The sequence below is a fragment of the Pseudomonas sp. LBUM1640 genome (genome assembly GCF_059716225.1).
This window is the reverse complement of record NZ_CP166816.1, coordinates 343518-401188: the sequence shown is the minus strand read 5'-3', so window position 1 is coordinate 401188 and position 57671 is coordinate 343518. Positions and strand designations below refer to the sequence as shown.

Here is a 57671-nt window from a genome sequence, read left to right as displayed (position 1 = left end):
GCCGTGGAGATCTGCTCCGACAAGTCCGCCGCCGGAATGATGCTTTCCGCCAGGCTGACGTTGTAGTTGGGCAGGAACACCACCTTGAGCAAACCGCGCACGGTCGGGTCGTTGTTGACGGTGCGGGCGATGTCGTTGGTCAACTTGATGATCAACTTGGCCTGGTGATAACTGGCGGCAGCCTTGCCCGCGAAGATCTTCACCCGTGGCACCCAGTCGGTGCCCGGCTCGGCACGGATGGCCTGGTAGAGCGCCACCGTGTGCAGCAGGTTAAGCAACTGGCGTTTGTATTCATGGATGCGCTTGACCTGCACATCGAACATCGCCGCCGGGTTGATCGAAATGCCCAGGCGCTCGTGGATGATCTCAGCCAGTGCACGCTTGCTGTGCAAGCGCTGATCGGCGAAGGCTTTGCGGAAAGCCTGCTTCTCGGCGAAGGTTTCCAGCTCCGTGAGGCGGGTTTCCATGGTGTCGAGAATGTCCGGGCCCAGCGCTTCCACCAGCATGTCGGTGAGCTTGGGGTTGGCCTGGTACAGCCAGCGGCGGAAGGTGATGCCGTTGGTTTTGTTGTTGATGCGTTCCGGGTACAGCTTGTGCAGTTCGGAGAACACCGTGCTGCGCATCAGTTGAGTGTGCAAACCCGACACACCGTTGACGCTATGCGAGCCGAGGAACGCCAGGTTGCCCATGCGCACGCGGCGGCCGTTGTCTTCTTCGATCAGCGACACGGCGCGCAGTACGTCAAAATCGTGGATGCCCTTGGCCCGCAGCGAGTCAATGTGCTGGGCGTTGATCAGGTAGATGATCTGCATGTGCCGCGGCAGCATGCGTTCCATCAGGCCGACCGGCCAGGTTTCCAACGCCTCGGGCAACAAGGTGTGGTTGGTGTATGAAAGGGTTTCAACGGTGACATCCCACGCGGCTTCCCACGGAATGTCGTGCAAGTCGACCAGTTGGCGCATCAACTCGGCCACGGCAATCGAGGGGTGAGTGTCGTTGAGCTGGATGGCGGCGTGTTCGCCAAGGCTTAATACCGAACCGTGCATGTTCTTGTGGCGGCGCAGCAAATCCTGCAGCGAGGCGGAGACGAAGAAGTATTCCTGGCGCAGGCGCAGTTCCTGCCCTGCTTCGGTGCTGTCAGCCGGGTAAAGCACGCGGGAGATGCTTTCGGCGCGGGCCACTTCAGCAACGGCGCCCAAGTGGTCACCGGCGTTGAAACGCTCCAGGTGCAGGTCTTCGACGGCGCGTGCACGCCACAGGCGCAGGGTGTTGACGCTGGCGCCACGCCAGCCGACCACCGGCGTGTCATAAGCAACGGCGCGAACGGTTTCGTTGGGCGACCACACTTGGATTAGCTTGCCGGAGGCGTCCGGCAGGGTTTCGACGCTGCCGCCAAAGCCGATCGGGTAAATCACTTCGGCCCGCTCGAATTCCCACGGGTTGCCGAAATCCAGCCAGCGTTCGGTCTGCTCCTGCTGCCAGCCATCGACAATCGCCTGGCGGAACAAGCCGTGCTCATAACGAATGCCATAACCGTGGCCGGCAATGCCCAGGGTCGACATGCTTTCCATAAAGCACGCCGCCAAGCGGCCCAGGCCACCGTTGCCGAGCGCCGCGTCGGGCTCCAGCAGGCGAATGCGTTCCAGGTCGACGCCCAGTTCGGACAGCGCTTCGCGAGCGATCTCCAACACGCCGAGGTTGCTCAGGCTGTCGTAGAGCAAACGACCGATCAGGAATTCGAGGGAGAGGTAATAAACCCGCTTCTGGCCTTTACGGTAGATACGCCGCGTGTGGTCCATCCAGTGATCGACCATCTGGTCGCGCGCGGCCAGGGCAATGGCTTCAAACCAGTCGTGGTCGAAGGCGTGGTCGGGGTCTTTGCCCACCGCGTAGGTAAGTTTGGTCAAGACAGCATCGCGGAATGCGGCTACCTCTGCTTCTCGTGCAAGCGGTTCCTGAGACATCGGTGCGACCTCGGGCGAGATTGAAGGAGTTGCTAGAGCCTAGTCGGTCTGACAGACGGTAGACGGTCTGGTTCGGCAGTTTTTTAACTCATTCACCTTTGCCGAAAATTAATGCAGGGGTCGTGCCCGATCGGCGTTTGAGCCGCCTTCGGGCTGAAAACCGCAAAATATTGTTCAAAAAATCATCAATCCCGGTATTATCGCGCGCCCGGATACCGCCCCACCTTGGAACCCTGATGAAGCCTCAACTGATCGCCGCCGCAGAACTCGACCGTCTCGAGACTTGGCAGAAATATTCCGCCCACATGTGCGGTGGCTGCGTGTCCAGCTGCTGCACGCTGCCGGTTGAGGTGAAGATCAAGGACCTGATCCGCATTGGCATCGTCGATGAGTTCGAGCGCGGCGACCCGCCGAAGAACATCGCCAAGCGTTTGCAGAAAGAAGGCATCGTCGAGCGCTACAACTCCAAATCCGAGATTTTTACCCTGCAGCGCATGAGCAACAACGATTGCCTGTACCTGGATCGTAAGACGCGCTTCTGCACTATTTATGACAAGCGCCCGGATACCTGCCGCAACCACCCGAAAATCGGGCCGCGGCCGGGGTATTGCGCGTACAAGCCGAAGGAAGTGGTGCGCGAGACCAAGTTCAAGACCCTCGACAAGTTCTGATGATCGTTCCCACGCTCTGCGTGGGAACGCCTCTTGGGACGCTCCGCGTCCCGCCTGCAAGTGCGGACGCGGAGCGTCCTGGGCTGCATTCCCACGCGGAGCGTGGGAATAATCAGACATAAAAAAACGCCCCCGGCCTTTCGACCGGGGGCGTTTTTCATTCAGCCTGAGTTAACTCAGTTCTTGGCTTTCTTGGCAGCGCGGGTGCGCTCGCCTTCGTCCAGGATCTTCTTACGCAGGCGGATCGACTTAGGCGTAACTTCGCACAGCTCGTCGTCCTGGATGAATTCCAGAGCCTGTTCCAGGGTGAAGCGAACAGGTGGAACCAGAGCGATGGTTTCGTCTTTACCCGAAGCACGCATGTTGTCGAGCTTCTTGCCTTTGGTTGGGTTGACGCCCATGTCGTTGTCACGGCTGTTCAGACCAACGATCTGACCGTTGTAGATCTCTTGACCGTGTTCAACGAACAGCTTGCCACGCGCCTGCAGAGTTTCCAGGGAGTAGGTCAGCGCCTTACCGGTTTCTACCGATACCAGAACACCGTTCTGACGGCCGGACATGTCGCCGGACTTCATGGTGTCGTAGCGATCGAAGATCGAGGTCAGGATGCCAGCACCGTTGGTCAGGGTCAGGAACTGGTTACGGAAACCGATCAGACCACGAGCAGGGATGTTGTATTCCAGACGCACACGGCCTTTGCCATCCGGCACCATGTTGGTCAGGTCGCCCTTACGCAGGCCCATCTCTTCCATGACCTTGCCCTGGGATTCTTCAGGGGTGTCGATGGTGACGTTTTCGAACGGTTCCTGCTTCACGCCGTCAACAGTACGGATGATCACTTCTGGACGACCAACGCCCATTTCGAAGCCTTCGCGACGCATGGTTTCGATCAGTACCGAGAGGTGCAGCTCACCACGGCCGGAAACCTTGAACTTGTCAGCCGAGTCGCCTTCTTCAACGCGCAGTGCAACGTTGTACAGCAGCTCTTTGTCCAGACGTTCCTTGATGTTACGGGAAGTCACGAACTTGCCTTCTTTACCGCAGAAAGGCGAGTCGTTTACCTGGAAGGTCATGGAAACGGTTGGCTCGTCAACGGTCAGAGGCTTCATCGCCTCGACAGTGTCCGGCTGGCACAGGGTGTCGGAGATGAACAGCGAGTCCATACCGCTTACGCAAACGATGTCGCCTGCGAAAGCTTCTTCAACGTCGATACGGTGCAGACCGTGGTGACCCATCAGCTTCAGGATACGGCCGTTACGCTTCTTGCCGTCGGCGCCGATAGCAACAACCGGGGTGTTCGGCTTGACGCTACCACGAGCGATACGGCCAACGCCGATAACACCCAGGAAGCTGTTGTAGTCCAGTGCCGAGATTTGCATCTGGAACGGGCCTTCACGGTCAACCTTCGGAGGTGGAACGTGGTCAACGATCGCCTGGTACAGCGGGGTCATGTCTTCCGCCATGGCGGTGTGTTCCAGACCGGCAATACCGTTCAGTGCAGAGGCGTAGATCACTTGGAAATCAAGTTGCTCTTCGGTAGCACCCAGGTTGTCGAACAGGTCGAAGATCTGGTCCAGAACCCAGTCCGGACGCGCGCCTGGACGGTCAACCTTGTTGATGCACACGATCGGACGCAGGCCGGCTTCGAACGCCTTCTTGGTCACGAAACGGGTTTGCGGCATTGGGCCGTCTTGGGCATCAACCAGCAGCAGAACGGAGTCAACCATCGACATTACACGTTCAACTTCGCCGCCGAAGTCGGCGTGGCCCGGGGTGTCCACGATGTTGATGTGGTAGCCGTTCCAGTTGATAGCGGTGTTTTTAGCCAGGATGGTAATACCGCGCTCTTTTTCCTGGTCGTTGGAGTCCATCACGCGCTCGTCGTTGAGCTCGTTGCGCTCCAGGGTGCCGGATTGACGCAAGAGTTTGTCTACCAGGGTGGTTTTACCATGGTCAACGTGAGCAATGATGGCGATGTTACGTAGATTTTCGATCACTTGTGTATCTCGATCAGAGGATTCGGTGTGCTGACAGGTCGTGGCAGCGATTAACAGTAGAGTCAGGCCTTGCCGTTACAGCTTGACGGCAGAGTCGGGGGGCCGGTGACGCAGGCCACAGGCAAACAGCCCCGGGCTCTTAGCTCGGTCGATAAACGCGCACATTGGCATGCCCCTCACTGAGCAAATGGTGGGCATGCAGGCGACTCATCACGCCTTTGTCGCAATACAGCAGGTACTGACGGCTGTTATCCAGTTCCTTGAAACGCGCGTTCAATGCATAGAACGGCAGCGTTTGCACGTCGATGCCAGTGATTTCCAGCGGCTCATCTTCAGCGGCATCCGGGTGACGGATGTCGACGACGATCTGGCCGGCCAGGGCTTCGCTGACTTCTTCGATTTTCACGTCCTGGCCCAATTCGTCGATTACGCGATCGATCGGGACCATTTTGGCGTTCTCGAGCGCACGCTCCAGAATCGCCATGTCGAACTGTTGTTCTTCGTACTCCACGCGGTTGCGCTTGGCGTGGGTCTTGGGGTTCACCGAAATGACCCCACAGTATTCAGGCATGTGCTTGGCGAAGTCCGCCGTGCCGATTTCTTCGGCCAGGTCGATGATGTCCTGCTTGTGACTGGCGATCAGCGGGCGCAGCACCAGCTTCTCGGTCACGCAGTCGATCAACGACAGGTTCGGCAGCGTCTGGCTGGATACCTGGGAAATCGCTTCACCGGTCACCAGCGCGTCGATCTGTAACTGATCGGCGATTCTGGACGCAGCGCGCAACATCATACGCTTCAATACTACGCCCATATGACTGTTATCGACTTTGCCGAGAATTTCGCCGAGCACTTCCTCAAACGGCACGCTTACGAATAGCACGCGTTGGGAGCTGCCGTACTTCTTCCAGATAAAGTGCGCGACTTCCATCACGCCCAATTCATGTGCACGCCCGCCCAGATTAAAGAAGCAGAAGTGGCTCATCAGGCCGCGGCGCATGATCTGGTAGGCGGCCACCGTGGAATCGAAACCGCCGGACATCAGTACCAGGGTCTGTTCCAGGGCGCCCAGCGGGTAGCCGCCGATGCTGTTGTGCTGGCTGTGAATCACAAACAACCGTTGGTCGCGAATTTCCATGCGCACTTCAATTTGCGGTGCTTTCAGGGAGATTCCGGCTGCGCCGCACTCGCGACGCAGCTTGCTGCCGACGTATTTCTCGACGTCCATGGAGCTGAAAGTGTGCTTGCCGGCACGCTTGCAGCGCACCGAAAAGATCTTGCCTTCAAGCTCATTGCCGTAGTGCTGTTTGCACTTTTCGGTGATGTCATCGAAGTCGCCCAGCGGGTACTCATCCACCTGCAGGAAATGCGCGATGCCCGGCATGCAGCTCAGGCGCTCGGTCATGTCCTTCAAGGCTTTGGCGTCGGTAATACGGGTTTCCAGCTCGAGATTGTCCCACACGCCGTTCACCACCACAGCCGGGTCCAAGTCACGGAGCACGGCACGGATGTTCTTGGCCAACTGACGGATGAAACGCGTCCGTACCGGTCGGCTCTTGATGGTGATCTCGGGGAAGACTTTAACGATTAATTTCATGGAAACAGCGCGCGCCGGGCCTGCTGAAAAAGGGGGGCGCGGATTATAGCGGAAATCGCTCAAGGTTTAACCAGTTAATATGCATTGCCCATAACGTGCACCAAAACGGGTCATTTACACAAATTAACGCTACATTGCAGTGCGTTATTTATTCCGCTTCAGCGGATTGCACCGTTATAGGGGCCATTTTGAGGCAAAAAGGCCATGTTGGCGCACTGGCATGCAATTTGCTCTCTTGTGAGGCAGGTTGCCTTGGTCGAGTATTCGCGCCGGCATCACCCACATTCTAAGGGCTAACTCCACTACCCCAGCCCGAAGCCACCCGGAGGACACCATGTCGAAGTCGGTTCAACTCATCAAAGATCATGACGTTAAATGGATTGATCTGCGCTTCACGGACACTAAAGGTACTCAGCACCACGTGACCATGCCGGCTCGCGACGCGCTGGATGATGCTTTCTTCGAAGAAGGCAAAATGTTCGACGGTTCCTCCATTGCTGGCTGGAAAGGCATCGAAGCTTCCGACATGATCCTGATGCCGGACGACAGCACTGCCGTTCTCGACCCGTTCACCGAAGACCCAACCCTGATCATCGTCTGCGACGTGATCGAGCCTTCGACCATGCAAGGCTACGACCGCGACCCACGTGCGATCGCCAAGCGTGCCGAGGAATACCTGAAGTCGACCGGTATCGGCGACACCGTATTCGTAGGCCCGGAGCCAGAATTCTTCATCTTTGATTCGGTCAAGTTCAAGTCCGACATCTCCGGCTCCATGTTCAAGATCTTCTCCGAACAAGGTTCGTGGATGTCCGACCAGGACATCGAAGGCGGCAACAAAGGCCACCGTCCAGGCGTCAAAGGTGGCTACTTCCCAGTTCCGCCGTTCGACCACGACCACGAAATCCGTACCTCCATGTGCAACGCCATGGAAGAAATGGGCCTGGTCATCGAAGTTCACCACCACGAAGTGGCGACTGCCGGCCAGAACGAAATCGGTGTGAAGTTCAACACCCTGGTGGCCAAGGCTGACGAAGTTCAGACCCTGAAGTACTGCGTACACAACGTGGCTGATGCCTACGGCCGTACCGCTACCTTCATGCCTAAGCCGCTGTATGGCGATAACGGTTCGGGTATGCACGTTCACCTGTCCATCGCCAAAGATGGCAAGAACACCTTCGCTGGCGAAGGTTATGCCGGCCTGTCCGACACTGCCCTGTACTTCATCGGCGGTATCATCAAGCACGGTAAGGCCCTGAACGGCTTCACCAACCCGTCGACCAACTCCTACAAGCGTCTGGTCCCAGGTTTCGAAGCACCGGTAATGCTGGCTTACTCGGCCCGTAACCGTTCCGCTTCGATCCGTATTCCTTACGTGTCCAGCCCTCGCGCTCGCCGTATCGAAGCGCGCTTCCCGGACCCGGCTGCCAACCCATACCTGGCCTTCGCTGCCCTGGTAATGGCTGGCCTGGACGGCATCCAGAACAAGATCCACCCTGGCGACGCCGCCGACAAAAACTTGTACGACCTGCCGCCTGAAGAGGCCAAAGAGATCCCACAAGTGTGCGGCAGCCTGAAAGAAGCCCTGGAAGAGCTGGACAAGGGCCGTGCGTTCCTGACCAAGGGCGGCGTATTCAGCGACGACTTCATCGATGCCTACATCGAGCTGAAAAGCGAAGAAGAAATCAAAGTGCGCACCTTCGTACACCCACTGGAATACGAGCTGTACTACAGCTGCTGATCCGGTAGCGCCGCGTCTTAAGAGCGGCGTGACGAAAAAGACCTCCCTCGGGAGGTCTTTTTTTTGCCTGGGTTTTCGCGCGTAACGGGGAGGTTAAAGTAGCCTTGGACTGATGCAGCTTCAGTTCTGTAAACCCAATCAAACATGTGGGAGCGGGCTTGCTCGCGAATGCGGTGGATCAGGCACCAGATGCATCGACTGAACAACCGTATTCGCGAGCAAGCCCGCTCCCACAAGGAGATCACCGTTGAAACATAGACTTGTATTCGCTCTGCTATTCGTCAGCGCCAGTGCCTGCGCCGCACCGCCTACTCTCGCGCCGCTGCTCGACAGCATCGCCGAGCGCCTGGCCATCGCCGACCAGGTGGCGCTGAGCAAATGGGACAGCCACAAGGCCGTGGAAGATCGCCCCAGGGAACAGGCTGTGATCGCCAGCGTGAGGGCCCAGGCCTCCAGCTACAACCTGGCACCTGAAGCCGCAGAGCAGTTCTTCAGCGCCCAGATTGAAGCGAACAAATTGGTGCAATACACCCGGCTGTCCGACTGGCAGCTTAAAGGCAAGGCACCCGACACCCCGCGCCCCGATCTGGTCGGCAAGATTCGCCCCCAACTGGACCAACTGCAAAAACGCCTGCTGCAACAATTGGCGGATTTCAGCCCCGAACGCAGCAACCCACAGTGCCCGCAATGGCTGGCCCAAGCCGTGCACGAACCGCTTCACGACCCGCTGGCCCAAATCGCAATGACCCGCGCCACGGCCGAGCTGTGCATCTATACGCCGTGACAGGCACGGGCCTACTTCATTGAAGGCCCTTTCCCACATTCTTTTTACACCGCAGAAATGTCTGATACATCCCGTGGAATCAAGCCTCTACGATGCAGCGTCCAGCCGCCACCCGCCGACGTACTTCGCGATGAATCTCTCCTGCCAGTTCCTGTGCTCACTGACGCTAGCACTCAGCCAACCGTCCGAAGCACAACCGACCAGCGACCCCGAACACCCGACCTGGACGGTGGAGGCGCCTTATCCGGAAAGTACGATCATCAACGCCAGAATCAATGGCAAAGCCACTCACGCAGAAAAAACCAGCATTGCGATCCTGCAAGTCGCCTGCTACAGCGGCCCCTCACGCCCCATGATCTCGCTGCTCACCCACACGGACGAACTGCACTTCAACCCCAACATTTATGAAGGCCCGGACGCCCGGTCCTCCGGGCCGCTCAGCCTCACAACCGGCGCCCTCCCAGCGCGAACCTACCGCGTGAACGGCTACTACAGCGCAGAGCCAACTCAGCAGCACGGCGTGCTGTTCAAATTCATCATGCCAGCCAATCGCCAAGAGCTGCGCGAGTGGATCGCCAATAAAAGGCACGATCAACTCATCACGATGACATTACCTTCAGCCATCCCAGGTGATTCGCCGCTGACCGCTGAATTTGTCCTCCCTCAAAACAGTGGCGGTCTGCAAGAAATCGTCAAATCCTGCCTCAACAACCGAAAAAACACGCCTAAAAAACCTTCCTGAACACACTGCGCAAATCTGCACTATATTGGTGCGATACGCCGCACCCTTCCCACTCGAACAGCCCATTTTGGTTCGAATCTTCCCGAGCAAGCTGGCAGAACGCCACAGTTTCGAGCCTTAAACCCTTATTTCAGGGCTTTAACGCTTCTTTTCGGAGCCTTGGTTTGGTTTTTGCATTTTCCTTGTATCAGCGTGTGCCTCAAGCCCGCGCCTTGCTCCAAAAGAGGTCCTGATGACCATCAGCGATGCACTGCACCGTTTGCTACTCGACAACCTGACCACCGCGACCATATTGCTCAATGACGACCTGCGTCTTGAGTATATGAACCCGGCGGCGGAGATGCTCCTGGCCATCAGCGGCCAGCGCAGCCATGGGCAGTTCATCAGCGAATTGTTCACCGAGTCGGCCGAAGCCTTGAGCTCGTTGCGCCAAGCGGTGGAGCAGGCCCACCCGTTCACCAAGCGCGAAGCGATGCTCACCGCCCTTACCGGCCAGACGCTGACCGTCGACTACGCCGTAACCCCAATCCTGAGCAACGGCGCCACCTTGCTGCTGCTCGAAGTACACCCGCGCGACCGCCTGCTGCGCATCACCAAAGAAGAAGCGCAGCTGTCCAAGCAGGAAACCAGCAAAATGCTGGTGCGCGGCCTGGCCCATGAGATCAAGAACCCATTGGGCGGGATTCGCGGCGCGGCGCAGCTGTTGGCCCGGGAGCTGCCAGAGGAGCATCTCAAGGACTACACCAACGTCATCATCGAGGAGGCCGACCGCCTGCGTAACCTGGTCGACCGCATGCTCGGCTCCAATAAACTACCGTCGCTGGCGATGACTAACGTGCACGAGGTACTGGAGCGCGTTTGCCAGCTGGTGGAAGCCGAAAGCCAAGGCTGCATCACGCTGGTGCGCGATTACGACCCAAGCATTCCTGACGTGTTGATCGACCGCGAGCAGATGATCCAGGCGGTGCTCAATATCGTGCGCAACGCCATGCAGGCCATCAGCAGCCAGAACGAGCTGCGCCTGGGCCGCATCAGCCTGCGCACCCGCGCCTTGCGCCAGTTCACCATCGGCCATGTGCGCCACCGCCTGGTAACCAAAGTCGAGATCATCGACAACGGCCCAGGCATTCCTGCGGAACTGCAAGAAACCATCTTTTTCCCCATGGTCAGCGGCCGCCCGGACGGCACCGGGCTGGGCCTGGCCATTACCCAGAACATCATCAGCCAGCACCAGGGTCTGATCGAATGTGAAAGCCATCCCGGCCACACCACGTTCTCGATCTTTCTGCCTCTGGAACAAGGAGCCCCATCGACATGAGCCGTAGTGAAACTGTGTGGATCGTCGATGACGACCGTTCTATCCGCTGGGTCCTGGAGAAAGCCTTGCAACAGGAAGGCATGACCACCCAGAGCTTCGACAGCGCCGACGGGGTGATGAGCCGCCTGGCTCGCCAGCAGCCCGACGTGATCATCTCCGACATCCGCATGCCCGGCGCCAGTGGCCTGGACTTGCTGGCGCGGATTCGCGAGCAGCACCCACGTTTGCCGGTGATCATCATGACCGCGCATTCGGACCTGGACAGCGCTGTCGCGTCCTATCAGGGCGGCGCCTTTGAGTACCTGCCCAAGCCGTTCGACGTGGACGAGGCGGTGGCGCTGGTAAAACGCGCCAACCAGCACGCCCAGGAACAGCAAAACCAGGAAGCCCCACCTGCGCTGACTCGCACCCCGGAAATCATCGGCGAAGCGCCGGCGATGCAGGAAGTGTTTCGCGCCATCGGGCGTTTGAGCCATTCCAACATCACCGTGCTGATCAACGGCGAGTCTGGCACCGGTAAAGAGCTGGTGGCGCATGCACTGCACCGTCACAGCCCACGGGCGGCTTCGCCGTTTATCGCGCTGAACATGGCGGCGATCCCGAAAGATTTGATGGAGTCCGAGCTGTTCGGCCATGAGAAAGGCGCGTTCACCGGCGCCGCCAACTTGCGTCGCGGCCGCTTTGAACAGGCTGACGGCGGCACGCTGTTCCTCGACGAAATCGGCGATATGCCGGCCGACACCCAGACCCGCTTGCTGCGCGTATTGGCTGACGGTGAGTTCTATCGCGTTGGCGGGCACACGCCGGTCAAGGTCGACGTGCGCATTATCGCGGCGACGCACCAAAACCTGGAAACCCTGGTACACGCGGGCAAGTTCCGCGAGGACTTGTTCCACCGCCTGAACGTGATCCGCATCCACATCCCACGGATGTCGGACCGTCGCGAAGATATTCCGACGCTCGCGCGGCACTTCCTCAGCCGCGCTGCCCAGGAGCTGGCTGTCGAGCCGAAGCTTTTGAAAAGCGAGACCGAGGAATACCTCAAGAACCTGCCGTGGCCAGGCAACGTGCGCCAGCTGGAGAACACTTGCCGCTGGATCACCGTGATGGCGTCCGGCCGCGAAGTGCATATCAGCGACCTGCCGCCTGAGCTGCTCAGCCTGCCGCAGGATTCAGCCCCCGTGACCAACTGGGAGCAGGCGCTGCGCCAGTGGGCCGACCAGGCGTTGGCACGCGGCCAATCGAACCTGCTCGACAGCGCCGTACCGGCGTTCGAGCGGATCATGATCGAAACCGCCTTGAAGCACACCGCCGGCCGCCGCCGCGATGCTGCCGTGTTGCTGGGTTGGGGCCGCAACACCTTGACGCGCAAGATCAAGGAGCTGGGGATGAAGGTGGATGGCGGGGATGATGATGAGGGTGATGAGGGCTAGACCTCGAACCCACTGAAGAACCTATGTGGGAGCGGGCTTGCTCGCGAAGGCGGTGTGTCAGTCAACAGGTGTATCGACTGACACACCGCCTTCGCGAGCAAGCCCGCTCCCACATTTGGCTATCCACAAGGTTTCGGCTCCGTGCACCGCTTCAATGCACCATGAACTAGCATCGCGCACATCCAGCCAGCCTGAAACACCCGCTGAATTAAGAAAACATTAAATCCCAAAAACACCAAAGCCCCGTTTTCCGGGGCTTTGCGCTTTTTGGCGAATTTTTTCGGTACAAATTGCCAATTCTGGCACGCGCCCTGCAATAACCCTTGTACTACCCAGTTTCGGGGACCTTGGTACAGGCAGGCCGAGAATCCCCTCTTTACACCCGGGGTGCTTGATGCGAACAGCGTCGCGCCCCACACCCGTTTCGGGAACCTCGGTACAGGCAGGCCGGGGATTCCCTCTTTAACACCGAAGCCTTTGGCTTCACCCCGTTTTGGGAGCCCTGGTACAGGCAGGCCGGGAACTCCCTTCTTTACACCCGGGGCTTATGCGGCACAGCGCCCATAGCCCCAGCCCGTTTTGGGAACCTTGGTACAGGCAGGCCGGGGATTCCCTCTTTTATTGCTCGCGCAGATGGATCTGCAGCCGCCAACGGCCATCAGCCTTCTCGCCTTTCCATTCCCCGCGCAACGGCCGAGCCGCTACCAGGTTCAGCAGCAGGCCACCATCGGTCTTGCGGATGCGCCAATTCACATCCTTGTCATTGACCTTGAGTTGCCCGCTGGCGGCGTTGCCCTGCGCATCGAATAACAGCGCCACAGTGCCGTCGATATGTTCGCCGTGCAGCTTGGGTTCGCTGTTGAACCACACCACCACGCCGTCCGCCGCCGTTTCAACCTGCTGCAGCGCGACCGGGTCCGGTGTGGTCAGGCGACCGATCATCAAGCCGATCATTAAACCGACAATCGCCAGTGAGCCCATGACTCGTGGCAATAGCTTCGGTCTTGGGTCGTCTTCAGGGGTAGAATGCAGCGCATCTTTGCCTTCGGAGCCGTGCATGTTTCACGTCATCCTTTTTCAACCAGAAATTCCGCCGAATACCGGCAACGTTATCAGGCTGTGCGCCAACAGTGGCTGCCACCTGCATTTGATCGAGCCGCTGGGCTTCGACATGGACGACAAGCGCCTGCGCCGCGCCGGGCTGGACTACCACGAGTACGCCACCCTCAAGCGCCACTCAGACCTCGCAAGCTGCCTGGAAAGCCTCGGGCACCCACGGCTGTTCGCGTTCACCACCAAGGGCTCGCGGCCGTTTCACGATGCCAGCTTTGCCGAAGGCGATGCCTTCCTGTTCGGCCCGGAAAGCCGTGGCCTGCCGGCCGAGGTGCTTGACGCACTGCCCGACGGCCATCGCCTGCGCTTGCCGATGCGCGAGGGCTGCCGCAGCTTGAACTTGTCCAATACCGTAGCCGTCGCCGTCTACGAAGGCTGGCGCCAACTCGGTTTTAAATAACACGCAAAACAAAATGTGGGAGGAGGCTTATGTGGGAGCCGGGCTCGCCCGCGATGCAGGCACCTCGGCGTGTCAGGAACACCGCGGTGATGCTATCGCAGGCAAGCCAGCTCCCACACAAGCCAGCTCCCACATTTTTTTACCGCGTCGACTTACTGAACGGTCGACGAACCTTCTGTTTGCATGCGCTGCAGCTCTTGCGCGTACAGGGCATCGAAGTTCACCGGAGCCAGCATCAGCGCCGGGAACGAGCCACGGGTGACCAGGCTGTCCAGGGTCTCACGGGCATACGGGAACAGGATGTTCGGGCAGAACGCGCCCAGGGTGTGGCTCATGGACGCTTCGTCCAGGCCCTGGATCAGGAAGATACCGGCCTGTTGCACTTCAGCGATGAAGGCCACTTCTTCGCCGTTCTTGACGGTGACCGACAGGGTCAGCACGACTTCGTGGAAGTCGCCTTCCAGTGCTTTTTGACGGGTGTTCAGGTCCAGCGCAACGCTTGGGGTCCATTCCTGGCGGAAGATGGCCGGGCTTTTCGGCGCTTCGAACGACAGGTCACGCACGTAGATACGCTGCAGGGAAAATTGTGGGCCTTGAGCCTCTTCTGCTGCCGCTTCAGTGTTCTGTTGGTCAGTCATCGCAGATCCTTCTTGATCTTGGGGTCTTTTAGGGTTTAGGAGTCAGACGAGCAGCAGCGCATCGAGTTTACCCGCGCGCTCCAGGGCGAACAGGTCATCGCATCCACCGATATGCTTGTCGCCGATCCAGATCTGCGGCACGGACGTGCGCCCCGCCTTCTGGGCCATTTCGGCGCGCACCTGGGGTTTGCCGTCTACCTTGATTTCTTCGAAGGCAACGCCCTTTTTCTCAAGCAAGGCCTTGGCCCGCATGCAGTAAGGGCACCAATCGCTGGAATACACGACAACCTGGCTCATATCACTTCACCAGTGGCAGGTTATCGGCCTTCCAGCTGCCGATACCGCCGGACAGTTTGGCGGCGGTGAAACCGGTCTTGAGCATCTCACGGGCGTGGGTGCCGGCGTGCTGGCCTTGGGCGTCGACCAGAATGATGGTCTTGGCTTTGTATTTTTCCAGCTCGGGCAAGCGTGCGATCAGCTTGTCCTGCGGAATGTTCAGGGCGCCGACGATATGGCCGGCGGCAAAATCCTTGGCCGGGCGAATATCCACGACAACGGCCTCATCCTTGTTGACCAGCGCGGTCAGCTCCGACGTGCTCAGGCTGCGGCCACCGCGGCTCATTTCATGAGCGATCAGCAGCGCCAGCAGGATGACGAAGGCACCCGCGAGCAGGTAGTGGGCAGTGGCAAATGCAATCAGGTGATCAACCATCAAGGAGGTTCCAGGGCGTTAAAATGGCGGTAAGTATACACAGCCGTCAGGGGGGGCCAACCCCCGTAAAGCGGTGACGTGGTCGGAACTTCGCTTTAGACTGCTACTCCCTTTTAGATTGCCTTCCTTTATTACCGCCGCGAGAGGATCTATGACTACTACGCCTAAACCTTTGGTCCTGATAATTCTCGATGGCTTCGGACACAGTGAAAGCCACCACGACAACGCCGTGTACTCGGCCAAGAAGCCGGTGCTCGACCGCCTGAGCGCCACTGTACCCAACGGTCTGATCTCCGGTTCCGGTATGGATGTAGGCCTGCCGGACGGCCAGATGGGCAACTCGGAAGTCGGCCACATGAACCTCGGCGCCGGACGAGTGGTATACCAAGACTTCACACGCGTGACCAAATCGATCCGTGACGGCGAGTTCTTCGAGAACCCGACCATCTGCGCGGCGGTAGATAAAGCGGTTGCAGCCGGCAAGGCCGTGCACTTCATGGGCCTGCTGTCCGATGGTGGCGTGCACAGCCACCAGGACCACCTGGTCGCCATGGCCGAGCTGGCATTCAAGCGCGGCGCCGACAAGATTTACCTGCACGCCTTCCTCGACGGCCGCGACACGCCGCCAAAAAGCGCGCAATCGTCCATCGAACTGCTCGACGCCACCTTCGCCGCGCTCGGCAAGGGCCGCATCGCCAGCCTGGTCGGCCGCTACTTCGCCATGGACCGTGACAACCGTTGGGACCGCGTGGCCCAGGCTTACAACCTGATCGTCGACGGCCAGGCCGAATTCAATGCCGCCACCGCCCAGCAAGGCCTGGAAGCCGCCTACGCACGTGGCGAGAGCGACGAATTCGTCAAGGCCACCACCCTCGGCGAGCCGGTGAAAGTCGAAGACGGCGACGCCGTGGTGTTCATGAACTTCCGCGCCGACCGTGCCCGCGAGCTGAGCCGCGTGTTTGTCGAAGATGGCTTCAAGGAATTCGAGCGCGCGCGCCAGCCAAAAGTCCAATACGTAGGCCTGACCCAGTACGCCGCCAGCATCCCGGCCCCCGCCGCCTTCACAGCCGGCAGCCTGGAAAACGTGCTGGGCGATTACCTGGCGAAAAACGGCAAAACCCAACTGCGCATCGCCGAAACCGAAAAATACGCCCACGTGACCTTCTTCTTCTCCGGTGGCCGTGAAGAACCGTTTCCAGGCGAAGAGCGCATCCTGATCCCGTCGCCGAAAGTCGCCACCTACGACCTGCAGCCGGAAATGAGCGCGCCGCAAGTGACCGACAAGATCGTCGACGCCATCGAACACCAGCGTTACGACGTGATCGTGGTCAACTACGCCAACGGCGACATGGTTGGCCACAGCGGCAACCTGGAAGCGGCGGTCAAGGCCGTGGAATGCCTGGACCTGTGCGTCGGCCGCATCGTCGACGCCCTGGAAAAGGTCGGCGGCGAAGCGCTGATCACTGCCGACCACGGCAACTGTGAGCAGATGTCCGACGAATCCACCGGGCAAGCCCACACCGCCCACACCACCGAGCCGGTGCCGTTCATCTATGTCGGCAAGCGCGACTTTAAAGTGCGGCATGGCGGCGTGCTGGCGGACGTGGCGCCGACCATGCTGATGCTGATGGGGCTGGAGAAGCCGAAAGAGATGACCGGCACTTCGATTCTGGTTTGATCCCCAGCATCACCGCAAAACAGTGTGGGAGGGGGCTTGCCCCCGATTACGGTGGGCCAGCTGACACATAGGTGGCTGATACACCGCTATCGGGGGCAAGCCCCCTCCCACATTGGATCTCCCGTGTTTGGTAGATATCTTTTCGCCATACCAACGCCACTCGGCACCTATCTTGCCTTCCAGCCCGAATTGGGCGTTTTTTTTGCGGCGCTTGGCGGGCATACTAGGCCGTCCCTTTCCCTGGTGTCGCCCGCCTCTATGCTTCGCGCCTTGATTACCCTCGCTCTAGTCTGCCTGCTCCAACCGGCGTTTGCCGACGAGCGCGCACAAACCCAACAACAGTTGGACGCTACGCGTCAGGACATTACCGAGCTGAAAAAACTGCTCGGCAAGCTCCAGGAAGAAAAATCCGGGGTGCAGAAAGACCTGCGCGGCACGGAAACCGAGATGGGCAAGCTCGAGAAGCAGGTCCAGGAGCTGCAAAAAGAATTAAAGAAGAGCGAGTCGGAACTGGAGCGACTCGACGCTGAGAAAAAAAAACTCCAGAGCGCACGCGTTGAACAGCAACGCCTGATCGCGATCCAGGCCCGCGCCGCCTACCAGAGCGGCCGCCAGGAATACCTCAAGCTGCTGCTTAACCAGCAGAACCCGGAAAAATTCGCGCGCACCCTCACCTATTACGATTACCTGAGCAAGGCGCGCCTGGCGCAATTGAAGGGGTTTAACGAAACCCTGCGCCAACTGGCCAACGTCGAACAGGAAATTGCCGACCAGCAGTCGCAGTTGCTCGACCAGAAAACCGCTCTCGACACCCAGCGCGACCAACTCGACAAAGTGCGCAAGGAGCGCCAGCTGGCCCTGGCCAAGCTCAATGATGACGTAAAGGCCCGCGACGCCAAACTGCAGGCGCGTGAGCAAGACCAGGCCGACTTGGGCAAAGTGCTCAAAACCATCGAAGAAACCCTGGCCCGCCAGGCACGTGAGGCCGAAGAAGCGCGGCAAAAAGCGCTGATCGCCCAGCAGGAAGCCGAAAAAAAGCGCCAGCGTGAGGCCGAGCTGGCAGCCACCAGCGACGCGCCAGCGCCGCGCAAACCGCCGCGCGCAGCCCCTGGCCCGCTGGTTTCCAGCGCTGGCGAGAACTTCGGCGGCCCTTTTGCTTCAGCGCGCGGCAAACTTCCATGGCCTGTTGATGGTCGACTACTGGCACGCTTCGGTGAAACCCGTGGCGATGACACCCGTGCCAAGTGGGACGGCGTGATGATCAGCGCCGCTGCCGGCAGCCAGGTCCACGCCGTTCACGGTGGGCGCGTAGTGTTTGCCGATTGGTTGCGCGGTGCCGGTTTGTTGGTGATTCTTGACCACGGCAATGGCTATTTGAGCCTTTACGGCCACAATCAGACATTACTCAAGTCGGCAGGTGATGTTGTAAAAGCGGGTGAATCCATCTCCACTGTCGGTAACAGTGGCGGCCAGGACACCCCGGCGCTGTACTTCGCTATTCGTCAGCAGGGTCGCCCGAGCGATCCCGCACAATGGTGCAGAACCCAAGGATAAGGGTCGCATCTACATTAGGAGTTCGTTCGACATGCTGCATTTGTCCCGCCTCACATCGCTGGCCCTGACGATCGCCCTGGTGATCGGCGCGCCTCTGGCTTTTGCCGACCAGGCTGCACCGGCTGCGCCTGCCGCCACGGCAGCGACCACCAAGGCGCCGCTGCCGCTGGACGAGCTGCGTACCTTTGCCGAGGTCATGGACCGGATCAAGGCAGCTTATGTCGAACCCGTAGACGACAAGACCCTGCTGGAAAATGCCATCAAGGGCATGCTCAGCAACCTCGACCCACACTCCGCCTACCTGGGCCCGGAAGATTTCGCCGAGCTGCAGGAAAGCACCAGCGGTGAGTTTGGTGGCCTGGGCATCGAAGTCGGCTCTGAAGACGGCCAGATCAAAGTGGTCTCGCCCATCGACGATACTCCGGCGTCCAAAGCCGGTATTCAGGCCGGCGACCTGATCGTGAAGATCAATGGCCAGCCGACCCGCGGCCAGTCCATGACCGAAGCCGTCGACAAGATGCGCGGCAAGCTCGGCCAGAAAATCACCCTGACCCTGGTGCGCGACGGCGGCAACCCGTTTGACGTGACCCTGGCCCGCGCGACCATCACGGTCAAGAGCGTGAAGAGCCAGCTGCTGGAGTCGGGCTACGGCTACATCCGTATCACCCAGTTCCAGGTCAAGACCGGCGACGAAGTGGCCAAGGCCCTGGCCAAGCTGCGCAAGGATAACGGCAAGAAACTCAACGGTATCGTGCTCGACCTGCGTAACAACCCAGGTGGCGTGCTGCAGGCTGCGGTGGAAGTGGTCGACCACTTCATCACCAAAGGCCTGATCGTCTACACCAAAGGCCGTATCGCCAACTCCGAGCTGCGCTTCTCGGCCACCGGCAACGACCTGAGCGAGAATGTGCCGCTGGCGGTATTGATCAACGGCGGCAGCGCCTCGGCGTCGGAAATCGTCGCCGGCGCCCTGCAAGACCAGAAACGCGGCGTGCTGATGGGCACCACCAGCTTCGGCAAAGGCTCGGTGCAAACCGTGCTGCCGCTGAACAACGAGCGCGCGCTGAAAATCACTACGGCGCTGTACTACACGCCGAACGGTCGCTCGATCCAGGCCCAGGGCATCGTCCCGGACATCGAAGTGCGCAAAGCCAAGATCACCAACGAGATCGACAGCGAATACTACAAAGAGGCTGACCTGCAAGGGCACTTGGGCAATGGCAACGGCGGCGCCGACCAGCCAACCGGCAGCGGCGCCAAAGCCAAGCCGATGCCGCAGGACGATGATTACCAACTGGCCCAGGCACTGAGCCTGCTTAAAGGCCTGAGCATCACGCGCAGCCGCTGATATGCGTTTTGCCCTGATCATCGCTGTGCTGTGCAGCCTGGCAGGGGTCGCCCACGCGGCCCCTGCCGGCGAACCGCATAAAGCCTACCTGACCCTCATCATCGATGACCTGGGGCAAAACCTGCCCCGGGATCGTCGCGTGCTGGCCCTGCCTGGGCCGGTGACCACGGCGGTCATGCCCGACACGCCCCACGCCGCCGAATTCGCCCGCGAAGCGCACAAGGCTGGAAAAATCGTGATCCTGCACATGCCCATGGACCCCGCTACCGGCCCATTCGCCTGGCACCCCGACTTGCCCATCGAAGAACTCGGCAAACGCCTGGACGCTGCGTTCAAGGCCGTGCCCTACACCGCCGGCATCAACAACCACATGGGCAGCCGCATGACCGCCCAGCCAGCGGCCATGGCTTGGCTGATGGCCGAACTGCAACGGCGCAACAAGTTCTTCGTCGACAGCCGCACCAGCGCGCAGACCGTTGCCGCTGCCGAGGCGCAGAAGATTGGCTTGGCACATGTCTCGCGGGATGTGTTCCTCGATGACGAGCGCACCGAAGCGGCGATTACCACACAGCTGCAAACCGCCATCAAGCTGGCGCACAAGCAGGGTTCGGTGGTGATGATCGGCCACCCTTATCCGCAGACGCTGGCGGTGCTGGAGCGTGAGTTACCCAAGCTCAAGGCCCAGGGTATCGACTGGATCGATATCAAGCTGATGATCAGCGTGCGCGGCAATCAGGCCATGGCCGGGCATGGCAAGAACGGTATTTACCGTTAGAGAAGTTGGCGACATTCCAGTGTGGGAGCGGGCTTGCTCGCGAAGGCGGTGGGTCAGTCAGCCGATTGAGTGGCTGACACACCGCTTTCGCGAGCAAGCCCGCTCCCACATTTTGACCGTGTTTATCCTGCTGATTTCCGTGCGCTACATAGCTGTATTTAGAGGTAGCGCGCCATGATTTCATCGACGACGCCGTCTTTGCGCAACTGGTCCAGCGCAGCCTGAAGCTTGGCCACCAGTTCATCCGGCACGTCCTTGTTCAACGCCAGGTAGAGCTGGGCGCTATTGAAGCGCAATACGGTCTTGAGCCCCGTCACGCCCACCTGACGCGCCAGGTAACGCCCGGCGGGATCACCCGTGGCCCACAGGTCGATCTGGCCGTCCATGAGCTTTTGCGCATTGTCCTGGTCGCGTAACACCACCACCGGGTTGAGGCCCTGTTTCTCCAGGGTTTCGGCTATCGCATCACCCTTGTAGGCGCCGATCTTGTAGCGACGGGCATGCTCGAGATCAGCCAGTTCGATCTTGCTGTCGGCTTTGGCCAGCAACACCCAATCGTCCGGGCCGATGGGGCCGACCCATTTGAACAGGGCTTCGCGGTCCGGCAAGCGCGCCATCACGAATACGCCGTAACCGGGCTTCTCCAGGGCGAGCTTGTAGATTCGCTCCCAAGGAAAACGCAGGGTTAGATTGTAGGAAATATCGGCACGCTTGAAGGTCTCGCGCACGATGTCCACGGCGATGCCTTCGATGTTCTCGTCCTTGGCGAAGTTCTTGCCGTTTTTCGCCATGTTGTAGGGCGGGAAGTTTTCCGTCAGCAACACCAGGGCGGCGTCAGACGGTTCTTCGGCACGGGCCGGGCCTGCCAAAAGCATGGAAGTACTGGCGAGGGCGAGCAGCAGGTGTTTGAACATGAAGGTTACCGGAATCCATGGCAAGCGCAGAGAGTGCCGCGCGCCTGCCAGGGTGTCCAGCAGCGTTTAGCGAACGACGATACCGCGCGCCGCCATGTAGGCCTTGGCCTCGGGAACGGTGTATTCGCCAAAATGGAAAATACTCGCCGCCAGCACTGCACTGGCGTGGCCCTCGATCACGCCGTCGGCCAGATGCTGCAGGTTGCCGACGCCACCGGAGGCGATCACTGGAATGCCCAGCGCATCGCTGATGGCGCGGGTTACGCCCAGGTCGAAGCCGTTTTTCATGCCGTCCTGGTCCATGCTGGTCAGCAGGATTTCACCGGCGCCCAGGCCTTCCATCTTCATCGCCCACTCCACCGCGTCCAGCCCGGTCGGCTTGCGCCCGCCGTGGGTGAAGATCTCCCAGCGCGGGGTTTCGCCGGGGCCTGAGACTTTCTTGGCGTCGATGGCAACCACGATGCATTGCGAGCCAAAGTGCTGCGCGGCTTCGCCGACAAACTCCGGGTTGAACACGGCTGCGGTGTTGATCGAGACCTTGTCCGCGCCGGCATTGAGCAGGTTGCGGATGTCTTGCACGGTGCGCACGCCACCGCCCACGGTCAGCGGGATAAACACCTGGCTGGCCATGCGCTCGACGGTATGCAAGGTGGTGTCGCGGCCGTCGACGCTGGCAGTGATGTCGAGAAAGGTAATCTCGTCGGCACCTTGCTCGTCGTAGCGACGCGCGATTTCCACCGGGTCGCCGGCGTCACGGATGTTCTCGAACTTGACGCCCTTGACCACGCGACCGTTGTCGACGTCCAGGCAAGGGATGATGCGTTTGGCCAGCGTCATGGTCAGTCCTCAGCCGTTGTAGGCGTCGCAGTAAGCCTGGGCTTCGGCGACGTCCAGGGTGCCTTCGTAGATCGCACGGCCGGTAATGGCGCCGATGATGCCGGGCGCCTTGGCGTCCAACAGCGACTTGATGTCACCCAGGTTGTGAATACCACCGGAGGCGATCACCGGAATCTTCGTCGCAGCTGCCAGCGCAGCGGTGAACGGCACGTTGCAGCCCTGCATCATGCCGTCTTTGGCGATGTCGGTATAAACGATGGCGGACACGCCGTCCGCTTCGAACTGCTTGGCCAGGTCGATCACTTGGATGGTGCTGATCTCAGCCCAGCCGTCGGTGGCGACGAAACCGTCTTTGGCGTCCAGGCCGACAATCACCTTGCCCGGGAACGCGCGGCAGGCCTCAGCGACGAAGGCCGGGTCTTTCACCGCCTTGGTGCCGATGATCACGTAGCTCACGCCAGCCTTGACGTAGTGCTCGATGGTTTCCAGGGAGCGGATACCACCGCCGATCTGGATCGGCAGGTTCGGGTAGCGCTTGGCGATGGCGGTAACCACCTCACCATTGACCGGCTGGCCTTCGAAGGCGCCGTTCAAGTCCACCAGATGCAGACGACGGCAGCCACCTTCTACCCATTTGGCAGCCATGCTCACCGGGTCATCGGAGAACACCGTGGAATCTTCCATGCGGCCTTGGCGCAGGCGTACACAAGCGCCGTCCTTGAGATCGATAGCGGGGATAATCAGCATCTGGCAAACCTTATTCGATATTCAGCAATGCTTGGGAAATCAGGGTTTCTCAAGCGACCACAGGTCGCTTTCGATGCTTTCGAACCTTTCTTTAAGGAGCGTCTGCGTGTCGAAAATCGCCCTGTTGTAATAGTGCGGCGCGACTTCGGTGGTGAACAGCTCAAGAATCTCGGCGACCTCGAACGAGCCCAGCTTGAGCTCGAAGCGGTCCTCCATGAAGCGCTTGATCTTGAGGGTGGCCTCACTCTCCTGCTCGGGCGTGAGGTTCAAGATCGGCGACTTCGGTTTCTTGGCCATTTACCAGCGACCGTCCCACGCGGCGAAGTTCTGCAACAATTGCAGGCCATGGGTATGGCTCTTCTCCGGGTGGAACTGCACGGCAAAACGCGAGCCTTCGGCCAGCGCTGCAGCGAAGTCGACACCATAGTGCCCGCCACCCACCACCTGACGAGGGTTACCCGCAGCGATGTAGTAGCTGTGCACAAAGTAGAAGCGCGCCATGTCCGGCACTTCGTGCCACAGCGGGTGATCCACGGTCTGGCGGACCTCGTTCCAGCCCATGTGCGGGACTTTCAGGTGTTCGCCGTCTTCATGCAGGTCTTTGCCGAAGAACTTCACCTGGCCCGGGAACAAACCGATGCAGTCGACGCCGTCGTTCTCTTCACTGCGCTCGAGCAAGGCTTGCATGCCCACGCAGATGCCGAGGAACGGACGGTCCTGGCTGACTTCGCGCACCAGGCTGTCAAAGCCCAGGCGGCGGATCTCGGACATGCAATCGCGAATCGCGCCAACACCAGGGAACACCACGCGGTCGGCTTCGCGAATCACGTTGGCATCGCTGGTGATCAGCACCTTGCCGGCGCCTACGTGCTCGAGGGCCTTGGCCACCGAGTGCAGGTTACCCATGCCGTAATCGATAACCGCGACCGTCTGCATTACAGAACGCCCTTGGTCGAGGGCATTTGCCCGGCCATGCGGTCATCCAGCTCCACAGCCATGCGCAGGGCGCGGCCGAAAGCCTTGAACACGGTTTCGATCTGGTGGTGGGTGTTGGTGCCGCGCAGGTTGTCGATGTGCAGGCTGACGAGTGCGTGGTTGACGAAACCCTGGAAGAATTCCTGGAACAGGTCGACATCGAAGCCGCCCACGGTGGCGCGGGTGTAGGGCACGTGCATCTGCAAGCCTGGGCGGCCCGAGAAGTCGATAACTACGCGCGACAGCGCTTCGTCCAGCGGGACATAGGCGTGGCCGTAGCGACGGATGCCTTTTTTGTCGCCGATGGCTTTGGCAAATGCCTGGCCCAACGTGATACCGACGTCTTCCACCGTGTGGTGGTCGTCGATATGCAGGTCGCCCTTGCTGACGATATCCAGGTCGATCAGCCCGTGACGGGCGATCTGGTCCAGCATGTGCTCAAGAAAAGGTACACCGATATCAAATCGGGCCTTTCCGGTGCCATCCAGGTTGATCGAGGCTTTGATCTGGGTTTCCAGAGTGTCGCGCTCGACGGACGCCTTACGTTCGGCCATCACCAGCTCCGCAAAATCATTGGGCGAAAAAGGCAGCCATTATAGGGGCGCGGGCGCTAAACAGAAACATCGAAGGGGATAAGACTGATGGAGTGTCGGAGATAGACATGTGCATACAAGTGGATGCCCCAGGATGGTGCGCCCAGTGTATTTACCCGAATACCCGCCGGCTTCGTTGTAACATGAGCGCAATGTTTAAAACCTAATGAATATTCAACAATGACGATACCGAGAGTCTTACAGCACAGCGGCGTCCTCCTCCTGTGGGCAGTGACCTACTACGTGGCCGGCGTCGTGTCGCTGGCCTTTGATGATCCCGTCTCGCAGATGGCAATTATCTGGTTCCCGGCGGGCATCTCCGTATCGGCGTTCCTCAGCTCGCGACGTGCTCACTGGCCGATGTTGTTTGCAGTGCTGCTGGTCGCGCGGGTGCTGCTGGATGAGCCCGGCTGGCAACATCTACCGGCCGCCGTGGCGCTTTCAGCGCTGGCACTGTCAGGCTCTGTTGCGATTGCCTGGCTGGTTCGGCGTTTCGCTCGGCGCGGCGACGAGCTGCACGCCATTTTGCTCTGGTTGCTGGCAACCGTGGCCGTTTGTTGCGTCCTGGCACTGCTCAGGAAAGGCTGGCTGATGCTGGCCGCAGAAGTATCACCAAACACGTTCCTGACCAACTGGATGTCCGGCATGAGCGGCGTGTTCTTCTCAACCGTCGTGGTGATGAATGTACTGAACAGCAACCTGCGCGACTTTCCTACCCGCGCGCGCGCGAGACTGGCCGGCGGGGTATGGTTGCTGCTGCTGGCATTGAACACCTGGTACGTTTTCGGGACGACCCCGCTCTGGCTCATCGATAGGCTGGGCACCGACGCCGGCGCAGCGGCGTATTTCATCCTGGCCTGCCTGCCCATTGCCCTCACCCTCGCGGTTTGCATAACGTGGCGCAGCCCTGGCGGCTCGATCGCGCTGCTGGTGCTGGGAGGCATCGTGGTCAATTTCACCGACCAGAAGACCGGGCCGTTTTATGTGCATGGCCTGTTGGAAGGCGAGCCCTTGCTGCTTGCGCAAAGTTACCTGTCCATCACGGCATTACTGGTGCTGGTAATACGCTTGATGAGGCAATCCGCTCAACCTTACGACCTGGAAACCGGGCGGTTGGCGGGCAGCGGTGTGATGTACCAACTGCACCCCGGAACCGGGGAGATTCTCTGGGACGACAACCTTGAAACGCTGCTGGGCGTTGGTGCCCTGCCCCTGCACACCGTGCAGCAGGTCCTGGAGCGTGTACACCCAGAGGACCGCGACAGACTCGAACGCCACTGGTCGCCGCAAACACATACCCGCGCCGCGTCATTGGTCTTTCGCATCGACAGGGGCAACGGTGAATGGCTGACCCTTTATGACCAAAGCCCCGGCGCCCTGCGTGATGCCCATGGCCACGTGATTGTCGGCAACTGGCAAAGCGGCCGCTATTCCTGAACCTTTGCCTGTGACAGCGTGCTTTTCCCTGTAGGTGTACCTAATGATTCAGATTGCTTTACTGCTGTTCGGCGTTGAGTTCGTCCGCTCCAAGTTCTGGATTCTCGGCCTGGTGGGTATCCTGTGGGGCTCGCTGGGCCTGGGCGTGATGTACGACGGCCTGGATGGTGCACTGTACTTTCCGATGCGCGCATTCGGATTGATGTTACTGCTGGAAAGCATTGTCACCCTCAGCGTGGCTTCCAGCGGCGTGGGTGCTCAGCGGGCCGTGCTGTATTTCAAGGGTGGCATTTTCTTCTTCGTCGCCGTGTTGATTCTTGCGAACAATATCTATAGCAACCTGCTGCTGGCGATCATCTTTGGCCTGACCTACTTCGTCATCGGCTTGCTGACCATCAGTTCGGCCTGGGTCGTCAGGTTCCCGCACTGGCGATCGTCGTTGATCAGCGGCGGCGCTCAGGTGGCCTTCGCGGGGCTGCTGGTCAGTCCCTATCCCATCGCCCTCAGTGCAACGGTGTCTTTTTTCCTCGGTGCATTGATGATCGTCAGCGGCTTCAACACGGTGCGCATTGCCCATCGCGTGAGGCGATTGCGCCACGGTACTTCAACGTTTGAGCTGCTTGAGCCAAGGGATTTGCTGTCGGACTTCAAAAAGCTGCCGCCGCAAAAACCGCTGGAGCTAAGCCTGGAGCAAGAGCCTGAGCCCCAGGCCCCACTGATCGTGCATATCTGGACGCCGGAAGGCACCGCCGGCGCAACAACGATCCCTCGCCCGATCATCAATCGCTACATTGCGGCGGTGGATGCACAGGGCGTGATTTCAACCGGGCACGCAGCGCTTGAGCTGTCGCCCTCGGTGTACCTGAGCCTGTACCCGGTCGCGGACATTGATCGCTCACCGGCAGAGTTCTTCCGCATCCTCAAGGCCACGCGCAACAACGACGTGCCAGGCATATTCCAGCCGGACTACGCCACTGAAGTGGCCAACTGGTGCGACTCGGACCGCAAGATTATTTTTCACCAGTACAGCCGCAAAGCGCTGATCGAGTTCTCGAACAACTATCGCCAACAGGCCACCTACAACCTGACCTACCGCAACTGTTCCAGCAGCGTGGCCTTTGCGTTGGAAGCGTCGATGGATGGCGTGTTGTCGGAGCGGTCCCAGCGCTGGCGCTCGGTCCTGCAGACCCTGCTCATGCCTGAGTTGTGGATTGCCGCGCAAGTACGCAAGCGCGCCATGACCATGGCGTGGACACCCGGCCTGGTCATGGACTATGCACGTGCCTTACGGGTGATTGTTCATCCGGTGCCGCGCCCCTGGTTTCAACGCATTCCATGGCGCGGCTCTTCAGCCAGGACCTTGCCTGACAAGAAGCCGGACTAAGTTGCCCGGCGCCCACTCACCTTGCATGAGAGGGCAACGGGAAACCGGGTGTTAGTGGAACAGTACCGCCGTCTTCTGCAGGGTCACCCACACACCCCACGCCAACGGAATACCCACCACCAGCCAGGCGGCAATCGCCAATGGCACAGTGCCGGAAGCCGCTTTCCACTCCAACGAGGTAGAAGCATCCGCGCCTTTGTCATGGCCCAGCGCCTGTTCGGCAGCCAGTTCGGCGTCGGTCATGAAGTACTTGTCGGCCACTGGCCGTACCAGCAGGTTGCAGATAAAGCCCAGCACCAACAGACCGGCGAGGATGTACAAGGTGATGTCATAGGCCGCAGCGCGTTCAACGCCGATGCTCAGCTGATACTCACGCAGGTAGTTCACCAGCACCGGGCCCAACACGCCCGCCGCAGCCCATGCGGTCAACAAGCGACCGTGGATCGCGCCGACCATTTGCGTACCGAACAGGTCGGCCAGGTAAGCCGGAACGGTCGCAAAACCACCGCCGTACATCGACAGGATGATGCAGAACGCCGCCACAAACAGTGCCACGTTGCCCAGGTGCCCCAGGTTCGGGATCAGCGCGTACAGGGCAAAGCCCAGGGCGAAGAACACGAAGTAGGTGTTTTTACGGCCCAGGTAGTCGGAGAACGACGCCCAGAAGAACCGGCCACCGATGTTGAACAGGCTGAGCAAACCGGTGAAGCCTGCGGCGATGGCGGCTATAGACGCCAGCTGCCCGGCATCCAGCTGGCCGAATGGCACATCCACACCCAGCAACTTGCCACCAAACACTTCCTGCAGCAGCGGCGAAGCCATGCCAAGGATGCCGATACCAGCCGATACGTTCAGGCACAGCACCAGCCATACCAGGCGGAATTGCGGGGTTTTCCAGGCCACGTTCACATGCACGTGACGGTGGGTGATCATCGCGTTGCTGGCTTTTTTCGCCGGGGCAGTCCAGCCCTCAGGCTTCCAGCCGGTCGGCGGAACGCGGTACGACAGAGCGCCACCGATCATGAACACGAAGTAGATCACGGCCATGACCACGAAGCTCTGCCAGACGCCGACGCTGGTCGGCGAAGCAAAGTGGCCCATCAGCGCTGCTGCCAACGGAGCACCCACCATCGCGCCACCGCCGAAGCCCATGATCGCCATGCCGGTCGCCATGCCGCGCTTGTCCGGGAACCACTTGATCAAGGTCGACACAGGCGAGATATAACCCAGGCCCAGGCCGATGCCGCCAATAACCCCGGAGCCGATCCACATCAGCCAGATCTGGTGGGTATAGATGCCCAACGCCGAGATCAACAGGCCGCCGCACCAGCACAAGGCCGATACAACGCCGGCTTTACGTGGCCCGGCATGTTCCAGCCAGCCGCCCCAGATCGCTGCCGAGCAGCCCAGGAAGATGAAGAACAGGGTGTAGATCCAGCCCAGCATGGAGATGGGCCAGTCGCATTGCGACGAGAAGACTTGCGCGATAAAGCTCATGTCCGGCGCGCAGGCGACCGGTGCGGTGATCCCCAGCGCTTTGGACAATGGCAACCAAAACACCGAGAACCCGTAGGCCATGCCGATGCACAGGTGGATAGCCAGCGCGGCCGGTGGAACCAGCCAGCGGTTGAACCCGGGCTTGGCGATAATGCGCTCCTTGGACAGGAACGCAGGCTGTGCGGCAGCGTTGCCGGCCACAGTGCTAGTGCTCATTGGTGTTTCCCCCAGTTATTAGTATGTGTCCGTCAGGCGCTCTCTCCCTCGACCTTGCACGCAAAGCGTTGGCCGTTGTTGTTGAGTAAAGCTCCTTTTGAGCGCGACGCTGTGTCGCAGACGACAGACGAACCCGCGCAGATTAGCACCAGTGGATGACAGAAAAACCAAACTGACATCACCTTTTTTACGCAATCTGATTTGTTCGTCGGCAAATTCCGATTTTGCCGCCGCTAGATACAATGTAACGATGGGTGAACTGACGCAGGCCGTCGGGCGTTATACTCTGCGGCTAAATTTTGAAATCGACATACAAGGACTCGCCCATGAAAGCGTTCGGCAAAATCCTGGGTCTGGTACTTCTCGGGCTGTTGCTGATCATTGTGGCCCTGGGCTTTGCCCTGACCCACCTCTTCGATCCCAACGATTACAAAGACGAGATTCGCCAGATTGCCCGCGACAAGGCCCACATCGAGCTGACGCTCAATGGCGATATCGGCTGGAGCCTGTTCCCCTGGCTGGGCCTGGAACTGCACGAAGCCAGCGTCGCGACCATGACCAACCCGACTCAGCCGTTTGCCGACCTGCAGATGCTCGGCCTGTCGGTGCGCGTACTGCCACTGCTGCGCCGCGAAGTGCAGATGAGCGATGTGCGTGTCGAAGGCCTGAACCTGCGCCTGAACCGTGACAAGCAAGGCCACGGCAACTGGGAAGACATCGGCAAGAATGTGGCCGAGACCACTGCCGGCGCCCCCGCTGCGGCGCAGCAGCCCGCCGAGCCAGAACCTGAGAAGCCGCCAAAGCCGATCCGCCTGGACATCGACAGCCTGACCATCAACAACGCCCGCGTTGAATACAACGATGAGCAGACCGGCAAACAGTACAGCGCCGAAAGCATTCAATTGAGCGCAGGTGCCGTGCATGAAGGCGCGAGCATTCCGCTCAAACTCACTGCTTTCCTGGGCAGCAACCAGCCACTGATGCGCGTCAAGACCGAGCTTAACGGCAACCTGCGCATTCAGCGCGCCCTCAAGCGCTACCAGTTTGAAGACATGAAGCTCAGCGGCGAAGCCACCGGCGAGCCGCTGCAAGGCAAGACCGTAACGTTCTCCACCCAAGGCCAGCTGTTGGTAGACCTGGCGGCCAATATCGCCGAATGGACCAACCTCAAACTCTCCGCCAACCAGCTGCGCGCCTTGGGCGAACTGAAGGTCAACGACCTGGACAAAACCCCGCAGTTCAGCGGTGCCCTGTCCATTGCCCAGTTTGACCTGGCCAAGTTCCTCGACAGCGTCGGCCACCCGCTGCCGGCCATGGCCGCAGGCAGCCTGAGCAAAGTCGAGCTGGTCAGCCGCCTCAAGGGCACGCCCACCAGCGTTGCGTTGGAAGACCTGAACCTGAAGCTCGACGCCAGCACCTTCACTGGCCGCATCGCTGTAGAGGATTTCGCCAAGCAATCTCTGCGCGTACAGCTAAAAGGCGACACCTTCAACGCCGACAACTACCTGCCGGCCAAGTCCGACACCGCCAAAGGTGCAGCCGCCGCACGCCAGGCCGAAGTACAAAACAGCGAAGCCGGCGCCATGGCCGCCGGTGGCACCACACCGCTGCCGGATGCACCGACCAAAGGCGCGTGGAGCACCGACAAGCTGCTGCCATTGACCCGCCTGCGCACCTTGGACGTGGACGCCGACCTGGCCTTCGGCCAACTGACCCTGAGCAAACTGCCGATCCAGAACGCCGTGCTCAAAGCGTCCGGCATCGATGGCCAGCTCAAGCTCGACACCCTCAGCGGCGGCCTCTACAACGGCACCTTCCAGGCCAACGGCACACTCGATGTGCGCCAGGACATCCCGGTGCTGGCGCTGCAAACCCACATCAAGCAAGTGCCGGTTGAACGCATCCTGCAAGCCCAGGGGCAAAACCCGCCGGTGAAAGGCCAGATCACCCTGGACAGCAACCTCAGCGGCCGTGGTAACAGCCAAAAAGCACTGGTCGACAGCCTCAACGGCACCGCCAGCTTTGTGATCAATAACGGCGCGCTGCTCAACGCCAACATTGAACAACAGCTGTGCACCGGCATCGCCCTGCTCAACCGCAAGACCTTGAGCACCACGCCACAAGGCAAGGACACGCCCTTCCAGGAACTGCGCGGCAACCTCACCTTGCGTAACGGTGTGGCCAGCAACCCTGACCTGAAAGTGCGCATCCCAGGCCTGACCGTCAACGGTAACGGTGACATCGACCTGCGCGTGCTGGGCATGGACTACCGCGTCGGCATCATCGTCGAAGGCGACAAGCGCGACGTGCCGGACCCGGCTTGCCAGGTGGGCTCCAACTTCCAGGGCATCGAAGTGCCGCTGCGCTGCCGTGGCCCGCTGGAACTGGGCGCCAAGGCCTGCCGCCTGGACAAGGACGGCTTGACCCAGGTCGCCATCAAAGCGGCCGGCAATAAGCTCAGCGATAAGCTTGAAGAGAAGCTCGACAAGGTCAACCCACAGTTGAAAGACGCTCTGAAGGGCCTGTTTAAGCGATGAGAAACGAGCAGTTTTCGCAGGCGGTGCTGGACTGGTACGACCGCCACGGTCGCCATGACCTGCCCTGGCAACAGGGCATCACGCCTTACCGGGTGTGGGTTTCGGAGATCATGCTGCAACAGACCCAGGTCAGCACGGTGCTCAATTACTTCGACCGTTTCATGGCTTCCTTGCCGACGGTCGAAGCTTTGGCCGCAGCGCCGGAAGATGAAGTGCTGCACCTGTGGACCGGCCTGGGTTACTACACCCGCGCACGCAACCTGCAGAAGACTGCCAAGATCGTCGTCGCCGAGTACGGCGGCGAGTTTCCCAAGGACGTCGAAAAACTCACTGAACTGCCCGGCATCGGCTTGTCCACTGCCGGCGCCATCGCCAGCCTGAGCATGGGCCTGCGTGCGCCGATCCTCGATGGCAACGTCAAGCGCGTACTGGCGCGCTTTACCGCGCAAGAGGGCTACCCCGGCGAGCCCAAGGTCGCCAAGCAGCTTTGGGCGACCGCAGAGCGCTTTACGCCCCACGATCGCGTCAACGCCTACACCCAGGCGATGATGGACATGGGCGCCACGCTCTGCACCCGCAGCAAACCCAGCTGCCTGTTGTGCCCACTGGAAAAGGGCTGCGAAGCCCACATGCTCGGCCTGGAGACGCGCTATCCGATCCCCAAGCCGCGCAAGACCATCCCGCAAAAGCGCACGCTGATGCCGATGCTGGCCAATGCCGAGGGCGCAATTCTGCTTTACCGCCGCCCTTCCACGGGCCTCTGGGGCGGTTTGTGGAGCTTGCCGGAGCTCGATGACCTGCAAGACCTGGAACACCTGGCCAACCAGCACGCGCTCGCGCTGGGCACGCCGCATGAACTGCCGGGGCTGGTCCACACCTTCAGCCATTTCCAGCTGGCCATCGAACCCTGGCTGGTACAGGTCGAGGAATCCGCCCATCACGTGGCCGAGGCCGACTGGCTCTGGTATAACCTCGCCACCCCGCCGCGCCTGGGCCTTGCCGCCCCGGTGAAAAAACTGCTGAAGCGCGCGGCTGAAGTATTGAACGCAGGAGTTCCGTCATGACCCGCACCCTTATGTGCCGCAAGTACCACGAAGAATTGCCAGGCCTCGAACGCCCTCCGTACCCAGGTGCCAAGGGCCAGGATATTTTCGAGCACATCTCTGCCAAGGCCTGGGGCGACTGGCTGAAACACCAGACCCTGCTGATCAACGAAAAACGCCTGAACATGATGAACGCCGAAGACCGTAAATACCTGTCAGGCGAGATGGACAAGTTCTTTTCCGGCGAGGATTACGCCAAGGCCGACGGCTACGTGCCGCCTGCTCAATAATTGATCAAAAACCGGGGTCGGCACGTAAGCGACGGTAATAATTAAATATTTTTTGAAAACTTGCTTGACGACCCCCTGAAAAACCCGTTTAATGCGCCCCGTTGCCCAGATAGCTCAGTCGGTAGAGCAGGGGATTGAAAATCCCCGTGTCGGCGGTTCGATTCCGTCTCTGGGCACCACTAATACCGAAAAACCCCAAGCGAAGATGATTCCTTGGGGTTTTTTATTGCCTGCGATTTAATGGGCTCTGGACCATTGCTGGACCAAGGCGCTTTGGCAGTGTCATTGAAGTCAGCCCAAGGGATTTATGGAACAGTGACAAAAACTGAATATTTTTAACCTAACTTAAATTTTCAGGTTGAGCGCCTCCCTCAGACAAGCTGAGACGTCGGCAATACAGTCCGTCCCAGCGTTACACTCTTTTCTTCCACGGCGCTCTGTAGGGCCTCTGAGCAACCTTCCCTGCTTTTGTTTTTCGTAGGCTCTGAAGTCACGCGGCATGCGCGGTGCGTACGCGATTACATTGCGTGCTTCCGATAAACGACTACAAACTACCGACTGTCTACTTTTCCGAGCCCTTTGCATTGGGCGTCGAGGTGACGAAAAAACCTGAAAAAGGTCAATGGCGAGCGTTCCCCCGGCAGTCGGTGATTGGAGATTTGCGCGAGATGGCCTGTGGGGTAGATGGCGGGCTACTGGGCACAGCGAGCGCGAAGTAGGCCCGTAGATTGAGAGTTCTTTGGCTTGAGGGGGAAGAAGCTGATACCTCTGAAAGTCGCACCAGTTAAGACCTGGCAGCCATTGGTATAGGAAATGAACGCGGCCATGGTTGCGCAAGGTATCGCATGGGTTTGCACCCGGTACAACAGCGACCCGAGATTGCCGACTTGAGAAACTCAGGCACGCGCTGCAGCCCTCGGGTTATGGGCGGAGCCTAATCCGACGCCACCGTGGTTGTTCCGTCGCCAGTAACGGTCGATTCGGTATTATGGGGAGCAACGGAATAACCTGCCAACGCTACGCCTGCGGAGTCAACGAAAAATAATGGATATCACATGGGTGGAAATTGCCTTTGGCATAATCGTGATCTTTGCTCAGGGCCTTTCACTGTGGCTCATGTATTGGTTGTTTAAAAAACTGAGAAAGCCTAAGTCTGCTGCCCCTGCCTATTCACCGGGCACTGGCCTTGATGGGAAAGCGCTCCCGGTCTTATCGACTTTTACTGGATTGCGTGGTATTCCATGGATTGCGGTGGCAACCAATAGTTTGAATCCATTATTCCGTCTTGACGGGAAACAGTTGATTTACCGAGTCGTACGGCAACGGCAACGACTATTAAGCGATGTTTTGCGGGTGGACACGCGCACTGCATATGGCACCTTCAATTTGGTTTTTGAGTTCGCCGATTCACCATTTACCTTCATCGTTAACCTCGGGAGCCCATTACGGGTCACCTATGTCCTTTCAATACTTCCTCCCAATATCCCGTTATCTGAACGCGCTCAAGCGGCCCGGATAATGAAGGTAGAACAATGAATGGTTGGAAGTTCTTAATTGCAAACCATTACAACTAGCCAGGGATGCCGTCACCATGAACAAAGGCTTCTACCGAGCAGACAAACACCTGCCTCTTAGCCCTTCGTACTCGCTCGCTCCAGGCTTGGTAAAAGTCTGTGGCACCGTGGTGCTCAAAGAGTTTCGTTTTTCTCCGGTAGATGGAGTGCGCTGTGCGGGGTATTCACTGCTGATCCAGGAGAGCTACCGCAACAAAGATGATGAGGACGAGTGGCGCACTGTATTTACCGATACCCAGTGCAATGACTTTACCCTCAAGGATGCCCACGGCACTGTGGATGTCCTCGCCGAAGGTATTGAGCTGTTCTCAGGCCAGGTGCCGCAATTGGGAGACTATCGTTACACCGTAGGTCCTCGCCGCCGGCAAGGAGAGATTCTGCTCAGGGAAAGTCTGGAGGTCGTCGTGATTGGCGCCGCTATCCAGCGCAACGGCAAGATCGTAATTGCTCAGGGCGAACAAGCCGATGCAGTGTTTGGCGTAGAACGGCTGCGTAGCGTAAAAAATCACCGCGTCGCTGTCCCTGCGTGGCGTGCCCTCGGTGTGTGTGGGGCCTTGGTGGGGCTGTTCAGCCTTGCGCTGCTGGTTATTGATAAAGCGCACTGGGCCCAGTGGCAGTTGCCCAGCCGCGAGACGTTCCAGCAGATGAGCGCATTGGGGCCGTTCTACGAATGCGTGGCTTTGTTGTATCAGCGCCAGGGGGCATCGCTGCCGTTGATGGCTGCATTCGGTTGGACGGGGATAATTTTAGTGCTGATGGGGGTCACCCGGTTGCTGCTCTATCGAGATACCTACAGGGTGGTGCAGCCCATACTCATTGCCTGGTGGGTGGTGGGAGTCATCGGCGGCGCTCTGGTGACCTGGGCGCTGGTGGTGCTTGAGCTTGATCCGTTCAAGACCTTTTTGATCTGGCTGAGTGTGATCATCGTTGCCCTAGGCTTTTCCATCACCCAACAACGGGCCTTGCGGGCGTTGGTGGCAAGCATCCTCAAGAGCGCATCTCCCTAAGGAAACTCTGAAAAAAGACGTGTGGTATTTAGCGACGATTTGGAACGTGGCCCCATGGATGTCCTGGTGCTGGTGACCCAGACGCACAGACTGCGCTGGGTCGCATCCTTCTCGATTTTCGCCAGGATAATACCCACGTGCACCGCTGGCTGAGAGCCGAAATAGCTAGTAAAAGGCGCGGATCTGCCGCCCAGGTACACCAAAGCCCCGGCCACAAACCGGGGCCGCGCCAGTAGAAATAATAGGCAGAATTGCCTATTACTGATAAAGCGAGGGATGCGTGGACAATCGCACACGTTATCTACAACTGCTGGATACCTATGGTATCACCCAGGCAAAAAGCGCTGAATTGATTGCAGCGGTTACTGCACGGCCTTACGCGGTGCGAACAGTGCGATCGTGGCTCAACGATCCTGAAAAGCCAAGCTCAACACCGTGTCCCGATTATGCCGTTGCGAATCTGGAGACGGCCATTGAGTACATGCAACGCGCCGTGGCACGACGTGCCGAAAGTTGAAGGAAACGCAGCTACCGCGCCCATGGGCTTGCTGGCTGATCGGGTATTGAAGGGGCTGAAGTATCTGCCGTGTAGCGGCCAGCAACTGACGCTATGGGTTTAACTGACAGGCCGAATGCTTAACGTACGATTTTTTCCGTTTTCTCTATCGACCCATTTATGAGGTAAATATGCATGAAAAAAATTGCATTCGTCATTATTCTATCCGTCATGACTCCGGTTTGTTTTTCAAAAAATGATGATGAGGCTGTTGGAGGGAACACCATTCAAAACTCCCAACCCATTATTAATGGCCTGGATCTGGCAGATTTTACATTTAAAGAAAATATTCAATCTATTTATAAGCTAGCTCGCGTTAATGCAGTTCCATCAGAAGAGAAAACATTGTATGGGTATGAAATAACGGAAAGCTCTTCGCTTGGTTTTTTTAATTATAATGGTTTGGTTATTTCTGGTGAGTTTAATAATATGAAAAATAAGATAATTTTTCATTTTTCTGAGGATGACGAAAAATTATCAATGTACGAGTTAATGATTTATTCGCAGTCACAAAATAGCAAGCTTTTCGGGGCAATCCAGGAAAAAAATGGTCTACCGCTTGTTACAAAGCTCAGCACTGACAATGAGAGTGGCGTCAGCTTCAAACAAGCCGTATGGGCAAAAGGAGATATTATTTACTTTCTTTTGCAGAAGCTGGATAAGAATAGTGTCGAAACCTCAAATTTAGCAGTTTTTGAAAATAGTAATAAAGATTTTTATAAGCTGCTTGGACAAAAGGGTTATGCCATTGATCCATCAGCACTTATTGAAGAAGCATTAAAGCAGCGTTGAGGAATGTTTGCAGGGTTTTTAGCGTGAGCCATCGCGAGGAAATGCAGCTACCGCGCCCATGGCGCTTGATGCGCTGATGCCATCCAGGGCGACAAGTCACCCCGTCCACCACCAGCTCCAGGGACAACGTCAAACTATGGATAGCGACACCTTTAAAATATCGTTCCCACTAGGGAAATCCTGAAAAAGACTTCCTGATTTGGCAAAATCCCCGGACACCAATCGCCGAGCTTTTCAATGAAGCAAATGACCTTCGCCGATGCTGAGTACGCGGGTAAGCGCAAGCAGACCCGCAAGGAATTGTTCCTGATCGAGATGGATCGGGTCGTACATCCTCAACTTCCGTCGCCTGCTGGAAAAGCACAAGTTGGCCGCTGGTATTCTCGGCGTGATCAATGGCTATCTGGGCGACCGTGGCTTGTCGCTGCGACAAGGCACCATCGTCGATGCCACGCTGATTCATGCGCCCAGTTCGACCAAGAACAAGGACGGCAAACGCGACCCTGAGATGCATCAAACAAAGAAAGGTAACCAGTATTACTTCGGTGCCAAAGCTCACATTGGTGTCGACGATGAGTCAGGGCTGGTGCACAGCGTGGTGGTCACTGCGGCCAAAGTCGCGGACATAACCCAAGTCGACAAACTGCTACACGGTGCTGAGAACGTGGTCTGCGCCGATGCAGGCTATACCGGTGTCGAGAAGCGCGAAGAGCATGCGGGACGCCACGTCATCTAGTAGATTTGTGAGTAGATTTAAATATCGACCAAAAACAAATCCTTTAAAACCGTGAGCTGTAGCCAACTATTCGATTCCGTCTCTGGCACCACTAATACCGAAAAACCTCAAGCGAAGATCATTCCTTGGGTTTTTTTATTGCCTGCGATTTAATGGCTGAGCTTATTTATCGCACGGCTCAATCGTTTAGCGGGTACTAAATTTTTTGCTGCAAGGTAGTTATTTGATGACTCGGTACTTGTTCTGCGCGCTGTTACTGCTGACCGCGCTGCTCAGTGGCTGCGCCACGCAAATGGATGTCTCGATCGACGCAACACCTGATCCGGACTACCCCTTTGATCGAAAAGCCACGGTACTCGTGACGACGTCCGTAGGCGGCAGTGCGCAAAGCACGCTGAATGCCCGCTACTACCTGCGAGACATGGTCAGTGCCATGAAGGACCAGGGCTTTCGCGAGGTGTATACCGACACCACCCTGCCCAAGAATCATGCACCGATCAAAATGACCGTCCTCCTCGATGTCGATAGCCGGCAGGTCACTTACCGCTATACCGCCACCGAGTACGGCCAGGTGCCAACCAGCACCACCACCCAGTGCAAGAAGAACAAGAAAAAAGAAGACCAACTGACCTGCACCAGCAAGCCAAACACCACCTACGGCCCAGTGGGCACGTCGGAGCGAACCGGCTACACCACGCTCACCACCTTCACCGCCACTGCGCGTGACGAAGCAAGCAGGCGTGCGGTGTATCTGCTTCGGGTGATGTCCTACAACGAAGACTGCCAGCCCGCCAAGATCGAGGCTTTTCTGGTGGAGCAGGGCCTGCAGAACCTGAACTTCCAGGCCCGCGTGCACCGCAACTACACCGTCACGATGCCCGAGGGCTACCAATGTAAATAGGCGCCTGCCTATTTCAGCAAGAACACCATCAGCGGGTTGTCATTCAATCGCCCTTCGAAGTTTGGCGCCTGCTGCTGCATCGACGTCCCCTTGAGCAACACCGCCTCCTTGCGCGGCACGATCACCCAGGATGGCCGCGGCAACGTGGCCAGCTTTTCAAGCTCATTGCCCGCGACAAACAGCGGCTGCTCATCGTGGCTCAGGTTCATCATGTAGCGTATTGCCCAGGTGTCGCGCCCCAGATTAACGAACACTAAAGGGCCTGGCTCGGACACACGCAGCGCCTCGACCTGGCTGACGAACTTGCGCGTATCGAATTGCAGGTCCTTGGCCGGGTCTATCACTGTCACCAACAACACCCATTGCGCCACCAATGCAATCGCGCTGAGCCACACCAACCGCAATGGGCGACGCCAGGCAATCAACGCCGCCGCTTGCAGAATCAACAGCCCGCCAATCAACAGCGGCAACGAAACCTCAGGCCAGTAACCGTGCTTGTGCCAGGTATGCCGGCACACAAACAGCACCACCACGCACAACGCCGGCAACGCTGCGACAAGCCATTCATAGCAGCGGCGCACGCCCGCAAGCCAGTTTTGCGCCTGGAGCAGCCCATAGGCCGCGACAGCGGCAAACATCGGCACCATCGGCAAAATGTAATACGCGCGCTTGAAGTGCGGCACCGACAACCCGAGCAAAATCATCAAGCCACAGGCGCCCAGCCGCACCACCAGTTGTACGTCGTCATTGACCCACCGCTCAGACCAGCGGTGGCGCAGCGCAATCAAGGCCGCCAGCGCCAACGGCACTACCGGGAAGTAGCGGTACAAACTGAGCTTGAAGTAGAAGTAGAACGGCTCGCCACTCTCATCAAGCCGCCCGCTGACCTGCATCCTGAACACTTCATCGGCAAAGGCATCGCCGCCACTGACCCGCGCCAGCTTCATCAACACCCACCAGCACGCCACCAGCAACACCAGCCCTGCGACGCCGTGAATGAGCACCTGTTTGACTCGCTCCCCAGGCCGGCCCAGCGCCCAATACACGCAGACCACGCCACAAACTTCGATAAGCCCCAGCGGCCCGCGAATCGCGAATGCCAGGACAAACAGCGGGAATACGGCAAGCTGCCTCACCCGCGAACCCAGGCGCTCGCCGCTGTGCAGCAAGTAAAAACTGCCCACGCATAACAGCGCGATCATCAGGTCCAGGCATACCGAACGCGACTTATCGAGCAGTTGAGTGGTAAGCAGCGTGAGCAGCACCGTCAGCAACGCCCAAGGCCGGCTGGACGGCGCCAGCAGGCGATAGATCAGGGCGATCATGCCCGCCGACGCAAGCGCTGTCGGCAGCACATTGGCCAAGTGGTTCGGCGCACCAAACAACGTGGCGAAGACAAAGCTGAAGAAGGTCGCAGTGCCGGGGTAGTCAGGGTATGGCTGACCGTAGGTGGTAGGGAAAAGGCTCGCGCCATGGCGAAACATTTCCTGCATGAACAGCGCCCAACGCCCGTCAAACCCTTGGGGTTGCTCGTCCCAGATGCCCCAGGTGAACAGCAGCAAAGCAATCAGGAAAATGCCCAGAGACTCCAGGCGAAAACGGCTGCGGTGATCCATCGAATGTCCTTTCAGGTAGGCTGCGCCGGCTCCATGGTGCCGACTCAACCCCTGAATAGCGCCTGAACAAACCCGAATATTTAGGGTTTTACCGACCGGCGCGCCACACCAGTGCCGGAATCAGCCGGATATAGACTAGCTCGCCGATCAGCTCAAGCAGGGTTTGCAGAATCACCGCCGTGACCGCCAGCCCACGCACGTCCTCAGGCAAGGCGAGCGCGAGCGGCAGCACCACCAACGAGTTGCGGGTCGACGCACTGAACGTCACCGCCCGCGCCGTCACAGCCGGCAACGCAAACAACCGCGCGGCCAGCATCCCCATCAACGGCGCGAGCATCAGGAAGCCCAGGTACACCGGAATCACCGGCCACAACACACCGATATCGCGCACCACCGAGGTGATCTGCGAGCCAATCACTACGAAAAGCACCAGCGCCATCGCCGGCACCGGCAACCAGGCCCAGGCGTTGTTCCACGCGTTAATCACGCTTGAACGACGCGCCAGGGACGTCGTCAGCACCGCCAGGATCATCGGCAGCACAATCAACCACAGGAATGCCTCGACAAACGGCCCCACCGCCACCACCACAGCGGATTGCGCGCCCAGCATGACCCCCAGATACACCGGCAACAGCACCAGTTGCAGCAACAACAGCACCGGCGTCGCCGCCAGCATCAGCCGCGAATCACCTTTGCCGATATGGGTAAACACCACCACGTAGTCGATACACGGCGTGAGCAACACCAGTAACGCGCCCACCAGCAGCGCCGGGCGCTCCACCAGGCCACGGGTCAACGCCCACACCAGCAAAGGCACCAGGATGAAATTGGCCAACAGTAACGCCGAAATAAAGCGCTTATTGCCCAGGCCCTGGCGCAGGTCCAGAAACGGAATTTGCAGGAACATCGCGTACATCAGCACCGCGATGGCGGGCGTGACCAGTACGCTGAGGCCGTGGGCCGACAGCGGTGCGAGCACACCAAATGCGCCCGCCAAGAGGACGGCGACGAAGTAGATGGGGATTTGGTGGTGCTCGAGGGTGTCGCGGGTCATGGGCCGACTCTGGCTGATCAACAGATCGCAAGCCTAAGCACCCAGGGAGCTAAGGTCGAGCGTCACGATATTTCTTGCGCCCACGCCGCGCTAAATTTGTTAATTTCAATTTCTTATAAAAGCGCGCGGCCTACAGCCCACAACAAAAGCGCAAGGATCAAGCCGACCTATGAACCTGCCCACCCGCCCCGCCCCAGAAGCATTCCGCGAGCCTGCTGCGGATGGCTACGCTATTGGCGGCTTCACCTGGCGTCATATCAGAACCGACCCGACACGCCCCGTCGTCATCATCAACGCCGCCACCTCCGTACGCTGCCGCCACTACTCGCGCTTCGCCGATTACCTGTTTGCCAACGGCTTCGACGTAATCACCTTCGATTACCGCGGCATAGGCGAATCGCGCAGTGGCTCGCTACGCGGCTTCAAGGCGTCATGGTCGGATTGGGGCGTGCTGGATTTCGAGGCGATGTTGCAGCGTGCGCAACGCGAGTTTGCGGGGCAGCCGATTGATGTGGTCGGCCACAGCTTTGGCGGTTGTGCGGCGGGGCTTGGGGCGTCGGGCGCGGTGATTCGGCGAATCGTCACGGTCGGCGCACAGTTCGCGTACTGGCGCGATTACGAGGCGAGCGGGCGCTGGCGGATGTTTGGTAAATGGCATGTGGTGATGCCGTTGGTGACCGCGCTGTGCGGTTACTTCCCCGGCAAGCGCCTGGGCTGGCTGGAAGACACACCGGCCGGTGTGGTGCGCGACTGGGGCACGCCGACGCCCAGGTATGAGACCCGCCCCAGTGGCCGCGCCTTGAATGAGCTGCCATTTGCCCGTGTGAAGGCGCAACTGCTGGCCATCAGCATCACCGACGACCCGTTTGGCACGGTGGCGGCCATTGAGCGGTTGCTGAGCTATTTCGAAGGCAGCGAGCGCACTCATCTGCGTATCGCCCCCGAGGATATCGGCGAAAAAACCGTCGGGCATTTCGCTTTTTTCCGCAGTGAATATCAGGATCGGTTGTGGCCCATTGCACTGGCGTGGCTGCAACAGGGCGAGTTGACGCAAGGCACACCCGGCCAGCGCGCTTAGAAACCCTTGGGATTTCCCCAAACCTGCGCTTCAATAGCCCACCCAGATCCTGAACAAAGGACGTGAGCCCATGGCCTCGCCGAACAAGCAGCAAAAACGCGCCCACCGGGCAAAAGCCAAGGCCAAGCAAAACCGTACCCAGCGCAGCGTTGCAACCAAGCCGGACGCGTTTGCCGGCGATGACAGCCGCATTGACCTTGAGTCGGTGGACTTGACCGAGCTGTTTGTGGAGATGCGCGCGGCGGGCGAAACCAGCCAACAGGCACTGTGTGCGGTGTTCCTCGCGCACCCGCTGCTGGCGCTGGTGCTGGAGCAGGAAGGCGAAGAAGAAGCCACTGACTTTATCGTCGCGGCACTGATTGAGTATCGGCAGTGGGCGACGGATTCCGAGGATGAAGCGGCGGCGTTGGCGTGGATCGAGTCGCCGGAGTTTCAGGCGGATTATGTGGCGGCCTCCCAAGCGCTCGCCAGCTCAGCAGACTGACACATAACAAAAATGTGGGAGCGGGCTTGCTCGCGAATGCGGTGGGTCAGTCGCCACATGTGCTGGCTGATCCACCGCATTCGCGAGCAAGCCCGCTCCCACATTTGAATTGCGGTGCATCAAGCACCGCACACCATCAGTTGAGCACAGCAGCGCCTACCTTCTGCGCCTTGCGACGGCTCGCCACAAACAACCCCGCCAGCACCACCAGCAAGCTCAGGATACCGGTCGCGATGATCTCGACCCGGTGTGCTTCCTGGAACAGCATGATGGCCAGCGTACCGACGATGAACACCATCACCGCATAGGTCAGGCCTGGAAACAGCCACATCTTGAAGACAATCTTCTCGCCCGCCGCCGTACGCTTCTGGCGCATGCGCAGTTGCGACACAGCAATCACCAGGTAGACCAGCAACGCGATGGCACCGGAGCTTGCCAGCAGGAACTCAAACACCGCCGCCGGGGCGACATAGTTGGCGAATACCGCCAGGAACGCCGCGCCCGTGGACAACAGCACGGCGCAATAAGGCGTGCCGCTCTTGTTGGTGCGCTTGGCCATGCCCGGTGCGTCACCGCGACGGCCCAGCGAGAACAGCATGCGTGAGGCGGTGTACAACGCCGAGTTCAAGCAGCTGGTTACGGCAACCAGAACCACCAGGTCAACGATCAGCTTGGCATTCGGGATGCCCATGCGTTCCAACACGGTCTGGTAGGAACCTACCGCAGCCAGGGTCGGATCGTTCCATGGCACCAGGGACACGACGATGAAGATCGACAGCAGGTAGAACAAACCAATCCGCCAGATCACTGAGTTGGTGGCCTTGGTGATTTGCTGGCCCGGGTTCTTCGATTCAGCGGCAGCGATGGTGACGATTTCAGTGCCCATGAAGGAGAACATGGTGGTCAGGATCGCCGCCAGCACCGCGCCCATGCCGTTGGGCATGAAGCCTTGGGTGTCGAACAGGTGCGAAACGCCGCTGACCTGGCTGGTCGGCAGGAAGCCGAAGATGGCGGCCAGGCCGAGGATCACAAAGGCCACAATCGCTACGACTTTGATCAGCGCAAACCAGAATTCGAATTCACCGTAGTTCTTCACGCTGAACAGGTTGGTGGCCGTGAGCAATAACGTGATGATCAAGGTGAACGCCCAGATGGCCACATCGGGGAACCAGGCGTGGAGGATGGTCGCAGCGGCGTTGGCTTCCAACGGAATCACCAGCACCCAGAACCACCAGTACAACCAGCCGATGGTAAAACCGGCCCAGTGGCCGATCGCGCGGTCGGCATAGGTAGAGAACGAACCGGTGTCGGGCGACGCTACAGCCATCTCGGCAAGCATGCGCATCACCAACACCACCAACGTACCCGCAGCGGCGTAAGCCAGCAGCACTGCAGGGCCGGCGGCGGCAATCGCGTGGCCGGAGCCCACAAACAAACCGGCACCGATGACACCGGCAATCGACAGCATAGTGACGTGACGTGGTTTGAGCCCCTGTTCGAGGTCATTGGAGCTTTGCGTACTACTCATTGACACACCTTTACGAGGAATTGCGAAAACGGTCCACCCGGCCTGCGGTCTTTCTCGTGAAAAGAAACCAACGGGGCGTTCTTTATTTTTTACGCAAGATTTGCGCCAAAATGTTACAGATCCGCAATTGACGCGGGCTGTAGGACAATTGATCAGCCGTCGCAAGTCGTTGAGAACAATGGCATTCCGCTATAGCGTTACCGTGCGACTCACTTTAAAGACGTAGACACGCACCAAAAACACACACAAAAAGTACGTGACGCTCCATAAAAGGGCTGATACGAACCGTTTGCCCGGTTAACCCTTCCAACACCCGGCCAAAGCTGGCACCATCGCGCCCTTTTTTACGCGAAGCCTGTGGATTTATCGGGTTCAAACGTCTGTTAGGTTGTTGATGGCGCGACACGCTGCTGCGCTGATGCGACACCCTGCCGCACACCACCCGTTAACCGTCCGTAGCGCTGTTGGCTGCCATCTGAACGCTATGCTAGCTTGGCGCCTCGCCAGGAAGGCGGCCCAACAGCAAGAACGCACTGAACACAATGAGGACCGCACATGGCCGAGGCCGCGCCCGCGCTTGAAATCCGCAACTTGCATAAACGCTATGGTGAGCTGGAGGTGCTTAAAGGTATCTCGCTGACCGCTCGCGACGGCGACGTGATCTCGATCCTGGGTTCCTCCGGCTCCGGCAAGTCCACCTTTTTGCGTTGTATCAACCTGCTGGAAAACCCGCATCAGGGCCAGATTCTGGTGGCTGGCGAAGAGCTCAAGCTCAAGGCTGCGAAAAACGGCGAGTTGATGGCGGCCGACGGCAAACAGATCAACCGCCTGCGCAGCGAAATCGGTTTTGTGTTTCAAAACTTTAACCTGTGGCCGCACATGAGCATCCTCGACAACATCATCGAGGCGCCCCGCCGCGTGCTCGGCCAGAGCAAGGCCGAAGCTATAGAAGTGGCCGAAGCCCTGCTGGCCAAGGTCGGCATCGGCGACAAGCGCCACGCTTACCCGGCGCAATTGTCTGGCGGCCAGCAACAACGGGCGGCCATTGCGCGCACCCTGGCGATGCAACCCAAGGTCATCCTGTTCGACGAGCCGACATCGGCGCTTGACCCGGAAATGGTCCAGGAAGTACTTAATGTGATCCGCGCACTGGCCGAAGAGGGCCGCACCATGCTGCTGGTCACCCATGAAATGGGCTTCGCCCGTCAGGTCTCCAGTGAAGTGGTGTTCCTGCACCAAGGCCTGATCGAAGAGCAAGGATCGCCACAGCAGGTGTTTGAAAACCCGCTTTCGGCGCGCTGCAAACAATTCATGTCCAGCAACCGCTAACGGAGCAACATGCATGCAGAACTATAAAAAATTCCTTCTGGCCGCGGCCGTTTCGATGGCCTTCAGCGCCACGGCCATGGCAGAAACCTTGACCATGGGGATCGAAGCGGCCTACCCGCCCTTCAACAATAAAGACGCCAGCGGCAACGTCGTCGGCTTCGACAAAGACATCGGCGACGCCCTGTGCGCCAAGATGAAAGTCGAGAAGTGCGACGTGTACGTGTCCGACTGGGACGGCATCATCCCGGCCCTGAACGCCAAGAAGTTCGACTTCCTGATCTCCTCGCTGTCGATCACCGATGAACGCAAGCAGGCCGTCGACTTTACCGACCCGTACTACTCCAACAAGCTGCAATTCATCGCCCCTAAAGCCACTGCCGACTTCAAGACCGACGCGGCCTACCTGAAGGGCAAGGCCATCGGTGCACAGCGCGCCACATTGGCCGGCACCTACCTGGAAGACAAGCTGCCGGACACCAAGGCCAGCCTTTACGACACCCAGGAAAACGCCTATCTCGACCTGACGTCCGGCCGCCTCGACGGCATCCTCGCCGACAAGTACGTGCAGTACGAATGGCTCAAGAGCGATGCGGGCAAGCCTTACGAATTCAAAGGCGCCCCGGTTGTAGAAAGCGACAAGATCGGTATCGCCGTACGCAAAGGCGACCCGCTGCGCGAACGCCTGAACAAAGCCCTGGCAGAGATCAAGGCAGACGGCACCTACAAGAAGATCAACGACAAGTACTTCCCGTTCAGCATCGAATGATCTGAACGGTCTGCCCGGCGCGCTCAACAGGGCGCGCCGGCTTTCAGCAATGCCTGCCGCGATATGAAAACACCATGAATTTCGATCTCTACGGATTCGGCCCGGCGCTCGCCGCCGGCGCGCTGATGACCGTCAAACTGGCGCTCACGGCCCTGTGCCTGGGGCTGGTGCTGGGCCTTGCCGGCGCCCTCGGCAAGACCTCCCCGTACAAGCCGCTGCAATGGCTTGGCGGCGCGTACTCGACCATTGTTCGTGGGATTCCCGAGCTGTTGTGGGTGCTGCTGATTTATTTCGGCACGGTCAATTTGATGCGTGCCCTGGGCGAGTTTTTCGGTAACCCCAACCTTTCTCTAAGTGCCTTTGCTGCCGGGGTAATTGCCCTGGGCCTGTGCTTTGGCGCCTACGCCACCGAAGTGTTTCGTGGCGCGATCCTCGCCATTCCCAAAGGCCACCGCGAAGCCGGTGTGGCGCTGGGCCTGTCGAAGTTTCGGATTTTCACCCGGTTGATCATGCCGCAGATGTGGCGCATCGCCCTGCCGGGCCTGGGCAACCTGTTCATGATCCTGATGAAAGACACCGCGCTGGTGTCGGTGATCGGCCTCGAAGAAATCATGCGCCACGCGCAGATCGGCGTGACCGTAACCAAGCAGCCGTTCACCTTCTTTATGGTCGCCGCATTCATGTACCTGGGCCTGACCGTGCTGGCCATGACCGGCATGTACTTCCTGGAAAAACGCGCCGCCCGCGGCTTTGCAAGGAGCACCCAATGAGCGGTGACTACAGCTGGCTGTCGCACTTCGACCTGGGCCTGAACTGGGCCGTGATCATCAAGTGGCTGCCCAAATTGGCCCAGGGCGCGACCCTGACCCTGGAACTGGTGGCCATCGCCGTAATTGCAGGCCTGCTGCTGGCGATTCCGCTGGGCATCGCCCGCTCCTCACGCCGCTGGTACGTGAGCGCCCTGCCCTACGCCTACATTTTCTTCTTCCGTGGCACGCCACTGCTGGTGCAATTGTTTCTGGTCTATTACGGCATGGCGCAGTTCGATGCCGTGCGCGAGAGCTTCATGTGGCCGTACCTGCGCGACCCGTTCTGGTGTGCCACTGCCACCATGACCCTGCACACCGCCGCCTACATCGCCGAGATCCTGCGCGGCGCGATCCAGGCCATCCCGCCGGGTGAAATCGAAGCGGCGCGCGCCCTGGGCATGTCCAAGCCCAAGACGCTGTTCTACATCATCCTGCCGCGCGCCTCGCGCATCGGCCTGCCGGCGTACAGCAACGAAGTGATCCTGATGCTCAAGGCCAGTGCCTTGGCCAGTACCGTGACCTTGCTGGAACTGACCGGCATGGCGCGGACCATCATCGCGCGCACTTACCTGCCGGTGGAGATCTTCTTCGCCGCCGGGCTGTTCTATCTGCTGATGGCCTACGTCTTGGTACGCGGCTTCAAACTGCTCGAACGCTGGCTGCGCGTCGATGCTTGCCAAGGTCGTTGAAGCACGCTTTGCGGCGCTGGATGCGTTTTTAATCGAGCACCAAGGGCTGTGGCGACCACGGCCCTTTACCCATCTGCATTTACCTTGGGAAACCGAGCATCCTGAGCTGGCCCATTGGCTGCGCCAGCGTTCGCTGGCCGATGCCGAAAACACTCACAACCGCCCCCATGACCTGCCGGCGCCTGCGCCTTTTCCACAGCTGGCCGAACAGGCGCTGCGGCTCAGTGCTGTGGATAAGTTACCGACACAGGCGCTGGAACCCGCTCGCCATCGGCTGAACGTCGACGTGCCGGGCCGCAAGTGGCAACAGATCGAAGCCTTCGGCGCCGCGCTGCATTTTGCGCAGACGCCCACGCATTGGCTGGATTGGTGCGCCGGCAAAGGCCATCTCGGTCGCCGCCTGTTGCAACCCGACCAGCATCTGACCTGCCTGGAACACGACCCGGCGCTGATCGCCTCCGGCCAGGCCTTGAGTGACCACCACAACTTACCCGCCAGCCATCGCCTGCAAGACGTGATGGCGGATGTGGCAATCAGCCCGGACCATACACCCGTCGCGCTGCACGCCTGCGGCGACCTGCACGTACGTCTGCTGCAACTGGCCAGCGCGGCCGGCTGCAAACAACTGGCGCTGGCGCCCTGTTGTTACAACCGCATCAGCGCCGACCGCTATCAAGCCTTGTCTAGCGCTGGGCGCGCGTCGCCACTTAAGCTGTCGATTGATGACCTGGGCCTGCCGCTGAGCGAAACCGTCACCGCCGGCAACCGTGTTCGCCAACAACGCGACACGTCCATGGCCCGGCGATTGGGCTTCGATCAATTGCAGCGACAATTGCGCGGTCTCGACGAGTACTTGCCCACGCCTTCCCTGCCCGCCAGTTGGCTGGGCAAAGCCTTCGCCGACTACTGCCAGGAGCTTGCAAACCTCAAAGGTTTATCCACAGGTGAGCAGGATTGGGTGGCGCTGGAGGCAAACGGCTGGCGGCGCCTGGCCGAAGTGCGAAACCTGGAGTTGGTACGCGGTTTGTTCAGGCGCCCACTGGAAATATGGCTGGTGTTGGATCGGGCACTTTTTTTGGTGGAACAGGGCTACAAGGTCGAGATAGGCAGCTTCTGCGAACCGGCGCTGACCCCGCGCAATTTGCTGGTGCTGGCCGAGCGCGATTAGAGGGCGAACTTTCCTACACGCGCCCTGTGGATAACTCTGTTGATGAAATCTTTACAGAAGCTGTAGTTATCAGCGCTAGAGGGCAAAAGGCACACTGGTCATTTTTTGTTCACAAAATAAAATGCACACAAAACAGGCAGTTGCAGCGTGTTGAGAACGGCTCCACAAAATGGCCGTTTCGTGACAGGCGCAACCAACCGATTGTGCATAAGCATCTGGCGTTAATCGTATAAACCGCGCTTTAGGCGGTTCTTTTCGGCGCCTTCAGCACCCGGCAAATCTCGTTGATATCGTCACTCGCCAAGCGTTTTTCCACGTTGTCCAACGGGTCGACGGCAAACGCCAACGCCTCGTTGATCGCCATATCGCGGTGCACCTCAAGCGGGGCTGTGCCGAGGCGCTGTTTGAAGGCATCCACCATGTCCAGGCTGAAGGGGTTGCTCTCATCCACCTGGTTGACGACCACCTGCACGGCCGGTGGGTTGTGGCCTTCAAGGTGTGGGGCGAGCAGCATATCCAGATGGTCCAAGGTGCCAAGGCACGCGGCATCGGCTTGTACAATCACCAACACCACATCGGCGACGTTGAGCGCTTGATGGAAATAGACGTTGTTACCGGCGGGGGTATCGATGATCACCGTCTGCCGCTCGCTCAGCCCCAAAGATGCGAGGCGTTGCGCCAGCCAGGTGGGCTCGTGCTTAAGCCAGCGCTCGAGGTTTTCCTGCTGCTGAATGTCGATATCGCCAAAGGTAATAACCTGGCAACCGGCGAAGCCGAGCTGCTGCAATGGGCTCCACTGCCCATGCTCCAGGCTGGTGCGGCCGATACCGGGCAACGCGGCACTGACGCCGAAGTGGTGGTGCAATGCATTTTGCGGGTCCAGGTCCAGCGCCACCACCGATTCGCCATGGCGCTGCAAGCCGCTGCTCAAGGCCGTGGCCAAGGTGCTGCGGCCGACACCGCCATTCATCGACACCAACGCCACCACTTTGGGGCGCAGCGCGGCGACATCGGCCGGTTGGGATTGGGTGTTTTCGTTAGCAGGCACGCTGCCAAAAAAGTGCATGCGCGCGTTAATGCCGTGGGCATCATGGGTGACGTTCTTGCCGAACAACGCCAGAAGTTCTTCGCTCAGGCTCATAGCCAGCTCCTCACGACGCAGCGTAAAGACGTGAAGGTCGGCAAGCAGGCGCTTACCGCAGGTCTTATTGTGGGCGTCTCAGTGACGCATTCTGTGACAGGTGCGGCAAAGTGTCATTATTTTGATGTTTTTACTGGATGCTTTTTAGACAAGCGGTAAATAGTCAAATTAATGGCCATTCGTGGTTTGACGCAGGAGCACCCTAAGGGCACGGCACAACGCGTTCACGTCCTGGCTGCCAACGCTGTCGAGCGCAGGGTCGAGTGGGTCGCTGCCATAAGCCTGCGCCTCACTGAACGAAGGGTCACGGCGCACGCTGCCTAACACCGCGTCACCCAGGCGCAGTTTGAACACGGCGGCCATGTCCTGGCTGAAAGCGTGGCCGCCATCGACTTGGTTGATCACGTAAAACCGTTGTGGGGGCGATTCATTGGCAAAGTAGGGCGCGAGCACCTCGTCCATCTTCGCCAAGCGCCGAAACGAAGCCGCATCCGGCTGAACCACCACCAGCACCATATCCGCCATGGACATGGCCTGGCTCAGGTAAACCGTGTTGCCCGCCGGCACGTCGATAACCACCGTGTCTTGCCCATTCAGCCCGAGCCCGGCCAGACGCTTGCTGAGAAATTCGAGGTCCTGACCCAGCCAGCGGTTCAGGCTCTGTTGCTGCACTGGGTCGGTCTCGCCAAAAGCGACAACCCGGCACCCGGCGAAACCCCGTTTGGGCAAGGCTTGCCAGGTTTGGTTGAGCAGGCTGGTGGCGCCCAAGCCGGGCAGATCAACCCCCGGGCACAAGTGATAACGCAGCGCGTTTTGCGGGTCCAGGTCCAACGCCAGCGCCGGATGCCCCTGACGCTGCAAACCACTGGCAATGGCTGCCGCCAACGTGCTGCGCCCCACCCCACCCGTGGCAGAAACCACCACCACAACCTTGGGCGCCGATGCATGCGAATACACCACGCCACGCGGGCCTTCTACCACCTCGGGCGGGTGAACAGGTTGCGTAGCCTCTTGGTTCAGCTGATCCAATAAACGCTGCAAGGGCTCAGCCACCCGCGGCTCACTCAAAGAGTGCGCACCTAGCGCGGCGTATAGTTTTGAAATGTGATCTGCACGCCCCACAGACTGCTCCTCCCTTTTGAACCCTGATTAAATGAGGGCCGCATTGTGTGATATCACAATGATGGTGTCAGTATTTTGGTGTTTGTAACGAAATGCTTTCAGATGAGTGGCATGTCGCCAATTTTATGGCCTAACACCTGCCCGCAGATATCTACTTTGAAAACAATGCACTAACCCATTCCTGCGCATTTTTTGATCAGCCCCGCCGCATTACCCTCGACCGAGAGGCATCTTCGTATCAGCGAGTACATACACCCACACGCAATACACAACGAAACAAAACCCAAGCCCCGCGACACAGCCCAGATACCTCACAGGCATTCAATGGCCTCACCCATCATTGAAGCCCCAGAGGCCACCCCCATGAACCCGAACAACTGGAAAACCCTCATCGTCGCCAGCCTGCTTGCCTTCACGGTCACCGCCCATGCCGACGCCAAGCCTGACATCCAGCGTGTGATATCAACCACCGAAGACGCCCGCTCAGGCTGCGGCATAGTGAATGCGCAGATGACGTATCTGGATTCAAAGGGCCAGACACAGGTGCTGAAGTACATGAAATTTACCGCCGACTGCGGCGACGGAAATTGAGCTGATTTGCAGCCCTTGAGACGACGAAAAAGCGGTGATCGCAAAAAAACCTTCACTTCTGCAAAAATAGTCAGAATTCAGGGGTTTACAGAAGCTTGCCAATCGCTATAATCGTCGCCCTAACACGCCGGTATAGCTCAGTTGGTAGAGCAACTGACTTGTAATCAGTAGGTCCCGGGTTCGACTCCTGGTGCCGGCACCATACGCAGTATCAAAAAAGGCTCACCGCAAGGTGGGCCTTTTTTGTTTTCCTATTTTCATAATTTCGCTCACACCAGCATCCAAATGCTGCGTGCCACCCCAATTCCGGTCACTAGCCATTCATAAGCGCTAACGAACCGCGCTTAGAGCGCGATATCAAAATGATGGCTTTTTTGTAGCTCGTCTAGTTATTCTCTATCCGATTTGGCGAGCGTCCCGCTCGCTGTCACAAGGACGAGTAAACGCTGATGAGCATTGCGCAACACGAACTAAAAGAGATGAATCAACTGCTGGAAAGCGGCGTTAACATCTCGGAAATCGCAATGAGATATCCAAGTTATGAGTACTGGGAAATCTACGGAAGCGTGAAAGACTTCAGCTTGCTCGGTAAGAAACGGATCATTACCAACCGCCTTAACACCCTGCGCAATAGCGCCACCAAGGCAGAGCGCTCGGACTTGATTGACGAAATCGACACATTGATTACCGAAATGTACAACCTGACTAAAAGTAATGGAAAAAAGCTGGTGGACATCAGTAAGGTTCTGAATCGCTGATCAGCCGAAAACTATAACGGGTTACTGTTGAAGCTTAGCGTGGGTGAGGAAAACGCCCCCAGAGATGCGGCTTTGGCAGCAACCCAGGTAGCCAGAACCTTCAAGACTCCCCCCACACCGTGTGGTTCTCCAAAGTGCGATTAGCGTCCGGCGGCTCGCACGGTCACAGCGATGTGATGGATGCCTACTTTTTCCAGTGTGCCCACTGCGGCAACTCATCCCCTTTCATAACTGCCCTGCAGCAACCTATCCCCTTGGCCATTCCCGTGCGCCAACCTGCGCCCGTCTCTTTCTCCCGGAAAGAGACGGGCGCTCCTACCGCTGCTGCAGCCCAACTCGTACAAGGCTTTGCGGCATTTCCCCTCGTGACAATCGGCGGGACAAACACCGAAGTCACCAGCAACAGCGATGCAGATGATGGTGCCGCAGCCCAAGGAATGGACTGCACCTGACTGACAGTCAGGCATGCCCCGGTCATCGCATTACTGCCTTCACGTGACTCAGGATCTCGCGGTGCCGGTCTCGTCAACCGGCGCAGCCTCCACCCGCCCACTTCTTTGGAAGTGTCCAGGAGGCCAGATCATGAGGTGCCCAAGCTCCCGGTCGTAAAGAGCCGCCAGTCCCGCGCTAGTGGACAACCCTCACAGGCCGCAGGGGCCTTGATCCCTGATAACACTCAACATCCGTGGCGGGATGACGTGGGGATGGTTTCGAAGGTTTGGCCTCGAGAGGAATATGGTCATGGGATTAGTAGCTAGACGGGATGGGCGCAATTTTGGCTATGGCCGGCAACTGAGCTATGCAGGACCGCATGCACTGAGAGACCTGTTTGGCGGCGGGCATTACGGCACGGTCAAGGCGCACAGTGATCGGTGGCAAGCGTTTGTACGCTGGTGTCGGTCGGAGGAAGGGCCGGGGTTTAACGATGCGCGGCAAATTAATTGGCAGACCTTGCTGGACTACGCCGGACATCTGCGTCAGCAAGTTGAACAAGGTGAGCTCGCCATAGCCACCGCGCTAAACCGGTTGTCTAGCGTGAACCGGACCCTCGCAGCGCTTCGCGGTGATCAGCATGTGAAAGTGCCGAGTCCGAGCAAGGCGCTGGGAATGCGGCGCACCAGCGTTCGTTGCTCGGTGCCGCAAGGCCAAGACTACGAACACGTGAAGCGGATCGTAGAGGTGCTTTGCGAACACCAGCAGCCGCGCGCTGCGGCCATCGCTCAGTTAACGCGAGCCACAGGCATGCGCTTACGCGAGGCCATTTTGGCCGACCTACCACGCCTAAAACGTGAGGCCGAACAGTACGGCAAGATCAACATCCAGGATGGCACCAAAGGTGGCCGTTCAGGTGCCTCGGCACCTCGCTGGATTACGGCAGATGATCATATTCGTGACGCCCTGAGGTTTGCCGAACAGATCTCGCCCGACGGTAGTCGCAACCTGCTTGCACCGAACGAAAGCTACCTCGATTTCCAACAGCGAATCGTGCGACCCGCACGGGACATCCTCCATAAGCACAACGTCAAAGGCTTCCACGAATTGCGGGCGGCCTATGCTTGCGAGCGCTATGAGCAAATCACCCATCATCCCGCGCCCGTCAACGGTGGCCGTTGCTATCAACTCGACCGACGGCTAGATAAGGATGCACGAGTGCAAATCAGCGATGAACTCGGGCACGGTCGTATCGATGTAGTATCGGCTTACATTGGTGGTCGAGCATGAGTGAGCCATTCGATATGGAGTTGTTCCTGGCGGGCTTCCTGGCCGGGTCGCATACCACACGCCAACGCCATCTTCGTCAGGCGAAGACTATTCAAACAGCAATCGCTGAGCGTTGGCACCGCGACAATCCATGGACTTGGCAAAGAAAACATCTGGCGTGGTTTTTGAATCACCACCTAAACCAGCACACTGAATCGACGCACTATTACTACTTACTGACCGTGCAATTGATCACTCATCGCCTAGGAAAACCCTGGCGGCTCAAGCAATAAACGAAACTCAGAATTTATTTTTCGACACTAACTTAAAATGGTTCTAATAAGTGAACTATACCCGAGGCTCATTCCAATTAATTATTCTAGAAAGAATTGTTCTCCTTTCGTAAATGGCCTCGACTTGCTCTAACTACCTGGTGATTTATGCGGACTTCCTTCGAAAAGTCATTCTTCCAAATGTTGGACGACCATGACCGTTAAAATACTCACCCGATCCAGATGTCAAACTTTTATCGAAAAGTATATTGGCAAAACCAACATGACTTCGGAGCTCCGCTTGATCTGCATACGGATCATTTCTGTAGTTGTATAACAACCGAAACCCGTCTGCTTCGTCGTAAACAAGGGCAGCAGCTATACTATTAGATCCCGACTGGGCGGTTCTCAGTCGAACTCTAATCTTGTCCCAAGTCTGACATATTGTAACATCTGCATCCCACTCATACCGAATCTGGCCTTCGTCATTTATGGTTTGTCCTGTACAGCCCCACTCGCCCGACAAATTTGGCACCTTCAACCATTTAGATGCGTATCCCCACCTCCAAATAAACTTGTCAAAAAGCATATATAGAAGTGAAAAAACTGCGCCAGCGCCCACCAATGACAAAGCAGTTGGAGGCAAGTTAACCGGTATTCCAAACTTCTCAGCCAGATCGACCGCAGATAAAACTGAAAAAACGATCAGTCCAGAAACAGCGCTGGCAGCAAGGCTGATGTAGCGACCTATGAAGGCACGATTTACCCCACCTAGCAGCGCGTACTCGTGATTATGCACTGGATTTTTACTCCATAAAAAGAACCCGAATGGCTAAGGTACGCATACGCCGAAAACCTTCACACCAGCCCCCACATGTTTGAAGACTAGCGGAACATTTCCAAGCAAAAACGCCCCCAGCGGATACATAAACCTATGGCCCACAAAGGGATATTTAGGCTAGAACTGCAATCGGCTCTCTCACCGATTAAAGGTCATCTAGGGCAAAAAAATGCCCCCAAAACCCTCTATGTAGTGTTGGACAGCTAGTGCCATCACAGCATATAGTGGATCCAATCTCACCTCAAGGGTCGGTAGCATGCCTAAATTTAACCTGCACAGCCTGCTTCGAAGCACCATTCATGAAGATACCTACCTAGCTCGATTGACGCTGGAGGATGAGGATCGTACCGAAATGCAGAGCGCTCGCACTCAAATCCGTAGCAGGTTGAGAGATCGCCTTCCCCGCGTCCTTCAAAAGGAGCTGAAGTCAGACGAAAAAGTACGGAGCCCGCGCTTCTTTACACAGGGCTCCTGGGCCTACAAAACTTTGAATGCTCCTTGTAGATCTCCTCAGCAGGCAGACCTAGATGATGGTGCTTACCTCCCTTTTAGCTACCTTGAGCAGGAACCGCCTTCTGTAGTGAGCGCGGCGCTTTTCAATAGTGTTGAAAAAGTACTTCGCGAACTCGCCGACGAGACCGAAGGCTGGACGCTTTTTGATGACAATCCGAATTGCACCCGATTGGAAATCGCGCCAGATAAACATATTGACGTTCCCGTCTATAGCATCCCTGACTTTGAATTTGAAAAATTGAGGGAGGCCCGCTGCGCAATGCTCGACAGCCTCGGAATGGAGGCATTAGCGCTAGTCCAAAGCCCGGAAGATGACAACTGGGACTTGATGCCTACTCATGGTGTCCTTATGGCAACAAAAGATCGTGGTTGGCGAGATAATGACCCGCGCCCCGTAAAAGAATGGGTAGACAATGAAGTCAGCCTGAAGTCGGAGCAGCTTCGATATACAATGCGTTATCTCAAAGGTTGGCGCGACCATCAGACATGGGAGAATGGTGATCCTAAGTCAATTCTGCTCATGGTGGCAGCCGCAAAGGCTTTTGATACCCAAGTACATGCACGCGATGACCTCGCTTTGTTAGATGTAGTTAAGAAGTTACCAGCCATTCTTGCTGGAAAACTAATTAATCCTACCACGGCCACCAAACCTGACGGAGAACAAGAAGACCTGGCGAAGAGGCTTGACGATGACGGTATTCGGGGCGACGTTATTGAACGTTTCAAAACTTTGGCAAAAAAAATAGAGGATGCGCTAGAGAACAGCGCTACTCCGCAAGAGGCTTGCAATTTACTCATCTCCGAATTTGGGTCGCGCATACCAAATGACCCGAAAAGGGTAGTTGTTGAAACGGTCAAATCCTCCGCAGCTCAGAAAACTCCGGCCATTTTGCCAATTGGTAATAGAACATCTGGATAAATATGGATCTCAGCGACGTACATTCTGCACTCAGGGGGCGGGGGTTTGAGCTTTTAACTAGCTCCCCGTTCCCTATATATACTGGTAACTTGTCGGCAAAAGGAGTAGATATTGCCGCTAAGGTTTACATCCCGGATCGGTCACTGGTTTCATTACCCATAATTCAAATTCTTCAGCGACCTGTAAACTTCCCTAAAGCCTGCGCCCATATGAGCAGCGACGGGTTTCTTTGTTATATAGGTAAAGATCAAGCCCACCTACCACGGGACAATCTAGGCGCAGGAGTGTTGGGGTGCTTGGCACTTGCAGAAAAATTAATTGTTCGAACAATTGACAATGAAACATTGATCGACACACAAGATGAATTTCCTGCGTACTGGGCAGGCCTGGATATACTTCTAGACCTATCGAAAGATATCCGACCCGGGCTCCACGACGATATTTGTATAGCTGAATTACCGAAAATCAATGATCGGAATCACTCGATCTGGATCATGGGAAAAGGTGATGTAGATTTTATAAATAGATATGAACCCTGGGATGCAAAAAAACTTTTCTCCGAAGTTTTGCTCAGAGTAGTTGATATAAAATCGCCATTGGGTGCGATCCCAGTGGATTGGCCACCAAAGAACTTAAAATCCTTATCTGACTGGTTGGCGACCATTGACCACGCTGGAAAAAATGGACTATTAGAAGCATTAAAGGACTCATTCAAGGCACGCCGAAACATTATATTCCTTTTAATTCGTGCAACTAATACTTCTTGTGCAGTATTTTTAGATCTAAACCTCGCA

54 protein-coding genes, 2 tRNA genes and 1 pseudogene (2 of these 57 cut by a window edge) are annotated in these 57671 nt (G+C 58.3%); 37 read left to right on the top strand and 20 right to left on the bottom strand.

Annotated elements, in window-relative coordinates; genetic code table 11:
* A protein-coding gene (locus tag ACA065_RS01750; protein ID WP_497693061.1) for a glycogen/starch/alpha-glucan phosphorylase crosses the window boundary here: on the bottom strand, positions 1-1964 show its 5' portion. Its footprint begins 487 nt before the window's first position; the window shows 1964 of its 2451 coding nt (coding positions 1-1964); its start codon is at positions 1962-1964; the stop codon falls past the left edge of the window.
* A gap of 236 nt (positions 1965-2200) precedes the next feature.
* Here ACA065_RS01750 and ACA065_RS01745 point away from each other — a divergent pair, with 236 nt between their 5' ends.
* A complete protein-coding gene (locus tag ACA065_RS01745) occupies positions 2201-2635 on the top strand; it encodes a YkgJ family cysteine cluster protein (RefSeq protein WP_003171132.1) in 435 nt (144 codons plus the stop codon).
* Between the two features lie 176 nt (positions 2636-2811).
* Here ACA065_RS01745 and typA read toward each other — a convergent pair whose 3' ends face one another.
* The gene (typA, locus tag ACA065_RS01740) at positions 2812-4632 is read right to left on the bottom strand and encodes a translational GTPase TypA (RefSeq protein ID WP_053140412.1); all 1821 of its coding nucleotides are present in this window, start codon (positions 4630-4632) and stop codon (positions 2812-2814) included.
* A 139-nt stretch (positions 4633-4771) separates the two neighbouring features.
* Positions 4772-6226: a tRNA uracil 4-sulfurtransferase ThiI gene (gene thiI / locus ACA065_RS01735; protein WP_497693060.1), complete on the bottom strand. Its 1455-nt coding sequence runs from the start codon at positions 6224-6226 to the stop codon at positions 4772-4774.
* 334 nt (positions 6227-6560) lie between these two features.
* Here thiI and glnA point away from each other — a divergent pair, with 334 nt between their 5' ends.
* The 5 genes from glnA to ntrC all read left to right on the top strand — a co-directional run bounded on the left by glnA (position 6561) and on the right by ntrC (position 12244).
* On the top strand, positions 6561-7967 hold the full coding sequence (gene glnA, locus ACA065_RS01730; protein WP_110622433.1) for a glutamate--ammonia ligase: 1407 nt from the start codon (positions 6561-6563) through the stop codon (positions 7965-7967).
* 247 nt (positions 7968-8214) lie between these two features.
* Positions 8215-8751 carry a chorismate mutase gene (locus ACA065_RS01725; RefSeq protein ID WP_497693059.1) on the top strand — a complete coding sequence of 179 codons (537 nt, stop codon included), beginning with the start codon at positions 8215-8217 and terminating at the stop codon, positions 8749-8751.
* Between the two features lie 19 nt (positions 8752-8770).
* Entirely contained in the window at positions 8771-9493 is a 723-nt protein-coding gene (locus ACA065_RS01720; protein WP_497693058.1) for a hypothetical protein, read from the top strand.
* 232 nt (positions 9494-9725) lie between these two features.
* On the top strand, positions 9726-10811 hold the full coding sequence (glnL, locus tag ACA065_RS01715) for a nitrogen regulation protein NR(II) (protein ID WP_056860661.1): 1086 nt from the start codon (positions 9726-9728) through the stop codon (positions 10809-10811).
* Positions 10808-12244 (top strand): nitrogen regulation protein NR(I), encoded by a 1437-nt coding sequence (ntrC, locus tag ACA065_RS01710; RefSeq protein WP_003218003.1) that lies wholly within the window; start codon positions 10808-10810, stop codon positions 12242-12244. The genes glnL and ntrC overlap by 4 nt, the downstream gene beginning before the upstream one ends.
* A gap of 618 nt (positions 12245-12862) precedes the next feature.
* Here the strand turns inward: ntrC and ACA065_RS01705 are convergent.
* The gene (locus ACA065_RS01705; protein WP_497693057.1) at positions 12863-13303 is read right to left on the bottom strand and encodes a hypothetical protein; all 441 of its coding nucleotides are present in this window, start codon (positions 13301-13303) and stop codon (positions 12863-12865) included.
* Between ACA065_RS01705 and ACA065_RS01700 the strand changes: the two genes are divergently transcribed.
* Positions 13302-13757: a tRNA (cytidine(34)-2'-O)-methyltransferase gene (locus tag ACA065_RS01700; RefSeq protein WP_497693056.1), complete on the top strand. Its 456-nt coding sequence runs from the start codon at positions 13302-13304 to the stop codon at positions 13755-13757. The genes ACA065_RS01705 and ACA065_RS01700 overlap by 2 nt on opposite strands.
* Positions 13758-13909: 152 nt before the next feature.
* On the opposite strand, the gene secB is transcribed toward ACA065_RS01700, so the two are convergent.
* Genes secB through ACA065_RS01685 form a run of 3 tightly spaced genes read right to left on the bottom strand, consistent with a single transcriptional unit; the run spans position 13910 to position 15107 of the window.
* The gene (gene secB / locus ACA065_RS01695) at positions 13910-14395 is read right to left on the bottom strand and encodes a protein-export chaperone SecB (protein ID WP_497693055.1); all 486 of its coding nucleotides are present in this window, start codon (positions 14393-14395) and stop codon (positions 13910-13912) included.
* Positions 14396-14437: 42 nt separating this feature from the next.
* Positions 14438-14692, bottom strand: coding sequence for a glutaredoxin 3 (gene grxC, locus ACA065_RS01690; protein WP_497693054.1), 255 nt, complete (start codon positions 14690-14692; stop codon positions 14438-14440).
* Position 14693: 1 nt separating this feature from the next.
* On the bottom strand, positions 14694-15107 hold the full coding sequence (locus ACA065_RS01685; RefSeq protein ID WP_078740246.1) for a rhodanese-like domain-containing protein: 414 nt from the start codon (positions 15105-15107) through the stop codon (positions 14694-14696).
* Positions 15108-15258: 151 nt separating this feature from the next.
* Here ACA065_RS01685 and gpmI point away from each other — a divergent pair, with 151 nt between their 5' ends.
* The 4 genes from gpmI to ACA065_RS01665 all read left to right on the top strand — a co-directional run bounded on the left by gpmI (position 15259) and on the right by ACA065_RS01665 (position 20462).
* Positions 15259-16785, top strand: coding sequence for a 2,3-bisphosphoglycerate-independent phosphoglycerate mutase (gene gpmI, locus ACA065_RS01680; RefSeq protein ID WP_497693053.1), 1527 nt, complete (start codon positions 15259-15261; stop codon positions 16783-16785).
* A gap of 258 nt (positions 16786-17043) precedes the next feature.
* Positions 17044-18339 (top strand): murein hydrolase activator EnvC family protein, encoded by a 1296-nt coding sequence (locus ACA065_RS01675; protein ID WP_497693052.1) that lies wholly within the window; start codon positions 17044-17046, stop codon positions 18337-18339.
* A gap of 31 nt (positions 18340-18370) precedes the next feature.
* Positions 18371-19687, top strand: a complete 1317-nt coding sequence (locus ACA065_RS01670; RefSeq protein ID WP_497693051.1) for a S41 family peptidase — start codon at positions 18371-18373, stop codon at positions 19685-19687.
* Between the two features lies 1 nt (position 19688).
* Positions 19689-20462, top strand: coding sequence for a divergent polysaccharide deacetylase family protein (locus tag ACA065_RS01665; protein WP_497693050.1), 774 nt, complete (start codon positions 19689-19691; stop codon positions 20460-20462).
* A 158-nt stretch (positions 20463-20620) separates the two neighbouring features.
* Here ACA065_RS01665 and ACA065_RS01660 read toward each other — a convergent pair whose 3' ends face one another.
* From ACA065_RS01660 to hisB, 6 genes are all read right to left on the bottom strand, one after another.
* A complete protein-coding gene (locus ACA065_RS01660; RefSeq protein WP_497693049.1) occupies positions 20621-21376 on the bottom strand; it encodes a substrate-binding periplasmic protein in 756 nt (251 codons plus the stop codon).
* A gap of 66 nt (positions 21377-21442) precedes the next feature.
* Positions 21443-22213: an imidazole glycerol phosphate synthase subunit HisF gene (gene hisF, locus ACA065_RS01655; protein WP_122750164.1), complete on the bottom strand. Its 771-nt coding sequence runs from the start codon at positions 22211-22213 to the stop codon at positions 21443-21445.
* A 9-nt stretch (positions 22214-22222) separates the two neighbouring features.
* Positions 22223-22960 (bottom strand): 1-(5-phosphoribosyl)-5-[(5-phosphoribosylamino)methylideneamino]imidazole-4-carboxamide isomerase, encoded by a 738-nt coding sequence (hisA, locus tag ACA065_RS01650; RefSeq protein WP_029295899.1) that lies wholly within the window; start codon positions 22958-22960, stop codon positions 22223-22225.
* Between the two features lie 39 nt (positions 22961-22999).
* Positions 23000-23257, bottom strand: coding sequence for a DUF2164 domain-containing protein (locus tag ACA065_RS01645; RefSeq protein ID WP_497693048.1), 258 nt, complete (start codon positions 23255-23257; stop codon positions 23000-23002).
* Positions 23258-23896, bottom strand: a complete 639-nt coding sequence (gene hisH / locus ACA065_RS01640) for an imidazole glycerol phosphate synthase subunit HisH (RefSeq protein ID WP_497693047.1) — start codon at positions 23894-23896, stop codon at positions 23258-23260.
* The gene (gene hisB / locus ACA065_RS01635; protein WP_003218037.1) at positions 23896-24489 is read right to left on the bottom strand and encodes an imidazoleglycerol-phosphate dehydratase HisB; all 594 of its coding nucleotides are present in this window, start codon (positions 24487-24489) and stop codon (positions 23896-23898) included. Before hisB ends, hisH begins: the two co-directional genes overlap by 1 nt.
* 270 nt (positions 24490-24759) lie before the next feature.
* Between hisB and ACA065_RS01630 the strand changes: the two genes are divergently transcribed.
* Positions 24760-25965: an MASE1 domain-containing protein gene (locus ACA065_RS01630; RefSeq protein WP_497693046.1), complete on the top strand. Its 1206-nt coding sequence runs from the start codon at positions 24760-24762 to the stop codon at positions 25963-25965.
* Positions 25966-26008: 43 nt separating this feature from the next.
* Complete coding sequence (locus tag ACA065_RS01625) at positions 26009-27349, top strand: HdeD family acid-resistance protein (RefSeq protein WP_497693045.1); 1341 nt, start codon at positions 26009-26011, stop codon at positions 27347-27349.
* A 51-nt stretch (positions 27350-27400) separates the two neighbouring features.
* Here the strand turns inward: ACA065_RS01625 and ACA065_RS01620 are convergent, their stop codons facing one another.
* Positions 27401-29062, bottom strand: a complete 1662-nt coding sequence (locus ACA065_RS01620) for an OFA family MFS transporter (protein WP_497693044.1) — start codon at positions 29060-29062, stop codon at positions 27401-27403.
* Between the two features lie 326 nt (positions 29063-29388).
* Between ACA065_RS01620 and ACA065_RS01615 the strand changes: the two genes are divergently transcribed.
* From ACA065_RS01615 to ACA065_RS01570, 10 genes and pseudogenes are all read left to right on the top strand, one after another.
* Complete coding sequence (locus ACA065_RS01615) at positions 29389-31599, top strand: AsmA family protein (RefSeq protein WP_497693043.1); 2211 nt, start codon at positions 29389-29391, stop codon at positions 31597-31599.
* Positions 31596-32663, top strand: coding sequence for an A/G-specific adenine glycosylase (mutY, locus tag ACA065_RS01610; RefSeq protein WP_497693042.1), 1068 nt, complete (start codon positions 31596-31598; stop codon positions 32661-32663). The genes ACA065_RS01615 and mutY overlap by 4 nt, the downstream gene beginning before the upstream one ends.
* A complete protein-coding gene (locus ACA065_RS01605; RefSeq protein ID WP_497693041.1) occupies positions 32660-32932 on the top strand; it encodes an oxidative damage protection protein in 273 nt (90 codons plus the stop codon). The genes mutY and ACA065_RS01605 overlap by 4 nt, the downstream gene beginning before the upstream one ends.
* A gap of 103 nt (positions 32933-33035) precedes the next feature.
* Positions 33036-33111: transfer RNA gene (locus ACA065_RS01600), tRNA-Phe, on the top strand.
* Between the two features lie 865 nt (positions 33112-33976).
* Positions 33977-34468, top strand: a complete 492-nt coding sequence (locus ACA065_RS01595; protein WP_497693040.1) for a hypothetical protein — start codon at positions 33977-33979, stop codon at positions 34466-34468.
* 55 nt (positions 34469-34523) lie between these two features.
* The gene (locus ACA065_RS01590) at positions 34524-35513 is read left to right on the top strand and encodes a hypothetical protein (RefSeq protein ID WP_497693039.1); all 990 of its coding nucleotides are present in this window, start codon (positions 34524-34526) and stop codon (positions 35511-35513) included.
* 280 nt (positions 35514-35793) lie between these two features.
* The gene (locus ACA065_RS01585) at positions 35794-36030 is read left to right on the top strand and encodes a hypothetical protein (RefSeq protein WP_497693038.1); all 237 of its coding nucleotides are present in this window, start codon (positions 35794-35796) and stop codon (positions 36028-36030) included.
* A gap of 174 nt (positions 36031-36204) precedes the next feature.
* Positions 36205-36861, top strand: a complete 657-nt coding sequence (locus ACA065_RS01580) for a hypothetical protein (protein WP_497693037.1) — start codon at positions 36205-36207, stop codon at positions 36859-36861.
* Positions 36862-37098: 237 nt separating this feature from the next.
* Positions 37099-37594 (top strand): annotated as a pseudogene (locus ACA065_RS01575) (IS5 family transposase); the annotation flags it as partial.
* Positions 37595-37823: 229 nt separating this feature from the next.
* Positions 37824-38498 carry a hypothetical protein gene (locus ACA065_RS01570; RefSeq protein ID WP_497693036.1) on the top strand — a complete coding sequence of 225 codons (675 nt, stop codon included), beginning with the start codon at positions 37824-37826 and terminating at the stop codon, positions 38496-38498.
* A gap of 8 nt (positions 38499-38506) precedes the next feature.
* On the opposite strand, the gene ACA065_RS01565 is transcribed toward ACA065_RS01570, so the two are convergent.
* Positions 38507-40114, bottom strand: a complete 1608-nt coding sequence (locus ACA065_RS01565) for an ArnT family glycosyltransferase (RefSeq protein WP_497693035.1) — start codon at positions 40112-40114, stop codon at positions 38507-38509.
* Positions 40115-40202: 88 nt separating this feature from the next.
* Positions 40203-41168 carry an arsenic resistance protein gene (locus ACA065_RS01560; protein ID WP_497693034.1) on the bottom strand — a complete coding sequence of 322 codons (966 nt, stop codon included), beginning with the start codon at positions 41166-41168 and terminating at the stop codon, positions 40203-40205.
* A 169-nt stretch (positions 41169-41337) separates the two neighbouring features.
* Here ACA065_RS01560 and ACA065_RS01555 point away from each other — a divergent pair, with 169 nt between their 5' ends.
* Both ACA065_RS01555 and ACA065_RS01550 read left to right on the top strand, forming a co-directional pair.
* Positions 41338-42246 (top strand): alpha/beta hydrolase family protein, encoded by a 909-nt coding sequence (locus ACA065_RS01555; RefSeq protein ID WP_497693033.1) that lies wholly within the window; start codon positions 41338-41340, stop codon positions 42244-42246.
* A gap of 70 nt (positions 42247-42316) precedes the next feature.
* A complete protein-coding gene (locus tag ACA065_RS01550) occupies positions 42317-42730 on the top strand; it encodes a hypothetical protein (protein WP_497693032.1) in 414 nt (137 codons plus the stop codon).
* A gap of 136 nt (positions 42731-42866) precedes the next feature.
* Here the strand turns inward: ACA065_RS01550 and gabP are convergent, their stop codons facing one another.
* Positions 42867-44258 carry a GABA permease gene (gene gabP, locus ACA065_RS01545; protein ID WP_497693031.1) on the bottom strand — a complete coding sequence of 464 codons (1392 nt, stop codon included), beginning with the start codon at positions 44256-44258 and terminating at the stop codon, positions 42867-42869.
* A 555-nt stretch (positions 44259-44813) separates the two neighbouring features.
* Here gabP and ACA065_RS01540 point away from each other — a divergent pair.
* The 5 genes from ACA065_RS01540 to ACA065_RS01520 all read left to right on the top strand — a co-directional run bounded on the left by ACA065_RS01540 (position 44814) and on the right by ACA065_RS01520 (position 49019).
* Positions 44814-45587, top strand: a complete 774-nt coding sequence (locus ACA065_RS01540) for an ABC transporter ATP-binding protein (protein ID WP_497693030.1) — start codon at positions 44814-44816, stop codon at positions 45585-45587.
* 13 nt (positions 45588-45600) lie between these two features.
* Complete coding sequence (locus ACA065_RS01535) at positions 45601-46353, top strand: ABC transporter substrate-binding protein (protein WP_497693029.1); 753 nt, start codon at positions 45601-45603, stop codon at positions 46351-46353.
* 74 nt (positions 46354-46427) lie between these two features.
* Positions 46428-47123, top strand: a complete 696-nt coding sequence (locus tag ACA065_RS01530; protein ID WP_497693028.1) for an ABC transporter permease — start codon at positions 46428-46430, stop codon at positions 47121-47123.
* 38 nt (positions 47124-47161) lie between these two features.
* Complete coding sequence (locus ACA065_RS01525; protein WP_497695281.1) at positions 47162-47851, top strand: ABC transporter permease; 690 nt, start codon at positions 47162-47164, stop codon at positions 47849-47851.
* On the top strand, positions 47832-49019 hold the full coding sequence (locus ACA065_RS01520; RefSeq protein ID WP_497693027.1) for a methyltransferase: 1188 nt from the start codon (positions 47832-47834) through the stop codon (positions 49017-49019). Before ACA065_RS01525 ends, ACA065_RS01520 begins: the two co-directional genes overlap by 20 nt.
* A 241-nt stretch (positions 49020-49260) precedes the next feature.
* Here ACA065_RS01520 and bcsQ (ACA065_RS01515) read toward each other — a convergent pair whose 3' ends face one another.
* Together bcsQ (ACA065_RS01515) and bcsQ (ACA065_RS01510) are read right to left on the bottom strand one after the other, a co-directional pair.
* On the bottom strand, positions 49261-50160 hold the full coding sequence (gene bcsQ / locus ACA065_RS01515; protein WP_497693026.1) for a cellulose biosynthesis protein BcsQ: 900 nt from the start codon (positions 50158-50160) through the stop codon (positions 49261-49263).
* 168 nt (positions 50161-50328) lie between these two features.
* On the bottom strand, positions 50329-51201 hold the full coding sequence (bcsQ, locus tag ACA065_RS01510) for a cellulose biosynthesis protein BcsQ (protein WP_497693025.1): 873 nt from the start codon (positions 51199-51201) through the stop codon (positions 50329-50331).
* Between the two features lie 444 nt (positions 51202-51645).
* Between bcsQ (ACA065_RS01510) and ACA065_RS01505 the strand changes: the two genes are divergently transcribed.
* The 5 genes from ACA065_RS01505 (at position 51646) to ACA065_RS01485 (ending at position 54625) form a co-directional block, all read left to right on the top strand.
* Positions 51646-51873 (top strand): DUF2790 domain-containing protein, encoded by a 228-nt coding sequence (locus ACA065_RS01505; protein ID WP_497693024.1) that lies wholly within the window; start codon positions 51646-51648, stop codon positions 51871-51873.
* Between the two features lie 126 nt (positions 51874-51999).
* Positions 52000-52075, top strand: a tRNA-Thr gene (locus ACA065_RS01500).
* A 247-nt stretch (positions 52076-52322) separates the two neighbouring features.
* Positions 52323-52631, top strand: coding sequence for a hypothetical protein (locus ACA065_RS01495; protein ID WP_177038479.1), 309 nt, complete (start codon positions 52323-52325; stop codon positions 52629-52631).
* A gap of 741 nt (positions 52632-53372) precedes the next feature.
* A complete protein-coding gene (locus ACA065_RS01490; RefSeq protein ID WP_497693023.1) occupies positions 53373-54353 on the top strand; it encodes an integrase domain-containing protein in 981 nt (326 codons plus the stop codon).
* Positions 54350-54625, top strand: coding sequence for a hypothetical protein (locus ACA065_RS01485; RefSeq protein WP_497693022.1), 276 nt, complete (start codon positions 54350-54352; stop codon positions 54623-54625). The genes ACA065_RS01490 and ACA065_RS01485 overlap by 4 nt, the downstream gene beginning before the upstream one ends.
* Positions 54626-54770: 145 nt before the next feature.
* Here ACA065_RS01485 and ACA065_RS01480 read toward each other — a convergent pair whose 3' ends face one another.
* The gene (locus ACA065_RS01480) at positions 54771-55403 is read right to left on the bottom strand and encodes a Cap15 family cyclic dinucleotide receptor domain-containing protein (protein ID WP_497693021.1); all 633 of its coding nucleotides are present in this window, start codon (positions 55401-55403) and stop codon (positions 54771-54773) included.
* Between the two features lie 298 nt (positions 55404-55701).
* Between ACA065_RS01480 and ACA065_RS01475 the strand changes: the two genes are divergently transcribed.
* Positions 55702-56877 carry a CBASS cGAMP synthase gene (locus ACA065_RS01475; protein WP_497693020.1) on the top strand — a complete coding sequence of 392 codons (1176 nt, stop codon included), beginning with the start codon at positions 55702-55704 and terminating at the stop codon, positions 56875-56877.
* Between the two features lie 2 nt (positions 56878-56879).
* Positions 56880-57671, top strand: the 5' end (the start) of a protein-coding gene (locus ACA065_RS01470) for a ThiF family adenylyltransferase (protein ID WP_078731131.1). The gene runs 882 nt beyond the window's last position; the window shows 792 of its 1674 coding nt (coding positions 1-792); the start codon lies at positions 56880-56882; the stop codon falls past the right edge of the window.

Coding starts and splice junctions, on each gene's coding strand:
- ACA065_RS01745 (WP_003171132.1), top strand. CDS start 2,201: ATGAAGCCTCAACTGATCGCCGCCGCAGAACTCGACCGTCTCGAGACT.
- thiI (WP_497693060.1), bottom strand. CDS start 6,226: ATGAAATTAATCGTTAAAGTCTTCCCCGAGATCACCATCAAGAGCCGA.
- glnA (WP_110622433.1), top strand. CDS start 6,561: ATGTCGAAGTCGGTTCAACTCATCAAAGATCATGACGTTAAATGGATT.
- glnL (WP_056860661.1), top strand. CDS start 9,726: ATGACCATCAGCGATGCACTGCACCGTTTGCTACTCGACAACCTGACC.
- ntrC (WP_003218003.1), top strand. CDS start 10,808: ATGAGCCGTAGTGAAACTGTGTGGATCGTCGATGACGACCGTTCTATC.
- ACA065_RS01700 (WP_497693056.1), top strand. CDS start 13,302: ATGTTTCACGTCATCCTTTTTCAACCAGAAATTCCGCCGAATACCGGC.
- ACA065_RS01705 (WP_497693057.1), bottom strand. CDS start 13,303: ATGCACGGCTCCGAAGGCAAAGATGCGCTGCATTCTACCCCTGAAGAC.
- secB (WP_497693055.1), bottom strand. CDS start 14,395: ATGACTGACCAACAGAACACTGAAGCGGCAGCAGAAGAGGCTCAAGGC.
- grxC (WP_497693054.1), bottom strand. CDS start 14,692: ATGAGCCAGGTTGTCGTGTATTCCAGCGATTGGTGCCCTTACTGCATG.
- ACA065_RS01685 (WP_078740246.1), bottom strand. CDS start 15,107: ATGGTTGATCACCTGATTGCATTTGCCACTGCCCACTACCTGCTCGCG.
- gpmI (WP_497693053.1), top strand. CDS start 15,259: ATGACTACTACGCCTAAACCTTTGGTCCTGATAATTCTCGATGGCTTC.
- ACA065_RS01675 (WP_497693052.1), top strand. CDS start 17,044: ATGCTTCGCGCCTTGATTACCCTCGCTCTAGTCTGCCTGCTCCAACCG.
- ACA065_RS01670 (WP_497693051.1), top strand. CDS start 18,371: ATGCTGCATTTGTCCCGCCTCACATCGCTGGCCCTGACGATCGCCCTG.
- ACA065_RS01665 (WP_497693050.1), top strand. CDS start 19,689: ATGCGTTTTGCCCTGATCATCGCTGTGCTGTGCAGCCTGGCAGGGGTC.
- ACA065_RS01660 (WP_497693049.1), bottom strand. CDS start 21,376: ATGTTCAAACACCTGCTGCTCGCCCTCGCCAGTACTTCCATGCTTTTG.
- hisF (WP_122750164.1), bottom strand. CDS start 22,213: ATGACGCTGGCCAAACGCATCATCCCTTGCCTGGACGTCGACAACGGT.
- hisA (WP_029295899.1), bottom strand. CDS start 22,960: ATGCTGATTATCCCCGCTATCGATCTCAAGGACGGCGCTTGTGTACGC.
- ACA065_RS01645 (WP_497693048.1), bottom strand. CDS start 23,257: ATGGCCAAGAAACCGAAGTCGCCGATCTTGAACCTCACGCCCGAGCAG.
- hisH (WP_497693047.1), bottom strand. CDS start 23,896: ATGCAGACGGTCGCGGTTATCGATTACGGCATGGGTAACCTGCACTCG.
- hisB (WP_003218037.1), bottom strand. CDS start 24,489: ATGGCCGAACGTAAGGCGTCCGTCGAGCGCGACACTCTGGAAACCCAG.
- ACA065_RS01625 (WP_497693045.1), top strand. CDS start 26,009: ATGATTCAGATTGCTTTACTGCTGTTCGGCGTTGAGTTCGTCCGCTCC.
- ACA065_RS01620 (WP_497693044.1), bottom strand. CDS start 29,062: ATGAGCACTAGCACTGTGGCCGGCAACGCTGCCGCACAGCCTGCGTTC.
- ACA065_RS01615 (WP_497693043.1), top strand. CDS start 29,389: ATGAAAGCGTTCGGCAAAATCCTGGGTCTGGTACTTCTCGGGCTGTTG.
- mutY (WP_497693042.1), top strand. CDS start 31,596: ATGAGAAACGAGCAGTTTTCGCAGGCGGTGCTGGACTGGTACGACCGC.
- ACA065_RS01605 (WP_497693041.1), top strand. CDS start 32,660: ATGACCCGCACCCTTATGTGCCGCAAGTACCACGAAGAATTGCCAGGC.
- ACA065_RS01595 (WP_497693040.1), top strand. CDS start 33,977: ATGGATATCACATGGGTGGAAATTGCCTTTGGCATAATCGTGATCTTT.
- ACA065_RS01590 (WP_497693039.1), top strand. CDS start 34,524: ATGAACAAAGGCTTCTACCGAGCAGACAAACACCTGCCTCTTAGCCCT.
- ACA065_RS01580 (WP_497693037.1), top strand. CDS start 36,205: ATGAAAAAAATTGCATTCGTCATTATTCTATCCGTCATGACTCCGGTT.
- ACA065_RS01570 (WP_497693036.1), top strand. CDS start 37,824: ATGACTCGGTACTTGTTCTGCGCGCTGTTACTGCTGACCGCGCTGCTC.
- ACA065_RS01565 (WP_497693035.1), bottom strand. CDS start 40,114: ATGGATCACCGCAGCCGTTTTCGCCTGGAGTCTCTGGGCATTTTCCTG.
- ACA065_RS01560 (WP_497693034.1), bottom strand. CDS start 41,168: ATGACCCGCGACACCCTCGAGCACCACCAAATCCCCATCTACTTCGTC.
- ACA065_RS01555 (WP_497693033.1), top strand. CDS start 41,338: ATGAACCTGCCCACCCGCCCCGCCCCAGAAGCATTCCGCGAGCCTGCT.
- ACA065_RS01550 (WP_497693032.1), top strand. CDS start 42,317: ATGGCCTCGCCGAACAAGCAGCAAAAACGCGCCCACCGGGCAAAAGCC.
- gabP (WP_497693031.1), bottom strand. CDS start 44,258: ATGAGTAGTACGCAAAGCTCCAATGACCTCGAACAGGGGCTCAAACCA.
- ACA065_RS01540 (WP_497693030.1), top strand. CDS start 44,814: ATGGCCGAGGCCGCGCCCGCGCTTGAAATCCGCAACTTGCATAAACGC.
- ACA065_RS01535 (WP_497693029.1), top strand. CDS start 45,601: ATGCAGAACTATAAAAAATTCCTTCTGGCCGCGGCCGTTTCGATGGCC.
- ACA065_RS01530 (WP_497693028.1), top strand. CDS start 46,428: ATGAATTTCGATCTCTACGGATTCGGCCCGGCGCTCGCCGCCGGCGCG.
- ACA065_RS01520 (WP_497693027.1), top strand. CDS start 47,832: ATGCTTGCCAAGGTCGTTGAAGCACGCTTTGCGGCGCTGGATGCGTTT.
- bcsQ (WP_497693026.1), bottom strand. CDS start 50,160: ATGAGCCTGAGCGAAGAACTTCTGGCGTTGTTCGGCAAGAACGTCACC.
- ACA065_RS01505 (WP_497693024.1), top strand. CDS start 51,646: ATGAACCCGAACAACTGGAAAACCCTCATCGTCGCCAGCCTGCTTGCC.
- ACA065_RS01495 (WP_177038479.1), top strand. CDS start 52,323: ATGAGCATTGCGCAACACGAACTAAAAGAGATGAATCAACTGCTGGAA.
- ACA065_RS01490 (WP_497693023.1), top strand. CDS start 53,373: ATGGGATTAGTAGCTAGACGGGATGGGCGCAATTTTGGCTATGGCCGG.
- ACA065_RS01485 (WP_497693022.1), top strand. CDS start 54,350: ATGAGTGAGCCATTCGATATGGAGTTGTTCCTGGCGGGCTTCCTGGCC.
- ACA065_RS01475 (WP_497693020.1), top strand. CDS start 55,702: ATGCCTAAATTTAACCTGCACAGCCTGCTTCGAAGCACCATTCATGAA.